Origin of the sequence: Aquibacillus albus (assembly GCF_016908325.1) — a bacterium.
Lineage (GTDB): Bacteria > Bacillota > Bacilli > Bacillales > Amphibacillaceae > Aquibacillus_A > Aquibacillus_A albus.
The window spans coordinates 1-56838 of the sequence record NZ_JAFBDR010000017.1; the positions used below are offsets into that span (position 1 = coordinate 1).

Annotated in this window: 56 protein-coding genes, 21 tRNA genes, 2 rRNA genes, 1 pseudogene and 1 riboswitch (1 of these 81 only partly in view); of the genes and pseudogenes, 60 read left to right on the forward strand and 20 right to left on the reverse strand. The window is 36.6% G+C overall.

Translation table 11 applies throughout. The features are described 5' to 3' along the window. From JOC48_RS14090 to JOC48_RS14205, 24 genes are all read left to right on the forward strand, one after another. Positions 1-94: ribosomal RNA gene (locus JOC48_RS14090) — 23S ribosomal RNA — on the forward strand; the annotation flags it as partial. Positions 95-295: 201 nt separating this feature from the next. Further along, a 5S ribosomal RNA gene (gene rrf / locus JOC48_RS14095) occupies positions 296-411 on the forward strand. Positions 412-420: 9 nt separating this feature from the next. After that, positions 421-496: transfer RNA gene (locus JOC48_RS14100), tRNA-Val, on the forward strand. Between the two features lie 181 nt (positions 497-677). Next, a tRNA-Met gene (locus JOC48_RS14105) sits at positions 678-754 on the forward strand. A gap of 150 nt (positions 755-904) precedes the next feature. Next, positions 905-981: transfer RNA gene (locus JOC48_RS14110), tRNA-Asp, on the forward strand. A 3-nt stretch (positions 982-984) separates the two neighbouring features. Beyond that, a tRNA-Thr gene (locus tag JOC48_RS14115) sits at positions 985-1060 on the forward strand. 211 nt (positions 1061-1271) lie between these two features. Next, positions 1272-1344: transfer RNA gene (locus tag JOC48_RS14120), tRNA-Lys, on the forward strand. A gap of 6 nt (positions 1345-1350) precedes the next feature. Then, a tRNA-Leu gene (locus JOC48_RS14125) sits at positions 1351-1435 on the forward strand. A 57-nt stretch (positions 1436-1492) separates the two neighbouring features. After that, positions 1493-1567 (forward strand) — tRNA-Gly (locus tag JOC48_RS14130). A gap of 15 nt (positions 1568-1582) precedes the next feature. Further along, positions 1583-1671 (forward strand) — tRNA-Leu (locus JOC48_RS14135). A gap of 57 nt (positions 1672-1728) precedes the next feature. Further along, positions 1729-1805: transfer RNA gene (locus tag JOC48_RS14140), tRNA-Arg, on the forward strand. 4 nt (positions 1806-1809) lie between these two features. After that, positions 1810-1886, forward strand: a tRNA-Pro gene (locus JOC48_RS14145). A gap of 17 nt (positions 1887-1903) precedes the next feature. Continuing rightward, positions 1904-1976 (forward strand) — tRNA-Ala (locus JOC48_RS14150). Between the two features lie 10 nt (positions 1977-1986). Continuing rightward, positions 1987-2060 (forward strand) — tRNA-Met (locus JOC48_RS14155). An 11-nt stretch (positions 2061-2071) separates the two neighbouring features. Further along, positions 2072-2148, forward strand: a tRNA-Ile gene (locus JOC48_RS14160). A 9-nt stretch (positions 2149-2157) separates the two neighbouring features. Then, positions 2158-2250: transfer RNA gene (locus JOC48_RS14165), tRNA-Ser, on the forward strand. Positions 2251-2256: 6 nt separating this feature from the next. After that, positions 2257-2332: transfer RNA gene (locus JOC48_RS14170), tRNA-Phe, on the forward strand. Positions 2333-2351: 19 nt separating this feature from the next. Next, positions 2352-2437: transfer RNA gene (locus JOC48_RS14175), tRNA-Tyr, on the forward strand. A 163-nt stretch (positions 2438-2600) separates the two neighbouring features. Beyond that, a tRNA-Gly gene (locus JOC48_RS14180) sits at positions 2601-2674 on the forward strand. 5 nt (positions 2675-2679) lie between these two features. Next, positions 2680-2753, forward strand: a tRNA-Ile gene (locus JOC48_RS14185). Between the two features lie 218 nt (positions 2754-2971). After that, positions 2972-3045 (forward strand) — tRNA-Arg (locus JOC48_RS14190). A gap of 26 nt (positions 3046-3071) precedes the next feature. Then, positions 3072-3143 (forward strand) — tRNA-Glu (locus JOC48_RS14195). Between the two features lie 139 nt (positions 3144-3282). Continuing rightward, entirely contained in the window at positions 3283-4074 is a 792-nt protein-coding gene (locus JOC48_RS14200; RefSeq protein WP_204500750.1) for a tyrosine-type recombinase/integrase, read from the forward strand. A 47-nt stretch (positions 4075-4121) separates the two neighbouring features. Continuing rightward, positions 4122-4223, forward strand: a riboswitch (purine riboswitch). 158 nt (positions 4224-4381) lie between these two features. Next, positions 4382-4954, forward strand: a complete 573-nt coding sequence (locus JOC48_RS14205; RefSeq protein ID WP_204500752.1) for a xanthine phosphoribosyltransferase — start codon at positions 4382-4384, stop codon at positions 4952-4954. A gap of 467 nt (positions 4955-5421) precedes the next feature. Here the strand turns inward: JOC48_RS14205 and JOC48_RS14210 are convergent, their stop codons facing one another. After that, positions 5422-5787, reverse strand: a complete 366-nt coding sequence (locus JOC48_RS14210; RefSeq protein WP_204500754.1) for a helix-turn-helix domain-containing protein — start codon at positions 5785-5787, stop codon at positions 5422-5424. 216 nt (positions 5788-6003) lie between these two features. Between JOC48_RS14210 and sda (JOC48_RS14215) the strand changes: the two genes are divergently transcribed. Continuing rightward, on the forward strand, positions 6004-6135 hold the full coding sequence (sda, locus tag JOC48_RS14215; protein ID WP_204500756.1) for a sporulation histidine kinase inhibitor Sda: 132 nt from the start codon (positions 6004-6006) through the stop codon (positions 6133-6135). A gap of 115 nt (positions 6136-6250) precedes the next feature. Here sda (JOC48_RS14215) and sda (JOC48_RS14220) read toward each other — a convergent pair whose 3' ends face one another. Beyond that, positions 6251-6394: a sporulation histidine kinase inhibitor Sda gene (gene sda, locus JOC48_RS14220; RefSeq protein WP_204500758.1), complete on the reverse strand. Its 144-nt coding sequence runs from the start codon at positions 6392-6394 to the stop codon at positions 6251-6253. Positions 6395-6549: 155 nt separating this feature from the next. Between sda (JOC48_RS14220) and JOC48_RS14225 the strand changes: the two genes are divergently transcribed. The 3 genes from JOC48_RS14225 to gndA all read left to right on the forward strand — a co-directional run bounded on the left by JOC48_RS14225 (position 6550) and on the right by gndA (position 10080). Next, on the forward strand, positions 6550-7266 hold the full coding sequence (locus tag JOC48_RS14225) for a Na-translocating system protein MpsC family protein (protein WP_239584382.1): 717 nt from the start codon (positions 6550-6552) through the stop codon (positions 7264-7266). 486 nt (positions 7267-7752) lie between these two features. Continuing rightward, positions 7753-8496, forward strand: a complete 744-nt coding sequence (locus tag JOC48_RS14230; protein WP_204500759.1) for a Cof-type HAD-IIB family hydrolase — start codon at positions 7753-7755, stop codon at positions 8494-8496. 165 nt (positions 8497-8661) lie between these two features. Continuing rightward, positions 8662-10080, forward strand: a complete 1419-nt coding sequence (gndA, locus tag JOC48_RS14235; RefSeq protein WP_204500760.1) for an NADP-dependent phosphogluconate dehydrogenase — start codon at positions 8662-8664, stop codon at positions 10078-10080. A gap of 301 nt (positions 10081-10381) precedes the next feature. Here the strand turns inward: gndA and JOC48_RS14240 are convergent, their stop codons facing one another. Both JOC48_RS14240 and zwf read right to left on the reverse strand, forming a co-directional pair. After that, on the reverse strand, positions 10382-11002 hold the full coding sequence (locus JOC48_RS14240) for a cyclase family protein (protein ID WP_204500761.1): 621 nt from the start codon (positions 11000-11002) through the stop codon (positions 10382-10384). A gap of 33 nt (positions 11003-11035) precedes the next feature. Further along, positions 11036-12535: a glucose-6-phosphate dehydrogenase gene (gene zwf / locus JOC48_RS14245; protein WP_204500762.1), complete on the reverse strand. Its 1500-nt coding sequence runs from the start codon at positions 12533-12535 to the stop codon at positions 11036-11038. 309 nt (positions 12536-12844) lie between these two features. Between zwf and JOC48_RS14250 the strand changes: the two genes are divergently transcribed. Then, positions 12845-13618, forward strand: coding sequence for a TIGR01457 family HAD-type hydrolase (locus tag JOC48_RS14250; protein WP_204500764.1), 774 nt, complete (start codon positions 12845-12847; stop codon positions 13616-13618). 75 nt (positions 13619-13693) lie between these two features. Then, positions 13694-13990, forward strand: coding sequence for a DUF5658 family protein (locus JOC48_RS14255; protein WP_204500767.1), 297 nt, complete (start codon positions 13694-13696; stop codon positions 13988-13990). Between the two features lie 5 nt (positions 13991-13995). On the opposite strand, the gene JOC48_RS14260 is transcribed toward JOC48_RS14255, so the two are convergent. Continuing rightward, entirely contained in the window at positions 13996-14907 is a 912-nt protein-coding gene (locus JOC48_RS14260) for a DMT family transporter (RefSeq protein WP_204500769.1), read from the reverse strand. Positions 14908-15029: 122 nt separating this feature from the next. Here JOC48_RS14260 and JOC48_RS14265 point away from each other — a divergent pair, with 122 nt between their 5' ends. Then, positions 15030-15527, forward strand: coding sequence for a GNAT family N-acetyltransferase (locus tag JOC48_RS14265; RefSeq protein WP_204500772.1), 498 nt, complete (start codon positions 15030-15032; stop codon positions 15525-15527). 74 nt (positions 15528-15601) lie between these two features. Here JOC48_RS14265 and JOC48_RS14270 read toward each other — a convergent pair whose 3' ends face one another. The 3 genes from JOC48_RS14270 to JOC48_RS14280 are packed head-to-tail and all read right to left on the reverse strand — an operon-like array spanning position 15602 to position 18743. After that, positions 15602-16600, reverse strand: a complete 999-nt coding sequence (locus tag JOC48_RS14270; protein WP_239584387.1) for an ABC transporter permease — start codon at positions 16598-16600, stop codon at positions 15602-15604. 38 nt (positions 16601-16638) lie between these two features. After that, positions 16639-17583, reverse strand: a complete 945-nt coding sequence (locus JOC48_RS14275; RefSeq protein WP_204500774.1) for an ATP-binding cassette domain-containing protein — start codon at positions 17581-17583, stop codon at positions 16639-16641. 2 nt (positions 17584-17585) lie between these two features. Next, complete coding sequence (locus JOC48_RS14280; RefSeq protein ID WP_204500776.1) at positions 17586-18743, reverse strand: COG1470 family protein; 1158 nt, start codon at positions 18741-18743, stop codon at positions 17586-17588. 135 nt (positions 18744-18878) lie between these two features. Here JOC48_RS14280 and JOC48_RS14285 point away from each other — a divergent pair, with 135 nt between their 5' ends. From JOC48_RS14285 to JOC48_RS14295, 3 genes are all read left to right on the forward strand, one after another. Continuing rightward, on the forward strand, positions 18879-19451 hold the full coding sequence (locus tag JOC48_RS14285; RefSeq protein ID WP_204500777.1) for an RNA polymerase sigma factor: 573 nt from the start codon (positions 18879-18881) through the stop codon (positions 19449-19451). Then, positions 19451-20167, forward strand: a complete 717-nt coding sequence (locus JOC48_RS14290) for an anti-sigma factor (protein WP_204500778.1) — start codon at positions 19451-19453, stop codon at positions 20165-20167. Before JOC48_RS14285 ends, JOC48_RS14290 begins: the two co-directional genes overlap by 1 nt. 62 nt (positions 20168-20229) lie before the next feature. Further along, a complete protein-coding gene (locus tag JOC48_RS14295; RefSeq protein ID WP_204500780.1) occupies positions 20230-20457 on the forward strand; it encodes a YdbC family protein in 228 nt (75 codons plus the stop codon). 189 nt (positions 20458-20646) lie between these two features. On the opposite strand, the gene JOC48_RS14300 is transcribed toward JOC48_RS14295, so the two are convergent. Further along, entirely contained in the window at positions 20647-20994 is a 348-nt protein-coding gene (locus JOC48_RS14300; protein WP_204500781.1) for a DUF1428 family protein, read from the reverse strand. Between the two features lie 269 nt (positions 20995-21263). Here JOC48_RS14300 and JOC48_RS14305 point away from each other — a divergent pair, with 269 nt between their 5' ends. Next, a complete protein-coding gene (locus JOC48_RS14305; RefSeq protein WP_204500782.1) occupies positions 21264-21746 on the forward strand; it encodes a glucose PTS transporter subunit IIA in 483 nt (160 codons plus the stop codon). Positions 21747-21782: 36 nt separating this feature from the next. On the opposite strand, the gene mreBH is transcribed toward JOC48_RS14305, so the two are convergent. Both mreBH and JOC48_RS14315 read right to left on the reverse strand, forming a co-directional pair. Next, complete coding sequence (gene mreBH, locus JOC48_RS14310) at positions 21783-22790, reverse strand: rod-share determining protein MreBH (protein ID WP_204500783.1); 1008 nt, start codon at positions 22788-22790, stop codon at positions 21783-21785. Positions 22791-23449: 659 nt separating this feature from the next. Then, on the reverse strand, positions 23450-23581 hold the full coding sequence (locus JOC48_RS14315; protein WP_204500784.1) for a DUF2639 domain-containing protein: 132 nt from the start codon (positions 23579-23581) through the stop codon (positions 23450-23452). A gap of 150 nt (positions 23582-23731) precedes the next feature. On the opposite strand from JOC48_RS14315, the gene JOC48_RS14320 reads away from it, so the two are divergent. The 8 genes from JOC48_RS14320 (at position 23732) to JOC48_RS14355 (ending at position 30482) form a co-directional block, all read left to right on the forward strand. Further along, positions 23732-24376 (forward strand): MOSC domain-containing protein, encoded by a 645-nt coding sequence (locus JOC48_RS14320; RefSeq protein WP_204500785.1) that lies wholly within the window; start codon positions 23732-23734, stop codon positions 24374-24376. A 126-nt stretch (positions 24377-24502) separates the two neighbouring features. Next, positions 24503-24901: a DnaJ family domain-containing protein gene (locus JOC48_RS14325; RefSeq protein ID WP_204500786.1), complete on the forward strand. Its 399-nt coding sequence runs from the start codon at positions 24503-24505 to the stop codon at positions 24899-24901. A 13-nt stretch (positions 24902-24914) separates the two neighbouring features. Next, complete coding sequence (locus JOC48_RS14330) at positions 24915-25586, forward strand: SOS response-associated peptidase (protein WP_204500787.1); 672 nt, start codon at positions 24915-24917, stop codon at positions 25584-25586. A gap of 335 nt (positions 25587-25921) precedes the next feature. Next, entirely contained in the window at positions 25922-26230 is a 309-nt protein-coding gene (locus JOC48_RS14335; RefSeq protein WP_204500789.1) for a hypothetical protein, read from the forward strand. Positions 26231-26438: 208 nt separating this feature from the next. Further along, positions 26439-28604: a sensor domain-containing protein gene (locus tag JOC48_RS14340; RefSeq protein ID WP_204500790.1), complete on the forward strand. Its 2166-nt coding sequence runs from the start codon at positions 26439-26441 to the stop codon at positions 28602-28604. A gap of 237 nt (positions 28605-28841) precedes the next feature. Then, positions 28842-29324, forward strand: a complete 483-nt coding sequence (locus tag JOC48_RS14345) for a low molecular weight protein-tyrosine-phosphatase (RefSeq protein ID WP_204500791.1) — start codon at positions 28842-28844, stop codon at positions 29322-29324. A 5-nt stretch (positions 29325-29329) separates the two neighbouring features. Continuing rightward, positions 29330-29614: a YtxH domain-containing protein gene (locus JOC48_RS14350; RefSeq protein ID WP_204500793.1), complete on the forward strand. Its 285-nt coding sequence runs from the start codon at positions 29330-29332 to the stop codon at positions 29612-29614. A 37-nt stretch (positions 29615-29651) separates the two neighbouring features. Beyond that, on the forward strand, positions 29652-30482 hold the full coding sequence (locus tag JOC48_RS14355; RefSeq protein ID WP_204500794.1) for a YhjD/YihY/BrkB family envelope integrity protein: 831 nt from the start codon (positions 29652-29654) through the stop codon (positions 30480-30482). A gap of 90 nt (positions 30483-30572) precedes the next feature. Here the strand turns inward: JOC48_RS14355 and JOC48_RS14360 are convergent, their stop codons facing one another. Beyond that, positions 30573-32486, reverse strand: a complete 1914-nt coding sequence (locus JOC48_RS14360; protein WP_239584389.1) for a heavy metal translocating P-type ATPase — start codon at positions 32484-32486, stop codon at positions 30573-30575. Positions 32487-32829: 343 nt separating this feature from the next. Here JOC48_RS14360 and JOC48_RS14365 point away from each other — a divergent pair, with 343 nt between their 5' ends. From JOC48_RS14365 to rbsK, 3 genes are read left to right on the forward strand one after another with little or no spacing between them, the layout of a single operon-like run. Continuing rightward, positions 32830-33702 (forward strand): transporter substrate-binding domain-containing protein, encoded by an 873-nt coding sequence (locus tag JOC48_RS14365; RefSeq protein WP_204500796.1) that lies wholly within the window; start codon positions 32830-32832, stop codon positions 33700-33702. 11 nt (positions 33703-33713) lie between these two features. Then, positions 33714-34406: an amino acid ABC transporter permease gene (locus tag JOC48_RS14370; RefSeq protein ID WP_204500798.1), complete on the forward strand. Its 693-nt coding sequence runs from the start codon at positions 33714-33716 to the stop codon at positions 34404-34406. Positions 34407-34412: 6 nt separating this feature from the next. Further along, positions 34413-35330: a ribokinase gene (gene rbsK / locus JOC48_RS14375; RefSeq protein WP_204500800.1), complete on the forward strand. Its 918-nt coding sequence runs from the start codon at positions 34413-34415 to the stop codon at positions 35328-35330. 128 nt (positions 35331-35458) lie between these two features. On the opposite strand, the gene JOC48_RS14380 is transcribed toward rbsK, so the two are convergent. Together JOC48_RS14380 and JOC48_RS14385 are read right to left on the reverse strand one after the other, a co-directional pair. After that, entirely contained in the window at positions 35459-36478 is a 1020-nt protein-coding gene (locus tag JOC48_RS14380; protein ID WP_239584383.1) for a DUF3231 family protein, read from the reverse strand. Between the two features lie 186 nt (positions 36479-36664). Continuing rightward, positions 36665-37825, reverse strand: a complete 1161-nt coding sequence (locus JOC48_RS14385; protein WP_204500804.1) for an MFS transporter — start codon at positions 37823-37825, stop codon at positions 36665-36667. 142 nt (positions 37826-37967) lie between these two features. Between JOC48_RS14385 and JOC48_RS14390 the strand changes: the two genes are divergently transcribed. The 4 genes from JOC48_RS14390 (at position 37968) to pdaA (ending at position 40622) form a co-directional block, all read left to right on the forward strand. Beyond that, positions 37968-38360, forward strand: a complete 393-nt coding sequence (locus JOC48_RS14390; RefSeq protein ID WP_204500806.1) for an OsmC family protein — start codon at positions 37968-37970, stop codon at positions 38358-38360. A 92-nt stretch (positions 38361-38452) separates the two neighbouring features. Beyond that, positions 38453-39256: a YfkD famly protein gene (locus JOC48_RS14395; RefSeq protein WP_204500809.1), complete on the forward strand. Its 804-nt coding sequence runs from the start codon at positions 38453-38455 to the stop codon at positions 39254-39256. Between the two features lie 76 nt (positions 39257-39332). Next, on the forward strand, positions 39333-39500 hold the full coding sequence (locus JOC48_RS14400) for an SE1561 family protein (RefSeq protein WP_204500811.1): 168 nt from the start codon (positions 39333-39335) through the stop codon (positions 39498-39500). Between the two features lie 336 nt (positions 39501-39836). Next, positions 39837-40622 (forward strand): delta-lactam-biosynthetic de-N-acetylase, encoded by a 786-nt coding sequence (gene pdaA, locus JOC48_RS14405; RefSeq protein ID WP_204500813.1) that lies wholly within the window; start codon positions 39837-39839, stop codon positions 40620-40622. Between the two features lie 39 nt (positions 40623-40661). Here the strand turns inward: pdaA and JOC48_RS14410 are convergent, their stop codons facing one another. Both JOC48_RS14410 and ppx read right to left on the reverse strand, forming a co-directional pair. Further along, the gene (locus JOC48_RS14410) at positions 40662-42749 is read right to left on the reverse strand and encodes an RNA degradosome polyphosphate kinase (RefSeq protein WP_204500814.1); all 2088 of its coding nucleotides are present in this window, start codon (positions 42747-42749) and stop codon (positions 40662-40664) included. Positions 42750-42911: 162 nt separating this feature from the next. After that, complete coding sequence (gene ppx / locus JOC48_RS14415) at positions 42912-44444, reverse strand: exopolyphosphatase (protein WP_204500815.1); 1533 nt, start codon at positions 44442-44444, stop codon at positions 42912-42914. A 102-nt stretch (positions 44445-44546) separates the two neighbouring features. Between ppx and JOC48_RS14420 the strand changes: the two genes are divergently transcribed. Next, the gene (locus JOC48_RS14420; protein WP_204500816.1) at positions 44547-45413 is read left to right on the forward strand and encodes a DNA-3-methyladenine glycosylase family protein; all 867 of its coding nucleotides are present in this window, start codon (positions 44547-44549) and stop codon (positions 45411-45413) included. Between the two features lie 136 nt (positions 45414-45549). Here the strand turns inward: JOC48_RS14420 and JOC48_RS14425 are convergent, their stop codons facing one another. Both JOC48_RS14425 and tnpA read right to left on the reverse strand, forming a co-directional pair. Continuing rightward, the gene (locus JOC48_RS14425; RefSeq protein WP_204500817.1) at positions 45550-46662 is read right to left on the reverse strand and encodes an RNA-guided endonuclease TnpB family protein; all 1113 of its coding nucleotides are present in this window, start codon (positions 46660-46662) and stop codon (positions 45550-45552) included. An 11-nt stretch (positions 46663-46673) separates the two neighbouring features. Then, positions 46674-47072 (reverse strand): IS200/IS605 family transposase, encoded by a 399-nt coding sequence (tnpA, locus tag JOC48_RS14430; RefSeq protein WP_204500818.1) that lies wholly within the window; start codon positions 47070-47072, stop codon positions 46674-46676. 657 nt (positions 47073-47729) lie between these two features. Between tnpA and JOC48_RS14435 the strand changes: the two genes are divergently transcribed. The 5 genes from JOC48_RS14435 (at position 47730) to JOC48_RS14455 (ending at position 52556) form a co-directional block, all read left to right on the forward strand. Further along, positions 47730-49856, forward strand: a complete 2127-nt coding sequence (locus JOC48_RS14435) for an ATP-dependent Clp protease ATP-binding subunit (RefSeq protein WP_204500819.1) — start codon at positions 47730-47732, stop codon at positions 49854-49856. A 342-nt stretch (positions 49857-50198) separates the two neighbouring features. Beyond that, positions 50199-51092: a ComEC/Rec2 family competence protein gene (locus tag JOC48_RS14440; protein ID WP_204500821.1), complete on the forward strand. Its 894-nt coding sequence runs from the start codon at positions 50199-50201 to the stop codon at positions 51090-51092. A gap of 75 nt (positions 51093-51167) precedes the next feature. Then, positions 51168-52007: a dimethylarginine dimethylaminohydrolase family protein gene (locus JOC48_RS14445; RefSeq protein ID WP_204500823.1), complete on the forward strand. Its 840-nt coding sequence runs from the start codon at positions 51168-51170 to the stop codon at positions 52005-52007. A gap of 111 nt (positions 52008-52118) precedes the next feature. Then, positions 52119-52191: transfer RNA gene (locus tag JOC48_RS14450), tRNA-Ala, on the forward strand. 176 nt (positions 52192-52367) lie between these two features. Next, positions 52368-52556 (forward strand): hypothetical protein, encoded by a 189-nt coding sequence (locus JOC48_RS14455; RefSeq protein WP_204500825.1) that lies wholly within the window; start codon positions 52368-52370, stop codon positions 52554-52556. Here JOC48_RS14455 and JOC48_RS14460 read toward each other — a convergent pair whose 3' ends face one another. Next, positions 52557-53204, reverse strand: coding sequence for a transcriptional regulator (locus tag JOC48_RS14460; protein WP_204500827.1), 648 nt, complete (start codon positions 53202-53204; stop codon positions 52557-52559). Between the two features lie 470 nt (positions 53205-53674). Between JOC48_RS14460 and JOC48_RS14465 the strand changes: the two genes are divergently transcribed. Both JOC48_RS14465 and fucI read left to right on the forward strand, forming a co-directional pair. Then, positions 53675-53971, forward strand: coding sequence for a recombinase family protein (locus tag JOC48_RS14465; protein ID WP_204500829.1), 297 nt, complete (start codon positions 53675-53677; stop codon positions 53969-53971). 134 nt (positions 53972-54105) lie between these two features. Further along, a pseudogene (gene fucI, locus JOC48_RS14470) lies at positions 54106-54282 on the forward strand (L-fucose isomerase); the annotation flags it as partial. Positions 54283-54515: 233 nt separating this feature from the next. On the opposite strand, the gene JOC48_RS14475 reads toward fucI, so the two are convergent. Beyond that, a complete protein-coding gene (locus JOC48_RS14475) occupies positions 54516-55373 on the reverse strand; it encodes an AraC family transcriptional regulator (RefSeq protein ID WP_204500831.1) in 858 nt (285 codons plus the stop codon). 129 nt (positions 55374-55502) lie between these two features. Here JOC48_RS14475 and JOC48_RS14480 point away from each other — a divergent pair, with 129 nt between their 5' ends. Then, on the forward strand, positions 55503-56516 hold the full coding sequence (locus JOC48_RS14480) for an alcohol dehydrogenase catalytic domain-containing protein (protein ID WP_204500833.1): 1014 nt from the start codon (positions 55503-55505) through the stop codon (positions 56514-56516). A gap of 29 nt (positions 56517-56545) precedes the next feature. After that, positions 56546-56838 carry the 5' portion of an L-fucose mutarotase gene (gene fucU / locus JOC48_RS14485; RefSeq protein WP_204500835.1) on the forward strand. 139 nt of this gene lie beyond the right edge of the window, so 293 of the gene's 432 nt are visible here — the first part of the coding sequence; its start codon is at positions 56546-56548; its stop codon lies off the right edge, out of view.

The following is a 56838-nucleotide window of genomic DNA, read 5'->3' on the forward strand; positions in this document are numbered from 1 at the left end:
AGATCCCTCAGAGACGATGAGGTTGATAGGTCCGAGGTGGAAGCGTGGTGACACGTGCAGCTGACGGATACTAATCGATCGAGGACTTAACTAAAATATAAAGTGAAGGCGACTGTTCAATAGCGTACGGATAGATAAGACAGCATGAAGTACTCCGAATTTTGAGTACGGAATGATGGATTAACTATACGCTAGCTATTAGGAGCCGTAACTGGATTGATGAAGTCGTGTATTCGATGATCTTGTAACCTTTCTTATCTAGTTTTCAGGGTACAAAAAACCTGAATATTTCATGTCTGGTGGCAATAGCGGAGAGGTCACACCTGTTCCCATGCCGAACACAGTAGTTAAGCTCTCCAGCGCCAATGGTAGTTGGGGCTTTGCCCCTGCGAGAGTAGGACGTCGCCAGGCATAACAAATGGAGGATTAGCTCAGCTGGGAGAGCACTTGCCTTACAAGCAAGGGGTCGCAGGTTCGAGCCCTGCATCCTCCACCATTATCTTTTTATATGTTTTTTATCATCGCGGGGTGGAGCAACGAGCAAAACATCCACCGAATTCACTTCGAGTAACTTCGACGCATTAACAACTACGAATAAGCTAGAAGAGGAAGAAGTCGAGTACTTAGGAATTTACACATCAAATACTCATGAACAATCTAATTTTAATTTTTATTATCGCGGGGTGGAGCAGTCTGGTAGCTCGTCGGGCTCATAACCCGAAGGTCGCAAGTTCAAATCTTGCCCCCGCAACCAAAAAAGTTTTCTAACTACGTCGAATTGGTTCATAGAAAGAAAACAACAGTAGTACTTGTAGAGTGCAACCAAATATTTTCACTTACTACTTTAGAAGAAATCGGTGTTAGTGAAATAAGAAAAGATATTTTCGCTATGCGAAAAATCAATGGTCCGGTAGTTCAGTTGGTTAGAATGCCTGCCTGTCACGCAGGAGGTCGCGGGTTCGAGTCCCGTCCGGACCGCCATTTGCCGGTCTAGCTCAATTGGTAGAGCAACTGACTTGTAATCAGTAGGTTGGGGGTTCAAGTCCTCTGGCCGGCACCACTTAACTTAAATATAGTAGATAATCTATTATATAGTGATATTCTATTTTAATCTAATTATGAGCCATTAGCTCAGTTGGTAGAGCAACGAGCAATGCTTCTGTGAATTTTCGACGAGTTACCTCGAAGCATCAATCATCATTGAATAAGCAAGTAGATGCAGAGGTCATTCCAATAAAAAAGCTGTAAAATAATAAGGATATAAATATTATGAGCCATTAGCTCAGTTGGTAGAGCATCTGACTTTTAATCAGAGGGTCGGAGGTTCGAATCCTCCATGGCTCACATTTAGCGGGTGTGGCGGAATTGGCAGACGCGCTAGACTTAGGATCTAGTGTCTTATGACGTGGGGGTTCAAGTCCCTCCACCCGCACCATAGTTTTTCAATGAGCGAAGTAAAATATCTTTCCGTTGTTATTCTAAAAACTAGAATGCGGAAGTAGTTCAGTGGTAGAACACCACCTTGCCAAGGTGGGGGTCGCGGGTTCGAATCCCGTCTTCCGCTCCAGATTTATTATGCCAAGCCGGGGTGGCGGAATTGGCAGACGCACAGGACTTAAAATCCTGCGGTAGGTAACTACCGTGCCGGTTCGAGTCCGGCCCTCGGCACCATAGTTTTTTGCGCAAGCAAAATAACTTTCCATTTTTTTAAAAATATAAATATTTAGTGCGCCCGTAGCTCAATTGGATAGAGCGTTTGACTACGGATCAAAAGGTTAGGGGTTCGACTCCTCTCGGGCGCGCCATTAACGGGAAGTAGCTCAGCTTGGTAGAGCACTTGGTTTGGGACCAAGGGGTCGCAGGTTCAAATCCTGTCTTCCCGACCATTGTAATGTTATATTATGGGGCCTTAGCTCAGCTGGGAGAGCGCCTGCTTTGCACGCAGGAGGTCAGCGGTTCGATCCCGCTAGGCTCCACTTTAATTTTGGCGGTGTAGCTCAGCTGGCGAGAGCGTACGGTTCATACCCGTAAGGTCGGGGGTTCGATCCCCTCCGCCGCTACTAGTATTAAAGGACCCTTAGCTCAGCTGGTTAGAGCTATCGGCTCATAACCGATCGGTCGCAGGTTCGAGTCCTGCAGGGTCCACCAGAAGAATACGGAGGAGTACCCAAGTCCGGCTGAAGGGATCGGTCTTGAAAACCGACAGGGGCTTCACGGCCCGCGGGGGTTCGAATCCCTCCTCCTCCGCCATCAATTGGCTCGGTAGCTCAGTCGGTAGAGCAACGGACTGAAAATCCGTGTGTCGGCGGTTCGATTCCGTCCCGAGCCACCACTTTTTATATAATTGAGTTGGAGGGATAGCGAAGTTGGCCAAACGCGGCGGACTGTAAATCCGCTCCCATCGGGTTCGTAGGTTCGAGTCCTACTCCCTCCACCATGTATCTAAGTATTGTTATGCGGGTGTAGTTTAGTGACGAGCAAAACATCCACCGAGTAAGCTACGAGTTGTCCCGAAGCATATAACACCTTTGAATAAGCTAGAAGATGCAGGGACATGAAAAGAGCGTAAGCCAAAATTTAAAAATAAGATAAATCTCCATGCGGGTGTAGTTTAGTGGTAAAACCTCAGCCTTCCAAGCTGATGTCGAGGGTTCGATTCCCTTCACCCGCTCCAATTGTGGGCCTGTAGCTCAGCTGGTTAGAGCGCACGCCTGATAAGCGTGAGGTCGGTGGTTCAAGTCCACTCAGGCCCATTTCACTTTTGGTTTTATTAAGTTTAGAAGTGATAAGTCTATTCTTTATAACATATATACACGTTGTGCGCCCTTAGCCCAGCAGGATAGAGCAACGAGCAACACTCCTTCCGAAGAATAGGCTACGAGTAACCTCGAAGCACACTGCTTCTTGAATAGGCTAGTAGATGCAGAGGTAGCTATGAAGTTATACAGAAATAACTTTATTCTAATTTCATGCGCCCTTAGCTCAGCAGGATAGAGCAACAGCCTTCTAAGCTGTGGGTCAGAGGTTCGAATCCTCTAGGGCGCGTAGCATTTTATTTTAAATTTTTTAATGGCCCGTTGGTCAAGTGGTTAAGACACCGCCCTTTCACGGCGGTAACACGGGTTCGAATCCCGTACGGGTCATCAATTAAAGACTACATATCTCTTGTAATAATATTATTACATGGATGTGTAGTCTTTTTTTATGTGTTGGAATGTTGACTTCCGCGAATTAAAATGTTATATTTTTGATAAATATTCTGAATAAAGGGGTGGCTGTTAAATGGGAATATTAAATCAATTTGAAGAGTGGGGCAGGGAAAATCAAAAGTCAGAAAATACAATAAAGACATATACGGGTTCATTAAAAATGTTTGATAGATGGTTACAAGAACAAGGTGCTTCTTTGTCTGAAGTGAAAAAATCGGATGTACAAGCATATATGAATTACCTTGATGCTGAAAAAAACCACAGTGCCTCCACGATTGACAAAGTATTTGCAGCCATCCGTGTATATGCTCAGTTTTTAAATAAATCCGAGATTACTCAGAATATTAATCGAAAAGAGAAGGAAAAAAATATTTATCAAACAGCACCAAAATCATTGAATGAAATAGAGAAGAAAAAATTAATCAGTCAAGTTAAAAAAGACGGAAATCTTAGGAATATAGCTATTATTCATATTTTATTATACACGGGTATTCGAATTTCTGAATTGTGCAGTTTAAAGCATTCAAATATTGAAATTAATGGACAAAAAGGTGTACTAACTGTACCAAATTCAGATAATGATGGTCGAGTGATTCCCCTTACTAAAGATACAGTATATCATTTAGAGAGATATATGGAAACATTAGAAACTAGCGAAGGATTACTGTTTCTTTCTAGAAATAATAAACCATTGACTCCAAGAGCAGTTCAATTAGTTCTGCAAGCGTACAATGTAAGTCCAAACTTATTACGACATACTTTTTGTCATGATTTAATTAACAATGGAATGGATCTATCTATTGTAGCACAACTAGCAGGGCATCAAGATATAAATATGACTAAGCGTTATATTAAAACTTCATGAGATTAAGTCCGGGTGGAAACACACCGTGGATTGGGTTAGAAGTAAGGTAACAAAATTAAATATTCACTCGTATATTAGCAGGAATATGGCCTGTGAGTTTCTACAGGATGACCGTAAATGATCCGACTACGAGTAAGCGGAGAAGAAAATATTATCGATTTTTATTGGTTGTCTATATAGTTGTTTTTTTCAAAAGGCTTACTCTTTAGAGTAAGTCTTTTTACACGATAAGAAAGCAATTTGACGTTGTAAGAGATACAAGGTATTGAAGGTAATTATCAGATATTGAGGGGGACTAACGTTTTTTATGGAATTATTGAAAGGAAAAATCAAAAAAGAAGGAATTGTTTTAAGTGAAAATGTTTTAAAAGTTGATTCATTTATTAATCACCAAATGGATCCAATATTAATGAAAGAAATTGGGAAGGAATTTGCAAATCGTTTTCGTAACGAGAATATAACTAAAGTGTTAACGATAGAGTCATCAGGAATTGCACCGGCAATTATGACAGGTCTTGAGTTAGAAGTACCCGTTATTTTTGCTAGAAAAAGAAAATCCTTAACATTAACAAGTGATTTATATACGTCAACTGTTTACTCTTATACAAAAAAGGAGACGAATGAAATTACTGTCTCACAAAAATATATACTGGAAGGAGATAATGTATTAATTATTGATGATTTTTTAGCTAACGGTCAAGCTGCTATAGGTTTAGCTGAAATAGTAGAAAAAGCAAAAGCCAAAGTTAGTGGTATTGGCATCCTTATTGAAAAATCATTTCAACCAGGTGCTGAGGATATCATATCAAAGGGATACCGATTAGAGTCTCTAGCGCGGATAAAATCTTTACATAATGAGGACGTACAGTTTGTTGATTAATCTAATAATCTATAGTAAAAAAATATCCCTGGATTGCTTATGAATCCAGGGATATTTTTATGAAAGGATGCCAAAATATTCTAAATATTAATACTGTCCTTTTTACAGTGACTTATCAAAAAAAGATTCCTCTTCATGGCATTTAACAAATTTGATAATAGAAAAGATAATTTCGATAAGTAATAGCCAAAATCTTCCTCAATATGATATAATCAAAACACACGTTCCCTTATCGAGGTGAAAATCATTTTAGTCTGTCTTGGTGTAATAACAGGGGGGAGCAAGGGGAGTGGATGTGGAAATTGTTATGATTGCCATTCCTCGTCAATGATAAAAGATGTGAATGGAGAGCAGGCCCGAACCTGCTCTTTGATGAATGAAATGAAGACATGTAAGAATTGCATGTTTGTCAAAATCTGAAAAGTGGAACCTTATCTCATAAGAAATGTATAGTAAAAAAGGATCTATTAGTTGATTTGTTCTTTATCTGTATTCTTTTTCCACTCTAGCATGACATTAATAATTTTAAGTAAAGTTTCTCTATCTTCATTGTCTATTTCAACTAAAAGATTGTTTAATTGAATGATTGTATCGTCCTGGGTCGGGGTCTGAAGTGTTGAAAATCGAAACAATTCTTCCAAGGAAACATTTAATGCTTTTGTAACTTTATCCAACGTATCTACAGTTACATTTTTTTCGCCACGTTCTAACTGGCCAATGTAAGTAGGATGTGTATTGGATAAATGGGCTAACTCTTCTTGGCTCAATCCTTGTTTCTTTCTCAACATCCTTATGCGTTCACCTATAATTTTTGCTAATGCTGTCCTGGGCATTCTGCTCACCTCTAGTAAAAATATACCCTCATTTTGCAAAGTTTCGAATATACTATTAATATTATTTTTAATTTATTGAAATACTATAGGTACTATTGTAGTATGAAAATATTGAATACATATCTGACAGGTAAAAAGGTCAATAGTTACTCCCATAGGTACTATTTATCGATGTGAATATATGTAATAAAACGATTAGGGGAGAGGTGATGTTTTATGTTTGAAAGTCTATCAAATCAAAAGCTTTTAGAAGCTTACAAAAAAGCTATGGAACTAAAATTAGAAAAAGACTTTATTGATTTGCTTATTACAGAGCTAACGAATCGTGGGCTGAAAATAACAAAATAGTATTGTATTTGTCCAATACTTAGATGAAGGGAGAAGCCATCGAGTCAGATTAGTTATGACTATATCCACAACATATTTAAAAATTAGAAGCATTTGTATTGTGTATATACCCAGTTTAACTACCTCTTAAAACCTCTTCTAGGCTAATTCCCCTACGTTTGATCTCGTTTTCCAATAAATGAATAAAGTCTTGATCGGTGTTTAATACTACTGCTTTCATAAAAGCTTCAACTAATAGTTCATCACTCAGATAATGCAATTAAATAAATCCCCTTTAAGCGAATGGCCTTCTATCCCTTCACCCAATCTATAGTATAAAATAGACCTTCTTCCAATTATAGTGAGAATTTTTACCAATATTTTTTATATTTTTTGTCTATACTTCTAGATAACTATTTTTTAGAGGGTGAAGCGATGAAGAATCATTCACAAAATGGGATGAATAATTCACAATCTGCAGAAATAAGCAACTATGTTGGAAAGCTTCTACGTGATAATTTTGGAAAAGGTCCTGAGGGTGTCTATGTTTCGATTGGTTTTACATTTATTACGATTTATATCCGAAATTTCATTACGCCGATTGAAAGGGTCTTGTTAGAACAAAAAAATCTCGCCTATGTGGAGGAAACGAGAGATTTGGTGATGACAACCATTATACCAGAAATTAAGGCGAATATTTATCGGATTACTGGCATGGAAGTGATGGAGTTTTACTACGATTGGGCGATGCATAACAAGTCAGCTACGTTTGTTTGTATTTGTTCTGATCAAACCCAAAGTAATCAAGCGTTGCAGTCAACATTCCATGGTAAGGAAAAAATGGTTGATGAAATTATCCATATAAGCTCAATGGCTCAGAAGGCACCTGAGGAAATCAGTGCATACATGCTAAATAATCGGACATACGTGTTTATTCGCAACGGGATATTAGTCAACATTGAAAAGGAATTGATACGAGATGGATTTAAAGAAAATTTGAAGCTGGCTAAAAGAAGGTTAGAGAAGCGATACCTACATAACAATGGTCATTGGGAAGAATACCTAAATTCAAAGATCATCGATATATTTGTTGATTGGGATTTTGAAATAGACAAAAGTATCATGTTGTTTATTACGAATCCAACAAAATAGGCTTCTGTGAAATGGAAAAAGGGCAGCCATCTTTGGCTGCCCTTTTGTCGTAACTTGTCACGTAACAAGTGTAAAAATTTATTTATTTCACGATATATTATTTATCTTAAATGATTGAAATTGCCGCGGTGCTATTTCCACCTGATCGTTTTAACCTAAACGACGAAAGCCCTACCTCTCTTTCGTCCTTACGGCTCCGAAGCCGATCCAGTGTGAATAAGTCATTCTATAAACAATGGCAGAACGCCAGAATCTTTACCTTGTTAACTCATTAAGTTACATTGCCTACAACCGAAGTTAAGGTTTGTAGGAACTATTATTCATAGTGAATCTTAATTATACCATAAACAAAAAGAAAATCAATAGAAGTAGAAATTAATTCATGGCTTGAGGAAATGATTATTTGTATATGAGTTGATTCACTAAGGGAAAAGATAAATAATAGATATAGTTGTAATCATTATTTTTACATAGAGGAGTCTGATTATGGTGAAGCAGAAAAAAGACATTCGGCTAATTGCATTAGATATGGATGGTACTTTATTAAATTCAAACGATAAGATTCCAAAAGAGAATCGAGAGGCAATACATTGTGCCCATGAAAAAGGAGTTAAGGTTATACTATCAACAGGTAGGCACTATCATACAAGTCATAAATTTGCTGATGAATTGGGGTTATCCTCGTATTTAATAACTGGAAACGGAAGTGAGATATGGACAACGTCCGGTGAATTAATCGATCGGCAATTACTCGATGTTGCTTTAGTCGAGCAGCTCGTGGGATTACATAAAAAACACCAAACATGGGCTTGGATGGCTTCTACTGATAAAATATGGAGAGGAGAAATTCCTGATAATCTGGAGGATTATGAATGGTTGAAATTTGGCTTTGATACGAATGACGAGGAGACAAAGCAGTTATTAATGGACGAGCTTTCGCGTAATGAACAGTTTGAGTTGAGTAATTCTAGTACAACCAATATTGAAGTGAATGCGTTAGGCATAAATAAAGCGGTAGCGATTAAAAAAGTATGTGAGCGAATGGATATCAGGATGGACCAAGTGATGGCTGTTGGTGATAGTCTGAACGACATTAAGATGATAAAAGAAGCAGGCCTTGGAATAGCCATGGGAAATGCGCAGGAAGAGGTAAAAAAATCCGCCGATTGGGTAACATCTAGTAACGATGATTGCGGTGTGGCATATGCAATTAATCATTGGGTAAAATAATACGAATGAGAAGTGCTTTTACTTGCAGGTAAGTTTCTCATGTAATAAGTTAATATAGGAGACAAAAAATCGTTTAATTCGATAGCAATTTTAAATAGTGATTTGCGATACTTTTCAGAAAACTGTATCATAAAATAGAAAAGGAAACGAGAAGGAGCGAATAAGATGGCAAAACAAGAAATAGGTGTGGTAGGTTTAGCAGTAATGGGAAAAAATCTTGCCTTGAACATTGAAAGTAGAGGGAATTCCGTTTCTGTATTTAACCGGTCATACGAAAAGACAGAGGATTTTTTAAAGAATGAAGCAGAAGGAAAAAATTTTTTTGGAGCATCAACGATTGAAGAATTTGTTAATTCGTTAGAAAAACCAAGAAAAATTTTATTGATGGTAAAAGCGGGTGCTGCAACGGATGCAACAATTGACTCGTTAATGCCTTATCTTGATAAGGGCGATATTTTAATTGATGGTGGTAATACATTCTATCAAGATACGATTCGCCGGAATAAGGATTTAGAAAAGTCAGGCATTCACTTTATTGGAACAGGTGTATCTGGTGGGGAAGAAGGCGCGCTAAAAGGTCCTTCTATCATGCCAGGTGGTCAAAAAGAAGCATTTGATTTGGTTCAGCCAATTTTTGAAGCAATTGCTGCAAAGGTTGATGGAGAGCCATGTACTACATACATTGGTCCGGATGGAGCAGGTCACTATGTTAAGATGGTCCATAATGGAATTGAGTATGGAGATATGCAATTAATTTGTGAAGCATATTTTATTTTGAAGCATGTTTTAGGTTTAAGTGCGGAAGAGCTTCATGAAGTATTTGCAGAGTGGAATAAAGGAGAGCTGGATAGCTATCTAATTGAAATTACTGCAGATATCTTTACGAAAAAAGACGACGAAACTGGCAAGCCAATGGTTGATGTTATCTTAGATACTGCTGGTCAAAAAGGTACAGGAAAATGGACGAGCCAAAGCTCCCTTGATTTAGGTGTACCACTACCAATTATTACAGAATCTGTGTTTGCTCGATTTATTTCTGCAATGAAGGACGAGCGTGTGAAAGCAAGTAAAATATTGAATGGTCCTACTGCAGAAAGTGCACCATTTGATGGGGATAAAGCGGAATTAATTGAAGCGATTAGAAAAGCATTATACATGAGCAAAATCGTTTCTTATGCCCAAGGGTTTGCTCAAATGCGTGCAGCATCTGAAGAATATGACTGGAACCTTCGCTATGGAGATATTGCAATGATCTTCCGTGGTGGATGTATTATTCGTGCGCAGTTCCTACAAAAAATTAAGGAAGCGTATGATCGTGATCCTGCACTTGCAAACTTATTATTGGATCCATACTTCCAAGAAATCGTTGAAAGCTATCAAACATCACTAAGGAAGGTACTTGCAATAGCAATGGAACGCGGTATTCCAGTTCCAGCCTTCTCTAGTGCATTAGCTTACTATGATAGCTATCGTACAGAAACATTACCTGCTAATTTACTGCAAGCACAGCGTGACTATTTTGGTGCACATACGTATCAGCGTGTAGATAAAGAAGGTACCTTCCATACTGAGTGGATGAAGTAATAGAAAGAAAAGGAGTACCCTAGGGTGGGTGCTCCTTTTCTTTCTCATGGTTTGATTCCAGTTTATATATAAAAATCTATAAACTTTTCGTTTAGTTCAAACCAGTATTGGAATAAAGTACACGAAAGTCCCAGATTCGTTTAATTCAAAAGTAAAATCCGGAATAAATTAAACGAAAGCCTATGATTCGTTTAATTCATAAGCCAACCATAGAATAAACTGCATGAAAGCTGAACTTCCGCAGCACTTTCATGTATCTTTCCAATAAAAAAGCTTTTGCCCTATTAGGGCAAAAGCTTTTTTATTCTGGCCAATCTTCAAACAGTAGTACTCTTGCAAGAGATGCTTCTGTTTCAACTAATTTAATGGGCGCTGCTACCATGTGATACGATTTTTCTTCTATTTCCTTCAGACGAAGACCTTCGACAATAATAATATCATTAAAGAATAATTTCCGGTGTGTAGGGTTTCCGGGCTGGCTGCGTTCAATTCCTAATGTATCAATACCGACACCTGTTATATCACGTTCAACTAAGTAGTCGGCCCCATCTTCTTTTAAATAAATAAATTCAAAATCAAATGTATCTACAAATGAATTCTTCGTTTTAAACAGGATAAAGTCATCTTTTTCTATGTCTAAACTTTCAAGGTCTTTTTTCGTAATCCCATCTTCAACGGACGTAAGATCAAATACTTTGACTGGACCGACCAGCTTTTCTAGAGGGATGGTTTCGAATGTCTTTCCGTCATTGACCATGTGTAAAGGAGCATCAATATGCGTACCAGAATGGAGGTTGATATCCATACGGGTAACTGTAATATGTTCATGTGTACTTCGAGTAAATGTCGGTTGTGCCCCTTCATTGTTTTCCCAAACAGGCATACCTGTGTGGACAGGCATTGAAATGTCATACATCTTCATATTGATCCTCCTCGTATTAAATGTGACTATTATTTATTCATTATTGTCCGGTAACACAGACCACCATTGATAACCGTCTTTCTCTAGAAGAGCGTCGGAGTCTTTTGGACCATTAGAACCAGACTCATAGTTAGGAAATTGTTTTGCAGCTTTGCTTTCCCAATGATTTGAAATGATATCAACAAATTTCCAGGATAACGCAACCTCATCCCAATGCGTAAAGTTCGTTGAATCTCCTCGCATACAATCATGTAATAAGACTTCATATGCTTCTGGTGTATTCATTTTATCCTTTTGCGTATTGTCATAATTAAGCATTATTGGAGTAGAGGTTGTACCATAGTCACCTTTTTTGGCATTTAAGTGCAACGTAATACCCTCATAAGGCTGAATATGAATTACTAATAAATTAGGGTAGATGTTTTCCCCTTGATCGTAATAGAGATTCATCGGTAGGTCTTTAAATTGAATAACGATTTCTGTTGATTTCTTTTCCATCCGTTTACCTGTTCGAATGTAGAAGGGAACGCCCGCCCATCTGAAGTTATCGATGAGTAATTTACCAGCAACAAACGTTTCTGTATTTGAGTTTTCATCAACTGCATTACTTTCTCGGTAAGCAATTTGCTCTTCGTCGTTAATAATACCGCGATCGTATTGGCCGCGTACAAAGTAATCGTCAACTTCATCTTCATTTACAGGTCTTAATGCACGGAGAGCCTTAACCTTTTCACTACGTATTTCATCTGGTGTTAATTTTATCGGTGGTTCCATTGCTAAAAGAGCTAACATTTGCAGCATGTGGTTTTGGAACATGTCACGCAATGCACCGGAGGATTCATAATATCTTCCTCTATCTTCTACACCCAATACTTCACTTGAAGTTATTTGAATGTTAGAGATATACTGGTTATTCCATAATGGCTCAAACAAAGCATTGGCAAAGCGAATCACCTCAATATTTTGAACCATTTCTTTACCGAGGTAATGATCAATTCGGTAAATTTGATCTTCATCAAAGGCTTCCCGAATCTGATCATTCAACGCTTTAGCAGTCTCAAAATTATTTCCGAATGGCTTTTCAATCACTAACCTAGTCCAGCCGTTAGTAGATGTTAGTCCTTCAGATTTTAAGTTGGATGCGATCGTTCCAAAGAAGTTAGGTGCCATCGCTAAATAGAAAATTCGATTTCCCTCTGTTTGATATTGATCGTCTAATTCTAATAAGAAGCTGTTTAATTTTTGATAATGCTCTAAGTCTGTTGCATCAAACGGGTTGTAATAAAAATGGGAAGCAAACGACTCATGATCTATGTCGTCTTCCTGAAATTGTTCTACAGATTTCATTACGTTGTTACGAAATTCTTCATTGGTTAGTGGTCTTCTTGCAACCCCTACAACTGCGAAGTTTTCCGATAATTTCCCATTTCGGTATAAACGATATATGGATGGGAATAATTTACGATTAGCTAAATCACCTGTTGCACCAAAAATAACAATAATAGACTTTGGATTATTTGTTGTTGTTGTCATTGCTCTTAACTACCTTCCTTTGGTTTCTTATTGTTTCCTATATAATATGTAACTATGTTCATACTATTAATCGAAATAACAAAAGCTTCGAATGAAATAGTCTTCTTTCATTTAATCTACTTAATACAATACCATGTGAACAGCTATTGTTAAAATGTTTTACATTGCTTCCCTAAAAAGTTTATACTTTTCAATAGTTTATTCTATCGTATTCGTTAAGCTCAAAAAATGTTTGTTTGCATAGCACAATTTACTTTATATTTTATACTAACATGTGTAGAAAAAATAACAAGAAATTAGGTGAATATTTTGAAAACTTATCGAGGTTTTTTTATTGATTTGGACGGGACGGTATATCGAGGTACAGAAAAAATTGATGAGGCAATAACATTTGTTAAGGAATTAGAAAAACGAGATATACCTTATTTATTTTTAACGAACAATTCCACGAAGCACCCAAGTAAGGTTGCTGAAAAATTAGTTAGTATGGGTGTCCCTGCTACTACAGAACACGTTTTTACGACGAGTATGGCTACTGCTAAATATATTGCTGATCAGAAACCGGGTGCGAGGGTATATCCAATTGGGGAGGAAGGTCTCACTACTGCCTTGGAAGAAGCGGGTTTAGAGGTGGTTGAGGAAGAAGCGGATTTCGTGGTGATGGGACTTGATCGGACGATTAATTATGAGAAATTGGCGGGAGGTGCCTTGGAAATTAGAAAAGGTGCTGCTTTTATTGCGACAAACGGGGATATTGCTTTGCCGACAGAAAGAGGGTTCCTACCTGGTGCGGGATCGTTAATTTCTGTTTTGACGGTAACAACTGGTGTAAAACCAACATTTATTGGAAAACCAGAACCAATCATTGTGGAACAAGCACTTGAAGTTTTAGGTACAACGAAGGAAGAAACATTGATGGTTGGCGACAATTATGACACCGATATTTTGGCTGGAATCAATGCAGGTATCGATTCACTGCTCGTTCATACAGGAGTTACGACAAAAGAGCATTTAATACAGATTTCTGAACAGCCTACATATTCCATCTCCTCACTTGCGGAATGGACATTTGAGAATGAATGAAGCTGCCTCATAGGTTTAAAAAGACTTTGATTTACCTAAACTGGATAAAATCAAAGTCTTTTTTGAGGTGGTTCTATGTTCAAAACGATTATCTTTTATCTGGCCATATTAAACATGCTAGATGGTTTTATTACGTACTATGGATTGGAAAATGCGTATATATCAGAAGCGAATCCGTTAATGGAAAGCTTGTATAGTTATAGTCCTGTTCTGTTCATTGTTTTAAAAATCATGCTATCGATCTTTTTATTGGCCTTAGTTATTGTTTTTCGTGTACCAGCAACGAGCTTAATCAAAGGATTAGCATTATCCGCCTCTTTTTTATATACGTTTACGTTCTTTATCCATAGCATTTGGTTGTTTCAGCTCTAACTAACCTACGCGCTTTTGAGCTTTTTTAAACGAGTAGCTACCCTTTGCTTTCTATTCGTAATCATTACCCCTGTGATAACAAGTATAGATCCACCTGCTTGTAACCAAGTAAGCTTTTCCCCTAAAAACAACATGGCACCAATCATCGTGAAAATTGGAATTAAATTAAGGAAAATCGATGCTTTTGCAGGGCCAATCGCGTTTATTCCTTTATTGTAGGCGACAAGAGCAACCAAAGATGGGAAAATACCTAGATATAATAACCCGGCACCCACGGAAGGTGACCACTCAATCGATGACAGCTGGTTTACTTCTATTGCAGCAAAAGGAGCTAAAATGACTACGGCAATTACAGACATAACGAGTAATCCACCATAGGTTGGGAATTTCCACGCATGCTTTTTAATTAGGATCGAATAAATCGACCATGTAAGCATAGCTACAAGCATAGTTAAATCACCAGGATTAAACGATAAAGATAAAATCATATCGATCGAGCCTCTTGTTATGACGATAATCACCCCGATGAATGAAAAAACGACTCCAAAGAGCTGCAATTTAGTAAAGGTTTCTTTTAACAAAATAAAACCAAGTACTAATGCAAAAACAGGTGTTGATGATTCTACAATTGCTGCGTTAATTGAGGTTGTGTAATTTAATGACAAATAGACAAGAACATTAAAAAGGATAAGTCCTGAAATGGATAAGGATACAATTGCTTTCCATTCTTTTTTCCAAAGCGATTTATTTTCCTTCCATTCTTTATAGCCAAACGGTAATACTACCAATAATGCAATGATATAACGGAATAAGGTTAAAGTAATTGGTGGGATTTGTGCTGAAACTGGTTTGCCGACGATCAAGTTTCCAGCAAACAGCATCATTGCAAATACAAGAAATAGATAAGGACGGTACATGAAAAGACCTCCAATTAGTAATAGGGTAAAAATGCAGACCAATTAACATGCTAACATGTGGAGCTGCATTTGATAAGTCCTCGAATTCAGTTATCCTTAAGTACAAGGGGTGTGGTAGGTACATGGGAATAGAGACGGAAAGATTGAGACTTAGAGATATGAAGGAAAATGACAAAGACAACTTATTAGAAATTTTTAGTGATCCAATCGCGATGAAATACTATCCCTCTACAAAAAATGAAGAGGAAACGGTTCGATGGATTACTTGGACAAGGAATAACTACAGAAAGTTTGGTGTTGGCTTATGGGTGGTTGAGGATAAAGATACGGGGAAATTTCTGGGGCAATGTGGCATTGTACCGCAAAAGATAGATGGAGAAGTTCAGATGGAGATTGGTTATTCCTTTTTAAGAGAAGTGTGGGGAAGGGGCTTCGCTACCGAGGCTGCCAGAGCATGTAAAGAATATGGAATAGGGACATTAGAATTAACCAGAATTATTTCGTTGATTGACCCAGAAAATACAGCATCGATTAAGGTTGCTAATCGGATTGGCATGGTTTTTGAAAAAAATATCATGAAGTGGGGAAAAACATTAGCCCTCTATGCTGTTGAAAAATAAAAGGAGGCTGCCCCCAAAAGCAAAGGGGTCAAAGCAAAGGGGTCAGACCCCTATGAGACAGCCTCCATTTCCTTTTAATTGGATCGAATTTCTTGGCGCATGAACAGTACGTAGGAAATAGCAAAACAAATCAATGTTGCTGCAACTAATCCTGTAAGCTGAGGCCAAATTAGTAGTAAGCTTTGGTTTAATGGTAACGGACCAGCAATTTGACCAACTCTTTGCTCCATTGTTAATGGGCCTAAGCTCCGTACAGATGGAGACAGCAAGGTATTTGTTAATTCACTAAATAAATAGTTTGGTGAAAGTCGCATTAAGTTTAACACAAGCTCTTGTCTACCTAGTGCTTGGGCTGTACTCGTTATCGTTTCAGGATTCATCAAAACTTTTGATAGCATTTGAACGATCATGGAATAAAACACACTAAAGAATATCCATATAGCAATTCCAGATAATGCAGAAGTTGCCGCCTGTTTAAATCTTACGGAGAATAGAATACCTAAATTTAACCAAAAAGCAATATAACAAATACATAATAGTAGAAAGTACATCATACGAGCAAACTCTTCGTAGGTTGGAGGAATACCAATGATCAATATTCCTAGAGCAGTTATAAGTAATCCTAGAGAGATGAACAACACAATATTTACCAATAGTGCTGCTATGAATTTAGCATTTAACACGTAGTCTCTAGGAATTGGCTGAGCCATTAACCTGCTTAGCGTTCCTTTATTTCTCTCTGAATTAATCGCATCAAACCCCAAAGCAATTCCAAGTAATGGACCTAAAAAACTAACAAATGTAGTAAAGGGCGGTAAGGTACCATCTGATATTGTAAATAATTTTAGAAAAAGAAAAGAGTCTTTTGCGATTTGCTTAGCTTCTTCCGATTGATTAACAGCATTTTTAATACTTTCCATAGCGGTATATAGTGATCCAATACAAGTTAAACAAATAATGAGAAGAAGAATGATAATTCTCCAGCTTGTTAAATAATCCGTAAATTCCTTTCGAACGATAGCTCTAAATACAGATGATCGATTTGGACGTATGAAGTGATCTTCACTTTTCATAGTGAAGTTTCTGAATAGCTGTTTTATGTTAGGCATTTTCATGTAGCCTCACTTCCTTCAAAATAACGGTGATAGATTTCATCCAATCCATAATCCTTTTTGGTTATGTGGTATAGCTTTGCTCCTTCCTGAATAATGGTGTTAGCAATTGTAGGGGTTACATCAAAATCGCAATATATTTCAATGGAATCTCCAAGATTTTCGAAGCGATTAACACCATTAATTTGGTTTATTTTTTCTATTAAAGCTTGAGAAACAGGCTCTGCTGTCACGTTAATAACTAAGGTGTCCTCAAAAAATAACTGTTTTGCTAAACTTTCTATATTTCCTTCCGCCAATAATTTTCCTTTAACAAAGATACCAACGCGATCGCATATTTGCTGAACCTGATGCAGCTGATGGGACGAAAGTAAAACAGTAATATTTTCTTGCTCATTAAGCTCCTTGATGAGTTTTAATAATTCTCGAACACCTTCTGGATCAATTCCTAACGTCGGTTCATCAAGGATAATAACCTCAGGGTCTTTCATCAAAACATCAGCAAGCCCAAGACGTTGTTTCATCCCGCGTGAATATTTACCAGCTTTTTTATTGGCAGCATCAAGTAATCCTACTCTGTATAGAAGGTCCATAGCTCTTTTTTCTGCAACTTGCTTATTCAATCCATTTAAATAGGCAGTGTACACCAAATTTTCAAACCCAGTCATTTGTTCATAAAATCCTAGATCGTCAGGTAAGTACCCTACCCTTCCTTTTACTTCTAATGGATAGCGGGTAGAATTCATGCCACAAACTTTAACTCCTCCGGATGTAGGTTCACTTAATCCTAGCATCATCAATATCGTGGTTGATTTACCTGCACCATTTGGCCCCAATAAACCGAATATTTCTCCTTTTTGAATGGTAAGGGATAAGTGGTCGACAGCAAATTGATTATCGTATTTTTTTGTAATCTCATTTAATTCGATAATTGGTTCTCCCACGCTTATCTCCTCCCATATTTACGAATTAAGTAATACAATCCACCAACAACAGCCAAAATAATGAAAACCCCTATGAATCCCCAGAAGGTTGATGTTTCAACAGATACCCGAAACGCAGCGTCAGAAGAAGCCTCTGCAGTTTCAGCTGTAAATGTCGTTACATAATCACCAGCAATGGCATCATCAGGTGCTGTTAAGGTAGCTTTAATGGTTTTACTTGCACCTGCTTCAAGCTCCGGAATCGTACTCATATCAAATTCTGATTCCCAGTTCGGTGGAGTAGAAGCGGTTATATCAATACTTGATAATTTTGCTGTTCCGGTATTTTCGACTACTAGATCAATTGTTTTATCATTTCCTGCTGTAATATCTGTACTTAGTCTTCCAGAAGGAGTACTTATTTTAATTTCATAAGATCCTGTAATAACGGCTTCTAGTGTAGTGTCAGCTGATGTACTGCCTGTTGCAGCCTGTATAGGTATTTCGTATGTTCCTGCCTTTATATTTTGTGGAGGTGTTACATCAACAGTTATACTTTTTGATTCATTAGGCTCTAAAGAAACAGATGTCACATTTTTACTACCCGCCTGAAATTGAACACCCCATCCATCAGGTGCACCAGAGTTAAGAGCATAGTTTTGTGTATCTGCTGTTCTATTTTTTAAATCTAGACTGTATGAGAATGTCGAGTCAGCGTGTCCCTCTAAGTTTGGCTGTTCAGATGATAGCTCCGTTTCAAATGTTCCTTGTTCAGATACTGTCGTAAGAAAAGGAAGTGTTGTCAGTGTAGTTCCATTACTTCTGGCAACTAGTACAAAATGATAGTCAGCTTTTTCAACTTCTAAAGGTACAGATATTTCTAAGTCAATATCTTCTTCGCTATTTGGTTTTATGGATAATTGCCGTATGTCTCGACCACTCGCGGTAATTGTATGTTCCCAGCCTTCAGGTAAATTGTTGATTTCAAAGGCGACGTTTTCAATCTGAGAGCTATCATTCATGACAGTAACGGAATAGTCGATCGTTTCTCCGGGTGTTACAGATAAACCTGTAAATGGTGTAAATAACGTGATGTGTTCTGACGCCATTGTTTTTGTAGGTACAACCGATGTACCCAGCATGAATAACACGATAAGGACTGTTACGATTCTTTTTAACATGATAAAAACCCCCTATTGTTTTTTCATAAATGATACGGAGCACCCTTCAAAATGGATTTGCTTTTTTAAAAAAAATTTGTAAAAATTTTATTAAAGCGCGTGTTCAAAAATTGCTCATAGGGAGTGTGAGTGATCATGGATGACAAGCAGGAAAGTGTCCGTTTGATAGAAGAAATAGGATATGGTTCCCGGGAAGCATTCGATCGTTTTTATGAGATGTTTATTCCTTTTGTTTTTCAAATTGCTTACCAAATTACCGGGGATCGTTTAGAAGCGGAAGATGTTTGCCATGATGTTTTTTTAGAAGTCTATCAAAAGAGTGAACAATACAATGCTTCTAAAGGTAGTGTCAAAGCGTGGCTTGCGGTTAAGACACGAAGCCGTTCTTTAGATCGCTTGCGAAAGAAAAAGGGATTACTTGTTGATCGATTAGAGTTATTCCTAACGAGAGAAGCAAGTGATGCAGAATTACACGTTCTTTCTCATATTGAAAAGGAAATTGTTTCGGAGGCACTAAAGCATCTACCACAGGATCAACAGAAAGTTATTTATGGCTGTTATTTTGAAGGCATGACACAACGTGAAATGGCAAGCGAAATGAACCGGCCATTAGGGTCTATTAAGTCTATGATAAGGTATGGGCTTAATAATTTACGTAAACAAAAGGGGTTGCTTCATTGGACGGGATCAAGTGGAGGTGAAAAGTGATGAGTCTGAAACCGAATAATCACTGTACAGATGAACAAATTATTGATTATGTTCTTGGTCACTTGGAACAGGAAAGTAAATTAGAAGTTCAAGGTCACCTTCGTGTTTGTAACGAATGCCAAAAAAAGTTAGATGAGTGGGACTATCTAATGAATGACTCCGAAAAGGTTCAGCCGTCTTCCTTTGTGAAGCAGCGTCTTGATAAAGAGATTACAATGTTTCCAAAGCCAAGTAAGTCCCCGAATACAAAAAAGGTATTTGCATTGATTAGTAATATTGCAGTTTTATTTTTATGTATGAGCTTATATTGGAATATGAGAACCCAAGATTTGACGTATGAAGTTGCCCAAAATGATGATGTTAAACCCGATATAGTAGTGAGACAGCCAGAAACAAGTAGACTGGACATTGTACCACTGACAAACTTCAATGATATGGAAGGCAATGTATGGATTAATGATGCTACAAACGAAGTATTAGTTGAAGTCAATGGATTAACCCAACTAAGTGCCAATGACTATCAGTTGTGGGTGATCCATTCTAATAATCAGTTTAACACCGAAGTATTAGAGCTACAGGATGGTTCAGTTAGAGTTTATTATAAAAGTCCAAATGTGGCACAATTAAAAGTAATTAAGGCGAGTATTGAACCAGTAGGTGGCAGCAGAGTTCCAATCGGACCAGAAACGTTTTATGTAAATGTGAACCAAGATTAAATGTGTTATCTTTTAAGTGAACATCCCTTTAAGGGGGTGGACAATAAGTTGGAGGTGTATGCATGGCTGATATAAAATTTGAAATTGTGAAATCATTTGGAGCTATTTCTGAGTCACCAAAAGGGTGGCACAAGGAGTTAAATTTAATAAGCTGGAATAATCGAGAGCCCAAATATGATTTGCGAGATTGGTCACCAGATCATGAAAAAATGGGAAAGGGAATCACCTTATCAAAAGAAGAAGTACAGAACTTAAAGCAATTACTTAAAAATGCAGTAGATGAATCTTGAACAAACGTTTGAACAAATGCTTACGATTGCCAGCGGGTAAAGTAAAAAATAGGATAATAAACGAATGATGAAAAACCGGGCGGGTCTTGCCCGGTTTTTCTAATATATGATATTGGTCCATCCGAACCATTATGGGTATTCGTACATTAGAGGGATTTTTAACATGTGTTTTTCTTGACAGCAGTAATATTAATCATCACAGGTGAACGATGCTGAAATAACTTTTCTGTCATTTATTAAAGGATGAATGGTTTTGGTCAGAAGGATAAGTTCGTTATCATCTTTCACTTTGCTTTGAATTTCTTGATAATGTGATTCATTACGAAAAACAGTTTGTCGTAATAGAACACTTTCTTCGATTTCTGCATTTAGCATCGTGAATAATTGATGATCATTCTTATATTCTGTTACAGCGGTATACGTTTTATCTTCCAATGTACCATAACCCATCATGATTTCGGCAACCTGTTGTCTTAACTCTAGAAATGCAGGTATGTTTTCTTTTTGGATAAGGTAAAAATAAATGTTGGTGTACATAATTTCACCCTTTCTGAGGAGTAATAAGAGAAAGTCCTAAAAAGAACGCATGTATCAATCGCATGAATGACGGACTTTTTACTCCTGGTTGAGCTCACCTTAACATCCACTATATGCATTTTGTCATCTGATGTGAGTGTCCACTCAAAAGTAGCGACTTTTGGCATATGTCTAGGTGTTAGCTTGCATTTTAAATGATTGACAAACTTGTATATACAAGGTTAGTATTTAATAAGTCAATGGAGGATTACTAAAAGGGAGGAAACCTTGTGTTTAAAAAATTATTTGGAAAACGCCCGACAGAAGATACGGTATTAGCACCTGTAACGGGCGATTTAGTTGAGATAACAGAAGTACCGGACCCAACTTTTTCTCAAAAAATGATGGGTGATGGCGTTGCGATTAAGCCAACAAAAGGTGAGGTTGTTTCGCCGGTTAAGGGGAAAATTGTTCAATTGTTCCCAACGAAGCATGCAGTTGGGATTGAGTCTGAATCTGGTGTAGAGTATTTAATTCATATTGGATTAGAAACAGTTAGTTTAAATGGTGAAGGCTTTGAAGCACATGTGAACCAAGGAGATAAGGTTTCAGCAGGCGACTTGTTGATTTCATTTGACCTTGATGTGATAGCAGAAAAAGCAGAATCCACAATCACACCAGTTGTAATCACGAATGATGTAACGTCAATAGACAGTGTTGCTCCTCAGAGTGTTGATGCTGGAAACACCCAAATTATGACAGTTGTTAAATAAAAAATGAAGGGACACGTGGTGTGCTCCCTTCATTTTTTATTTTACTGCTTTTTGTAGTTTATGAATCATTTTCAGCGATCTTCCTGTTCCAATTGCCACTGATTCAAGGGGATTCGGTGCTAACTGGACAGGAACATAAATCTCATTAGCAAGCCATTCTTGCATCCCTTTTATTAAGGCACCGCCTCCGGTTAATGTTACACCTTGATCAACGATATCCCCACTTAGTTCGGGTGGGCAATTTTCTAATGTGTTATGAACGGTATCTAATATAGATTCAAGCGATTCACGAATAGCCTGTTGAACTTGAGTAGACGTCACCGTTATCGTTTTCGGAAGTCCTGTCACGAGGTCTCTGCCTCGTACTTCCATTGACTCTTCCTCGTGCTCAATTAAGGCATGCCCGATTTCCATTTTGATATTCTCCGCAGTTCTTTCCCCGATTAGAACATTAAATTCTTTCCTAACAAATTGGGTAATATCTTCGTCCATTTTGTCGCCGCCCACTCTAACTGACTCGCTGGACACAACACCACCGAAAGAAATAATTGCGACCTCACTTGTTCCGCCACCAATATCGACAATCACACTAGCAATTGGTTCGTCTACAGGAAGATCAGCACCGATTGCAGCCGCAATTGGTTCTTCAATCAGGTGTACTTGCTTTGCACCAAAGCTCTTGACGGCGTTATGAATAGCTCTTCTTTCAACCGTTGTACTTCCTGATGGTGTACAAACCACTACCGTTGGCTTACGCATCGATACACCTATTTTTTTACTTACCTTTTTTAAGATTTCCTTGAGCATTTGAGCGGTTATATCATAGTCTGCGATTACGCCATCTTTTAAAGGGCGGATTGGTATGATGTTTCGTGGGGTTTTACCAACCATTTCTTTTGCTTCAGAACCAACTGCCACCACTTGATTGGTGTTTGTATCTATTGCAACTACAGACGGCTCATTTAAAACAATTCCTTTTGTTTTTGTATAGACGAGTGTATTGGCCGTTCCTAAATCTATTCCAATTTCTGCATTTCCAAACATGTTTGTTCCTCCATCGATGTAGATTTCCTATCTATAGCATTTCTCCATTTTACTAATATTTATGGGGGTAGCGCTAATAGTAAAAAATGGAATAGGCTGTTTTCTGAAAAATTGTTCCTTTTGAATACGACTAAACTTTAAAAAGCTATAATGCGTAACAAACGATAAATGCGACATACAGTGAAATTAAAATGAGTGCTAGGATATCGCTTCGGCAGAATACTTCGCTTTCCGCGGGCACGGCCTCAGCCTCCTCAGAAGCAAAGAACGCTTCTTGCGGGGTCTTCGGACACGTGCTGTTCCCGCAGGAGTCTGCGTATTCTGCCTACGCTAAAAGCGATTCTTCGATTAACGCTAAATTTACGTACGTAGAATGGTTTTTAGCTTTTCACAAAGGACAAGGAAAGCACAGACACTATTATATCGCACATAAGAAATTGGTTATATTTTCGAGGACTCTACGTGTTTTTCCGCAGCTTAGATTAGCACTCATCTTATATAGGATGGAAGTTGTCACGATAATGTTATGTCGCATTATGTGTCAACTGTGTCATAAAAACAACAAAGAATACGAAATGATTCAAAACTTATAAGTCAGAGTTAAGAGTATTAAAAAAAGCAGGAATAGAGTCCTGCTTTTACATTTATAAAGGAAGGTTTTATTCTTCTTTTTCTTCTAATAGGTTTGCAAGCACATATTTTTTGTAGCGTTCAATCTTACGTCCTTCGAGGCGGCGAATCCCTTTACTTTTTAGTTGCTCTACATACCATCCTTTGCTTCCTACATGCATTCCTATCATCCTCTCCCTATAGTTATAAAAATTTCACAATCGGTATTGTAACATCTGTATTTCTTGATTTAAACCGTGAAGCATACAGAAGTATTTGATATTATATAAGTATTCAAGGAGAAGTGTGACGATGCGGAGGGGCAGATTATTATGAAATATCAAATTTTATCTCTAAATATTGGTGAACCAACAAAGCACATAATTAATGGGAAAGAGCTACATACTGGTTTTATAAAAACTTCGGTTAATCACCCCATTTGGCTAAGTAAAACAGGATTTGAGGGTGATGGTCAAGCAGACATGAAAAATCACGGTGGGGAGGATAAGGCGCTATTAATGTATCCTTATCAGCACTATAACTATTGGCAAGAACGTTATAATCGAAAATTCCAGCAACCTTCCTTTGGTGAAAACATTACAGTAGAAGATTTAACCGAGGAAAATGTCCATCTAGGTGACATATATACTATTGGTGAAGCGGTTGTACAGGTTTCTCAGCCGAGACAGCCTTGCTATAAAATTGCAGAAGTTCACCAAATAAAGGATATTCCAGCTGTTGTTACAGAGACAGGATTTAGTGGATATTATTTTCGAGTCTTACAGGAAGGCTACGTTTCTCCAGATGATCAAGTTGAATTAATAGAAGAAGACACATCTAAAATTAGTATTTCTTTTGTACAAGAAACCCTATTTCATCAACGTGAGAATACAGAAAGAATAAAACAAATTTTAAGCAATGAAGCGATTGCTCCCTCCTTACGAAAAACGTTTGAAAAGCGCTTAAAGGCTATTTAATTGATGATGTTTAAATGAATGATACCTGAGTCAATTTCATCATTACAATATCAAGCCATATGTCAACCTAATGGCGGTAAATAAGTATTGTGAAATTGATTAACCTAAAAAGTTAGGGTGTGAATAATGGATTTTGTCAGTTTAATGGCAGAAGAGAAAATTAAAAAAGCGATCGAAGAAGGAGATCTTGACAACTTACCTGGAAAGGGAAAACCTCTAAAGCTGGAGGACATTTCAGCTATTCCAGAGGATTTACGAACAAGCTACCATATGATGAAAAATTCTGGTTATTTACCAGAAGAAGTAAAAGTAAACAAGGAGCTAGTGTCATTAAGGGAGCTTATAAATGCTTGTAAGGACGACACAGAAAAGGCAGAGCTTGAAAAAAAATTAACGGAAAAAGAACTGCAGTTTAAACTTTTAATGGAAAAAACGAAACGTAATCAGACTAGTGCTTATCGAAAGTATAGTGGGAAAATAAATAAACTGTTTGGAGAAAACTACGGTGCTTCGTTCCATAAGTAAGAGGTGATTCGTAATGTGTGGACGGTTTACAATGAATGCAAGTGAATTAGAAATATTACAGTCATTTGATCTAGAAGGAGAGTTAATATCCTTTGAACCAAGGTATAACATCGCCCCTGGTCAAAAGGTACTTGCAATCATCCATGATGGGGAGAAAAAAAGAGCGGGTTTTCTACGATGGGGTCTTGTTCCTTTTTGGGCAAAAGACCCTAAAATTGGCTATAAGATGATCAATGCAAGAAGTGAATCAGCACATGAGAAGCCAAGTTTTAAGGGGTTGATGGCTTCGAAACGTTGTTTAATCGTTGCAGATAGCTTTTATGAATGGCAAAAAAATGAACAGGGGAAGCAGCCAAAGCGAATAGCACTTACTGATCGAAAGCTATTTGCGTTTGCTGGCCTGTGGGACAAATGGGATAATGAAGGAGAGCGGTTATTTACCTGTACCATTTTGACGAAACAGGCCAATGACTTTATGCGGCCAATTCATGACCGGATGCCTGTCATCCTACCTAAGGAAAAAGAAGATCAATGGATTGAACCAATGAAACGGAAGCCAACTGAAGTTCATGAATTCCTAACCAATCTATCAATAGAGAATTTAGAAGCCTACAATGTGAGTAACTATGTTAATTCAGCTAAAAATGAAGGGGTCCAATGTATTGAACCCTTGATTGACGAATAGTAATTAGATATTGTTAATAAATCAGGGATTAGATTAAATCTAGTCCCTTTGTTTATATAACATCATTTTCCTGATTACATATAATTTCCTTGACCATTAACGAATGCAGACAAATTTCCAAAAATATGAAGACATACATGGTATACTAAAAACATATTCTAAATTACCTTCCGATCAAAATCTTGAATTGGAAGGTTTTGTTATAATAGTTTGATAAATTTACGTTGCCTTCATATTGTGATGGTATACTAAGGATTTATAATGAGTATTATTTGTAAAGTTGGCTCGTATTTAAAATGGACGAAGGAAAATAGCGCAAAAAGGAGTGAAAACCATTGTATCTACGTGAAGTGAAAAATCTTCAGTTTTTTAGTTTGCTGACCTTAAAACATGTAGAAGATCGTCTTATCATTACCGCAGACTTTCCTAAAGACTTCCTAGTTGAAAATAAGTTAGATAAACCTTTTTTGTACGTCACTTTGTATGTTCGCGGTGGTGCTATAATTAAAATCATCGATGAAGGGACAGCAAAGCTGTACACTCCGTCTAAAAGAGAAATTGCACCTGAAACTTATAATCAAATCATACAATTTGCAGCGAAACATGCTCCGCAATTCAAAAATCTATATAACTTCAATAATTAAAAAGCTGTTTTCATGATGGGGAGTTCTTTGTAAATTCAAATCAAAATCGATGATTAAACGTGGTTTTCACTTCTCCCCTCCACTTTTTTCAACAAATTTCACCCAAATAAACTATTTTTCTAGCATTTTTGCTTGTATTCGCACACACTTTGTTGTTTTTTGGTATACTAGGATAAAAGTTCCATAATATAATAAAAGGTGAATTCACATGACCCTATTAAATTTAGATGACATTTTCGATCGTCAAAAATTAAATCAGTTATTTGGTCTGCTTAGTGATAGTAATAGATGTGGCGACAAATTGGATAGCCGCGTTAACGAACTTATCGAGTACATAAAAGAACAGTTTAACGTCTACCAAGATTTGAAGTATGCGATTGATCATTCTGCTACAGTTACGATAACAGATCAGAGTGGTAGGATTACCTATGTAGATAATAATTTCTGTAAACAATCGGGTTATTCAAAGGATGAATTATTGAATCGGAATCATCGAATTTTAAATGCTGGTCATCACTCTTCTTCTTTTTTTTCAGACATGTGGAAGACAATCCTTAATGGTGATGTGTGGAAGGGCGAAGTGAAAAACAGGCGAAAAGATGGAACTTTTTTTTGGGTCAGAACCACGATCGTACCTTTATTAAATGAAGACAACGTTCCAGAATCGTTTATTGCGTTTCAAATTGATATAACAGAAAAAATAAAATTGCAATACCAACTAATTGAAGCACTGAATCATGATTACCGGCGGATATTTCGAAAATTAATGAATTTGGTGTTTCGTGTAGTTCAACAAAACGGTGAATTCCACTTCACGATGGTGGAGGGGAAGTTATCTAAGAAAATTGGAATCTCTACTGATTATTCAGGATTGAAACCAATTGACTTTATTTTTGGCAAAGAGAACATTATTGATATAAAAGAGAAATTTGAGCAAGTGTTTAGTGGGGAAGAAGTCACGTTTAAGCATCAGCTCGGAAATCTCTATCTTTATTCCATGCTTTCACCCGTCATGGAAGGCGGCAATGTTATTGAAGTAATTGGATCATCGGTAGACATCACTTCTTTGGAAGAAGCTGAACAGAAAATTCGGCATTTGGCTTATCATGATCAGTTAACAGATCTTCCAAATCGCAGCAAATTGCGCGAAGATGTCGATTCTTTTATTCGAAAAGAAAGAAAAGGTGACCTATTCGGGGTACTTCATTTTGGTCTGGATCGGCTTAAATACGTAAATGATGCGCTCGGGCAATTTGCCGGAGATCAAGTATTAATTACGATCGCTAAAAGAATACGAGAAGTAATCGGAGAAGAAGGTAAGATTTATCGAATTGGAGGCGATGAATTTATTGCCATTGTTAAAGGTGATGAGAAGCAAGTAGATGAGATAAGTGACGATGTCGTAAAGCAAATTAAAAAACCTATCTCAGTTGTTGGGAAAGAGTTTTTTGTTACTTCATCCATTGGGATTAGCCTGTTTGAAAAGGATGGTACATCGACAGAAGAATTAATCAGCTACGCAGGAATAGCGATGCATTTTTGTAAAGTTAGTGGAAGAAATAGCAAATTATTCTACTCACCAAAAATGAATAGCATGTATAATGAATTACTGTTACTAGAAGGAGAAATACGAAAAGCCCTAAGCAACGAGGATTTCAAATTATACTACCAGCCGAAAGTTAGTGTGGAAACGGGAGAAATAATAGGTGTTGAAGCATTAATTCGTTGGTTTCATAAAGAAAAGGGTTTTATTTCTCCCAGTAAATTTATCCCCTTGGCAGAAGAAGCAGGTCTAATCACCCAATTAGGGGAGTGGGTTGTCCGACAAGCTTGTATGCAACATAAAAAATGGGTAGATACAGGCTATCCTCCTGTATCCATTGCAGTTAACGTTTCTGCCATTGAATTACAACGGAATGACTTTTCGGAAAAAGTAAAAGCGATTATTGATGAGGTTGAGATAGACCCTAGTTTCTTAGAATTAGAAATTACCGAAAACAGTGTGATGCAAAATACAGAAGATTGCATTAAAACGATGAATGAATTGCGCAGTATAGGAATATCTTTATCCATTGATGATTTTGGGACTGGATATTCATCGTTTGGGTATCTAAGAAAATTTCCAATTAATAATTTAAAAATTGATCAATCCTTTGTCAAGAATTCACTAATTGAATCGAATAGTGCGGAAATTATTAAAGCGATGATTCAATTAGCTCACACATTTGGGTTAAAGGTTATTGCTGAAGGTGTGGAAAATGAATTTGTATTGAATTTTTTAAAGTCACAACAGTGTGATTATTACCAAGGCTATTACCACAGTAAGCCGATACCTCCTGAGGACATGGAACAAATGATGGTATTAAAGGTTTAAATGGAAAGGTATTAACAGAAACTAGAGACTTCGATGTCTCTTTTTTTATTTAGTCTGGGGTCATATAGTAAATCATAATAAAAAATCAAATAGTAATGGGTAATTTAAAATTTCTTACAAAAACTAAATGCATTGTTTGGTTAGTTAAATGTTGATGGATAAGAATGGTTATGAATTGTTAACTTTCTAAACAAGCACTATAATGATGATAGAAAATAATGGCAGGTGGTTTAGCTCATGATAAAAGTACTATTCGTTTGTCTAGGTAATATATGTAGGTCGCCAATGGCTGAGGCTGTGTTTAGAAATATGGTTCGCGAAGAGGGATTAGAAGATCATTTTGAAATCGATTCCGCGGGAGTAGGACATTGGCATATTGGAAAAGCCCCTCATCATGGGACAAGATCTATACTGGATAAACTTTCTATTTCCTATGAAGGAATGAAAGCTCGTCAGGTAGAGAAAAAAGATTGGGATTATTTTGATTATATTATTGGAATGGATGAGAAAAATATCAATGATTTAAAAGAAATTCAAAATGATCACGAAAATGTGAAAGTAGCTCGACTAATGGACTTCGTTCCAGATGCTGTTGAACAAAATGTACCTGATCCGTATTTTACCAATAATTTTGACTATACGTATGAGTTGGTTTATCAAGGATGTAAGCAGTTGTTAAAAACGATAAAATCAAGTGATCATTTGAACATTAAGGAGTGAAGGAAATGAGTAACCGAAAGCTTTTAAAGGGAGTTGTTCTGGGGGCAATTGCAGGTGGAGCATTAGCAATGCTGGATCAGTCAACTAGAAATGAAGTTATGGGAAAAGTAAAAGAAACATGCACAAATACAAAGTACATTGTGAAGCACCCATCTGAAGCTATTCATAAACTTCGGACAAGCTATGATACATTTGCTAATGAGTTATCAGGTGGAGTAAATACAACCTTAAATGTATTGGAGAAAATACAAGAATTCCTTGATTCCTTAGAAGTAGACGAAAAAAAATAATGGAGTAGTAGGTAAAATTAAGCATGGAGGAGATTTCGTGATTAAAGCTTTCCGTATTAGTAAACGATTAATCAAGCGATTGTTCGATCACGATGTGTTTGGACTTGCAGCACAATTGGCTTACTTTTTTCTCCTTTCACTATTTCCATTTATGTTGTTCTTAGTTACTTTAATTGGTTTTTTACCTTTTCCTGAAATTAATGTAGTAGATTTTTTGGCTGATTATGCCCCTGAGCAAACGATTCGTTTAATAAATGAAAACATACACCAAATCTCTCATGATAGGAACGGTGGTCTCTTATCCATCGGTATTATCGGTACATTATGGTCAGCATCCAACGGAATCAGTGCAATAATGAGAGCTTTTAATGCGGCTTATCACGTAGAGGAAAATCGGCCGTTTTTTGTATCGAGGTTTATTGCGATTATCCTTACTATTGCCATGCTCTTTGTTATTATCATCGCCTTTCTTTTACCGATTTTCGGAAAGGAAATCGGTATTTTTCTTTTTTCTTTTGTTGGTTTATCGGAGGACTTTTTACGTATATGGAATACATTAAGGTGGGTTATTTCTTCCATCGTCTTTTTTATTGTTTTATTGGCTTTATACAAATTGGCACCAAATAAAAAGGTTCATTTAAAAAATGTGACGATTGGAGCATTATTTGCAACTGTCGGGTGGCAAGCTGTATCATTAGCCTTTTCTTACTATGTAAGTGCACTAGGGAATTTTTCAGCGACATATGGTAGCCTTGGCGGGGTAATAATTTTGATGATTTGGTTTTATTTGTCGGGCATCATTATTATTACAGGAGGAGAAATTAACGCATTTTTAAATGAAAAAAGATTAAAAAAAGCTGACTTATAGAGTGGCTAGTGATTTTTAATATAGTTTTGAGTCATCGTGTGAAAGCGTGTTGTCACACAATGACTCAAAAATCACATCCCTCTCTGTAGGTCAGCTTTTTAGTAACCGAAGACCATTTAAAATGACTAAAATCGTGCTTCCTTCATGTCCAATAACTCCTAATGGTAAATCGAGTGCTTGTGAGAAGTTTGTTGCGATTAAAGCCAATATAACTATAATCGAAAAAATGATATTTTGTTTGATTATTTTGTTCATTCGATTGGATAGTGCAATCGCTTTGGCGACCTTTAACAAATCATTTTTCATGAGCACAATATCTGCTGTTTCAAGCGCGACATCTGTACCACCACCCATAGCGATTCCTACGTTGGCAGTAGCGAGGGCTGGTGCGTCATTTATTCCGTCGCCAATCATTGCAACATTTTTATACTTTTCTCGTAAATGTTTGATTTGGTTTACCTTATCTTCTGGCATACAGTTCGCGATTACTTCATCAATATGCGCTTCTTCTGAAATGGTATTTGCCGTTGTTTTATTGTCGCCTGTCAACATGATGGTATAGATTCCTGCTTGCTGAATCGTTTTAATTGCCTCTATTGTATCCTTTCTTAATGAATCTTTTAACGCGATTAAGCCGACAATTTCAGTTTCTTTTGCAATAAATACGAGTGTTTTGGCCTGTTTGCTTAATTGATTCGCAATGCCGTTATGAAAAGATCTCGCCTCTTTTTCTCCGACGAAGGCATCCTTGCCAATTTTCCAATTCGTACCGTCGACTGTGGCAGAAATACCTTGACCGCTTGTGTCTTCCATTTTTGCTACTTCTCGATTACACGGAATACCTTTTGATGTACAATAATCAACGATTGCTTGGGCTAGCGGATGATTTGATTGTTTTTCCATCGATCCTATTATGGACAACAGCTCATTTTCTGAGGAAGTTGGATTCAAGTAAACATCTGTCACTTCTGGTTCTCCGTTTGTGAGTGTCCCTGTTTTATCAAAGGCAATGGCTTTTACCTGTGATAAATTCTCGAGATGTACACCGCCTTTAAAAAGAACACCATTCTTTGCTCCGGTTGATATGGCTGATAAGGTCGCGGGCATAATCGAAGCTACTAAAGCGCATGGGGAAGCAACAACGAGTAGGATCATAGCCCGGTAAATCGTTTCTGTCCAGCTCCATCCCAATAAATAATGCGGCAGAAACATCATGAGTAAAACTACAGCTAAGACAATTTTTACATAATTATTTTCAAACTTATCGATAAAAAGCTGGGATGGCGATTTTTCTGAATGGGCAGATTGAACCAGTTGGATGATTTTTTGAAATAGGGAATCTTCGTTTGCTTTTGTAATTTCTACAATAATACTCCCGTTTAAATTAACAGTACCTGCAAAAACATGATTGGAGTTTTGCTTTGAAATAGGGAATGGTTCCCCTGTTAATGTACTTTCATCAATCGATGTATTCCCTTCATAGATCATACCGTCTGCAGGGATGCGTTCACCAGGTTTAACAAGGATATGATCTCCGACGTTTAATTCCGCAACTTCAATATATTCTTCTGTTCCATTTGAAATTCTTAATGCAGTATCTGGCTGTAATTTCATTAAAGATGTGATTTCACGTTCACTTTTGTTTATTGTGTATGTTTCCAATGCACCAGAAATTGCAAAAATGAAGATTAAGATAGCGCCCTCTGTCCAATACCCAATCGAAGCAGCTCCAATAGCGGCAAATATCATTAGCATTTCTACATTCAGCTCTTTATTTTCAATTGTTTCCTCCATACCTTCCTTTGCTTTTGCGAATCCGCCAATAATAAATGCGATTATGTTTAGAGTGATCCAAGTCACTTCGTTCATATGTCCATCGAAAACCCATGTGATTAAAATAAGTATCCCACTAAAAAGGGCCGCGATTAATTCCATATGATTTTTGATCTGTGTAAACGGGTGATTCACTTCAAAGTATTTATCAACTTCATTATTTGTAATCATTTTAATCAAAGTAGACATGTAATCTCCTCCATTAAGGATTAATTGATAATAATAATCACTGTTAAATGGTCAGTTTTTACTTGTTTATTTTATGTTTAAAAGGATATTGTTGTTATGTTTTATTTATAATTATTATAATTTAATATTTATTATGATATTATTATAATTTTTTCATTAGTCAATAGTTATTCATAAGGAGGGGCTGGAAAATTAATGAAGAATTTATATAACAGATTAATATTTAAAGAGATACAGGATTTAAGAATATTGAAATATGAACGATGAACTGTTATGTTAGATTGTGATCATAAATATATAACAGCAAGGAAAAGGTGATGAAATGATGAAACATAAAGGGCTATTTTTGATAATTTTTAGCATGGCAATACTGGTACTTAGTGCTTGTGGCAGCTCCAACTCGGCACAAGGTGCATCTGATACGGACACATCCTCTGAAAAGTGGGAGGAAATTCAGGAAGCAGGTGAAATCGTAGTAGGGACTTCTGGTACGTTGATCGCTGCTTCTTACTATCCAGATGAATCCGAAAATGAATTAACCGGGTATGATGTTGAGGTAATAAAAGAGGTAGCGAATCGCTTAGACTTAGAAGTATCTTTTGAAATTATGGGCATTGATAGTATGTTACCAGCTGTAAATAGTGGTAGAATTGATGTTGCAGTTAATGATATTGAAGTGACGGATAAAAGAAAAGAAAAATTTTCTTTTTCTGATTCGTACAAGTATTCTTATACGACCATGGTCGTACGAAAAGATGATTATTCTGGAATCAATTCTTTAGAAGACTTAGATGGAAAAATGCATGGTGGTGGAGCAACAACGATTTTTAGTCAAATCGCAGAACATTATGGTGCTGAAACAAAAACATATGGAAATGCACCAAATGAAGCGTATTTAAGAGATGTTCATACTGGTAGAACAGATGTGATTGTTAACGACTATTATTTATCTAAATTCGGTGTAGCTGCGTTTCCTGATTTTGATATTATGCTCCATCCAGAGCTTAAGCTTCACCCGACAGAACAAGCAGTTGTTATGCCGAAGGAAGCAGATACATTACAAATGAAAATGAATGAAGTATTAGCAGAAATGAGAGAAGATGGGACTTTGACAGAACTGGCAACAGATTTCTATGGAGAAGATGCATCGAAGCGACCTGAGGGTGATTTCATAGAAATAGAAGGACTTGATCTATAAGGTGAAGAAGTATGTTTAATATAGAAGATGTCGATGTGAGTGACTTTTTTGATGTACAGTTAGCAATAGATAATTTGCCGTTTATTGTTGGTGGTCTTCCAATGACGATTGCCGTTTCCTTTTTAGGAATGGCAATCGGGCTTATTATCGGTTTATTTTTGGCATTGGGGAGGAACTCAAATAGTCGGTTGTTGAGATGGCCTGCTCGTCTGTACATATCGTTTATGAGAGGAACACCTATCCTGGTATTTCTATTTATTTTATACTTTGGCCTCCCTGTTGTTGGAATTGAATTCACAGCATTTCAAGCAGCAGTAATCGGATTTGGATTAAATAGTGCTGCCTATATTGCAGAAATAAATCGGGCGGCTTTAAATAGTGTTCCATCCGTTCAATGGGAATCTGCAAAAGCATTGGGATTATCTTACTGGAAAACATTGCAGCATGTTATTTTACCTCAAGCAACGCGTATTTCGATTCCTCCATTAACGAACGTGTTTTTAGATTTGGTAAAGGCTACGTCGTTAGCAGCAGTAATTACAGTTCCGGAATTGTTCCAAAAAGCTCAAATCGCTGGTGGCAGGAGCTTTGATACACTAACAATGTATTTGCTAGTGGCAATGATTTATTGGCCTTTATGTATCTTCATTTCTATTTTTCAAGAAAGACTTGAAAAAAGGTTTAGTCGATATATAAAGGGGTAGAAAAAGATGCGGGGCGATAACATGGGAAGTAGTATTGTAGTTGTAGGTAGTTTAAATATGGATATTATTGTTTCTGCAGACCGTTACCCAAAACCTGGTGAGACGATTCATGGTGATCGTGTTACATATTTACCGGGCGGGAAAGGCGCCAACCAAGCCGTAGGGATAAAAAAGCTTGGTGGTGATGTTCAAATGGTTGGAGTAGTCGGGGATGATGTGTTTGGCAAACAAATTGTTCAGGGGCTATCCGACTATGATCTAGATACTAGTCAGGTTCGTTTTGAAAAAAATGTTGCAACTGGTATTGCAAACATCGTTCACTATCCTAATAATAACAGTATTATTGTTATACCTGGAGCAAATGCGTATTGTACTCCACAATATTTAAGCGAAATAGAGTCTGTTATTGCAAACACAGAGGTGCTCTTGTTGCAGTTAGAAATACCATTAGAAACAGTCAAATTTGCACTTGAATTGGCAAAAAAACATGAGGTTAAAACCATTTTAAATCCAGCACCGGCTTCTAATTTATCGAATGAGCTATTAGATCTTGTTGACGTAATTACCCCGAATGAAACCGAATTAGGTATTATATTAGACCAAGAGGTACAGGATATAGAGGCTGCGTTTGAGTCTTGGTATTCCATGCATACGACTGATTTAATTGTTACGTTAGGGGAAAAAGGCTGTGCTTATTGGGAGAAGGATCAAGTGAAGTATATTCCAGCAGAATCTTTCGGCGAGGTAAAGGATACGACAGGAGCAGGTGATGCGTTCAATGCTGCTGTGGCATATGGATTGGCACAACATTGGTCAAAAGATAGGGCGATTGCTTTTGCAGTGAAGGCTGCTAGTTTATCTGTGACAAAGTTTGGTGCACAACCTGGAATGCCTTACTGGGATGAAATCGAGCCGAAGCTTTAACTGCATCATTTTTCAAAGACCAAATTTTTGATTTTGGTCTTTTCTTTTTAGTGAATTAAACGAAAGCATCGGATTTGTTCAGTAGAAAAAGGGTTTGAACCGTAAAAGTAAAAAACTTGCTCAGTTTTTTACTTTTCTTGAGCAAGTTTTTTACGGTCAGCTGACTGAGGAGGTTCCTCCAGCCATCCGTTTTTAATCATAATATCTGCACCGCTCTTTCCTAGTTTCCCTACTTCTAATGCTAATCTAAAATAATCACTCCCTAAGTCCATCCGCATACTCGCTGCCGCCGCCAAACCATAGTTCCCCATTCCAGCATTTCCGATTAAAGTTGTTAAAAACATCATTAGTTTGTCGGAAAATGCGGGTGTTGTTGAATTCTTTATATTTGTATTCCATGACATAGGTGCTTGCATATTGTTATCCACTAATGTTTTACTAAAGATATTAATATGTTTTTGGGCAATTTCTTGTGCTTTTATCATAAATTCTCTAACCTCTTTTGAATGAGCCATTTGTGCAAAGCTTGTCGTTAGCATACTACCGAGTAAATTGGTTTCCATATTCATAAACAAGTGAGAAATTTCAATCGCATTCAATGGTCTTTTACTTGTAAAAGGGTTTAAACTTGCACTAAAGTAACTCTTATCTTCAATGAATTCTACTTTTTCAGGATAAGACATATATGGAGGTCTTATCATTATACCTTTTTGTACCGAAAGCTCTGTTGCTTTTTGATATAACTCACTAGTAAACATTAAGCAGTCATTCAGGAATTTAACGATGTCTTCTCGAACTGCTAAGGACAATGCAGCACTATATGTTGCCATTCCAACCTTGGCCATCTGTCTTAAAAACATTAGATAAAATGTATCATCATATATACGTGGAGCAGTAGGATATACGTCTTCTTCTTTGGAAAATCCAACAGGTATTGGAAAACTTTCCTGCTTAAAAACTTCAGTGATGAATGCTAATTGTTCTTCAGATGTCGATTGTGCAATTTTTAATATGGTTTCCATATCAACATCCTCGTTCTTAGCTGAAAAATATTCAAATATACAGGTTGCTAACGTATTATTTTGATAAGCAGTCCATAATGATCCAATCTCAGCTGAAGTTAAATTTATATTAGAATGCGTAACCATTTCAATTTCCTCCTGACTAAATATTTTCTCATGTATTTTTCCTATAAAAATTAATTTAATGTGTAATAGTTTGAGATTAATCATTCACAATATTGACAGTTCTACACGATCAATCGTGTGCTACAATTTAATTAGAAAAAATGGAGGTAATTAAGAAAAGCATCGACAACGTCGATGCTTTTAAAATTACCTTGAAGGTGATACCGAATTTGATTTTCCGAATTTTAAGATCAGTAAAAATAAACATAATAGCAAGGTGCTAATGATGTGGAAGAAACTGACCCCTTGAAAATGTTCAATGAATAATCCTCCAATAAAAGGGCCTGCTAAGCTGCCGAGTGAGAAGAAAATGCCGCACATAATATTTCCTGTTGGTAGCAAATCCTTAGGCATTAAATCCGTCATATATGAAATTCCAAGCGAAAAAGAAGAGCCTACGAGCATTCCTGCAACAAATATACTGATAAGTAGAGCGACAAATATTTGCTCAAATAAACTTGATACAGAAAAGCTTAAAAATCCAAAGAAAAAGATAAAGATTAGTATCTTTCTACGTCCGAATTTATCACTGAGTACGCCTAATGGTAATTGAAATACGATTCCTCCAAGTGCAAAAGTTGTTAACAAAATGGAAACATTGGATACTTCCAGCCCAATTCGCAAACCATAAATAGGGAAGCTGCCATTTAGTGAGGATTCTAAAAAACCGTAGCATAATGGAGCTAAGAATGCGATCCAACCATATTTCCATGCAGCCCAAAAGCGTTTTAACGTTGCTTTTAATGAATGGACGTGAATAGACTGTTCAGGAAAATCATTTTTAACAAAAAATATAAGTGTCCATACAACAAAACATAAGAGGGAGGAAATAATAAATGGTAGTGATTCGCTAACATGTACGAATGGAACCATCAATGGTCCTACTGCGAAACCAGCACCAAATGATAAACCATAGATCGATATATTTCTACCTCTTTTTTTATCTGGGGAAGTCGCAGTGATCCAAGTCTGGGTGGCAAAGTGCAACGCGTTATCGCCAATCCCGATAAATAATCTTAAACAAAACCAGAACCAAAAAGATTTCCATAGCGGAAAAAAAGCGAGAGACAGGATAACAATCAACCCGCCAATTAATATAATTGGTTTGTAACCATATTTTCTTAGAGGTTGTTCCATAAAAGGGGAGATAATAAGAATACCTAAGTATAAAGCTGTGGCATTTAGCCCGTTTAAGGAAGAAGGAATATGATCATTTTCAAAAATAATTGCGATAAGTGGCAATAGCATCCCTTGAGAGAAACCGGAAATTGCCACAATACTAATAAGAATCCAAAATCGATAATTCATTGCAACTGCTCCAATTCAAGTACTAGGTAACAACTCAAATGTAATATGTTCCATGAAAAAGGTCAATGATTTAAATGTATTGGCAAGATATGATTAAATGAGGATAACATAATAGAAATACAATAAAAAGGAGCGACTTAACATGAGATTTTATTTGAAGGAATCAGGCATTAGAACTTCTTTTCCTTTTGGAGAGCTTGATATTTCAGGAGATGAGGCGCTTGGGTTTCGACCATTTCAGTTAATGGTGGCATCGATTGCAGGGTGCAGTGCGAATGTTTTTCGTAAAATTTTAGAAAAGCAGAGAATAGAAGTGGAAGACATAACCGTCGAGGCTGAAATTGACAGGAACGTAGATGAAGCAAACAAAATTGAAAAGATACATCTACATTTTATCATTAAAGGAAAACGCTTAGATGACGATAAACTATATAAAAATTTGGAGGTATCACGGAAAAACTGTTCCATGATTCGCTCGGTGGAAAATAGCATAGAAATTACAGAAACCTTGGAAACGATTGAGATTTCAGCTTAGCGTTCTGATTACCCACTAGAAGTTGGCTAGTTATTGCATAACTTTTTATCGTCCCGAAAATACTAAGAAAAAATAAAGAAAGGATTGGGACGATGAAAAAAATCATATCGATTATGATTATCGCTATATTAACTGTCATTGTACCTTTATCAGCATACGCTAAAGATGAAAAACCTAAAGAGGCTGAGGATAAAGGGAAAATTCCTAGTCATGTTTTAAATATCTCAAAAGAGAATACGTATCCAAACTCAACAAAAGATGAAGTTGTACTGGAACCAAGTGAGCTTGTAGAAGAGTTAATGGAAGAATCCGATGTTCGGATTGAAAACCCTGAATTAATTAAAATGCTAAATGAAACTTCCTTGCGACCATCTCCAATCGCGATAGGGTATCGAGGCATGGTTTATATGGGGCATTGGCCTTTGAATTATGATTCCAGTGAAACAAATGTAAATTGGGAATACCAAAAAATAAATTCAAACCAACTAAACAATATTGGTGGAGATACTCAGAAAACAATGAGTTACAATCAAGCGGAAGAAAAACATATTAAGGGTGGACTAACAGCAAAGATTGATAATCCAGATCAAGTGAAAAAAATGATGATATTAGAAGCGAAAAAAGATATGGATTTACCACTTTCATTTCACACAGTAGTAGGGAAGGGCACGAAGAAAAATAATTCTTATGGAATCCCTCCTAAAAAAATGGGATATTTAGATGCCTATGCCCCAGCAGTGAGTGAAAAGGGTAAAGTAACATTCGGTGAAGTATATCTAGAATTAAAAGGTTCAAATAAGAAAATCGTTGTAAAAAATGTAACAAGACAAGGAATAGGGGCATGGATTCCTATCCAAGATCATGTCTCATTCACCTTTAACTTAAAAAGTAATTAAAAAAAAGGGTCTGTCCTCGCCCTGTGGACAAATGTCCACAGGCGGGGTCAGACCCCTCTTAGTAAGGAGTTGGATTATGGAAACACAAGAAAGGGTTCAACAATTAAAAAGTCAGTTAATCGGGTTTTTATCACGATTAGAAAATCTTGATCCGAATGACACATCATTAGATGATATTGACCAATTAATTAAAATGGTTGAAAAAATGGAAGATGATCTTTCTTTCCACGTTAATAAAGAATAAAATGGTTAGGAAGTTTGGTACAGAAGGTTAGGAGCTAAGTATAAGCAAAGGCTAGGCAATCGCCTGTTCCTAAAGGCTTGTCACTTTCTTAAAAACCGTAAAAACCGTGAGATATCAATGCATCATTGTGATTTATCCACATAAAATATAAAGAAGACAAATCCCCACGTTTGTTGTCTCTCGGTCACTTTTATATAGAAAGGGCTTTAACCGGTAACTACTATATACCGGTTGTTTTTTTTACACTAAAAAAAGATAAAGCCTGTAAATAAAGGAAGCATCGTCTTTGTATAAATACACCTCATTTAAATAAAAATAAGCAAAAAAGGTGATAAAATGAGGAAACTATCTATACTAATCATTACAACATTGACCTTGATGTTGACTTCGTTTGCAACCAATGTAGATGCTTATGGTTGGGGATTCAATAAAAATAAAAATCATCAGCAGCCAGATGTAGGGAAATATGATCAGATGCTTGAGGATTATGGTGGATATTACGTTGATAAATCAGGTGATAAAGTTGTCTATTTAACCTTTGATAATGGCTATGAAAAGGGCTATACGAATCAAGTGCTCGATGTTTTAAAGGATAAAAATGTACCGGCTACATTTTTTGTTACTGGACATTATGTAGAAAGTCAACCTGAATTAGTAAAGCGAATGGTAAAAGAAGGTCATATTATTGGTAACCACTCTTATTACCATCCAGACTTCACAACACTATCCAAAGAGAAAATAAAGAAAGAATTAGACTCCTTAGAAGAAGCTGTGGCTAAAATCACGCCACAAAAAGAAATGTTGTATTTGCGACCACCTAGAGGTACATTTAACGAACAAACACTCAAATGGACACAAGAGTTAGGGTATATTCATATGTTTTGGTCGTTGGCTTTTGTAGATTGGCATACGGATAAACAGAAGGGCTGGCAGTCAGCTTATCAGCAGGTAATGGATCATATACATCCAGGGGCAATTATGCTATTACACACTGTTTCTCAGGATAACGCAGAAGCATTAGAACATATGATTGATGACCTCCGCAAGCAAGGATATACGTTTAAAAGCTTAAATCACTTAATTATGAAGGATATGATTCCAAAGCCAATATACGTATTTTAAATAAAATGGAGGTTGACCATGATTCGGTCACCCTCCATTTTATTCTTCATCTTCGAGTACCTGATATGCCATATTATATAAACGTAATTGGCTATTGATAATTTCATCTCCGGGATTTGGAAAAATGTAGTGGTATATTCCTTCGCGGTTTTGCTCTCTAGCCTTAACGTTATCCTCTAACATAACGGACAAAATCTTCTTTATTCTTACTTTAATATCTCCTTCATAAATTGGGAAAAGTAGCTCCACCCGTTTCCCCATGTTTCTCGTCATTAAGTCGGCAGAGGACAATAAAATTCTTTCTTCTCCATTATGATGGAAATAATAGACACGACTATGCTCCAGTAACCTTCCGACAATACTGATGACGCGTATGTTTTCACTAATTTTTGAAATACCTGGTCGCAGGCAACAAATTCCTCTAACAATTAAATCAATTTGAACTCCCGCCTTAGATGCTTCGTAAAACTTCTTAATAATATCCTTATCAGTTAAGGAATTCATTTTTGCTATAATCCGTCCATTTTGATACAGTTTCTGAAAGTGTATTTCTTTATCTATTAACTGGATAAAATCCCTTTTTATATCAAATGGAGCCATAGAAATATGGTGAAAGGATGGTTTTTCTGTATAACCGCTCAAGAAGTTAAAGAAATTAGTTGCGTCAATACCAAATTTTCTTTTCGTCGTAATAAGTCCCATATCTGTATAAAAGGCAGCTGTTTGATCGTTGTAATTTCCTGTTCCCAAATGGACGATCCGCTCAATTTTTCCATGCTTTTTCCGGACTACTAAAGTAATTTTGCTATGTGTTTTTAAGTAGTTCATTCCATAAATAACATGGCAGCCGGATTTTTCTAATTCCTTTGCCCATTGGACGTTATTCTCCTCATCAAATCTAGCCTTTAATTCCAATAATACCGTTACTTGCTTTCCCAGTTCTGCTGCCGTTTTTAATCCTTCAATAATAGGCGAGTCCCCACTTACACGGTATAATGTCTGTTTAATTGCAAGTACATTTGGATCTCTTGCTGCATCTGTAACAAGGTCAACGACCGGCTCAAAGGATTCATAAGGATGATGTAAAAATATATCTCGTTTTTTTGCAGCATCAAATACGGTTTCGTCACTTCCGATATCTTGAGGAGGTTGCGGTAGTAATGTTTCGAATGCCAAGTGCTCTTTATCAAACAATAACTCGTCATAAAAACTAAAGAGGAACGTTAAATCGAGTGGGCCGTTTACGATGTATAAATCTTTTTCGTGAATTTCTAACACATCTAATAAAAATTGAACAATCGAATCACTGTACTTTCGGTTGCGGATTTCTAATCGAACAGCAGCTCCCCATTTTCTCTTTTTTAATTCTTTTTCAATTTCTTTTAAAAGATCTCGAGCACCTTCTTCATGAATCGTCATATCTGCATTTCTCGTAATGCGAAATTCGGTAACTGAACAAACACTATATCCCTCAAAAAGCTTATAGATGAAGTGGCTTATAATGTCTTCTAGTAATACATATTGGTATGGGCTTATTTTAATATACCGTTCAATCAATGCTGGTACTTGTACAATCGCTGTTTTTGTTGCTTTTTCTTCAAGAAAGACCTTATCTTCTAGTACAATTGCGAGGTTGATTGACTTATTTAGCAACATTGGAAATGGGCGATAAGCGTCTATCGCCATTGGTGTGAGAATAGGGAATATATGTTCATCAAAATAATTTTCAAGCTTAATGACTTGCTCTTCTGACAAATCCTCCATGGATCGTATCGATATCCCCTCTTGATTCAACGTCTGTTGTAGGTCACAGTATATTTTGTATTGCCTATCAACTAACTGATGGTTTCGATCAGAAATTTGCTTTAGCTGTTGTTTCGGTGTAAGGCCTGACTTGTTATCTGTTTTGTTGAAGCCAGCTTTTACTTGATCTTTCAACCCAGCTACACGTACCATGAAAAATTCATCTAAGTTTGAACTGAAGATGCCAAGGAACTTTAGCCGTTCTAACAATGGATTTCGCTCATCAAATGCTTCATCCAAAACCCTTTCATTAAATGCGAGCCAGCTTAATTCCCGATTATTATAATAAAGAGGATTATCTAAACTGCCCTCTTTTAATTTCATTAACGTCATCCTTTTTCACCCTTATTTGCTAAAATATCTTTTCTTTATTATTCCCAATTATTATTTATGTTGTATAAAGTTAATGTAAAAAAGAAGTTAACATAATCTGTATAGATTCATTAAATGATTTGCTCATATACCATTCTTTTTGAACATCCTCTTCTAGGAATGAATGGTTAAAAAGTGGACATTTATTTTAGTATGCATTGCTTTTTCTAAATGTTTTTTTTGCTTCTCTACTTGGTAAGCTTCTGGAGTCCAATCTTGATCACAATACATAGTTAGTTCAATGGAAGTATCTTTAATTTCCAAATCGAAGTCTTTCACAACTTGTCTTTTCGTAGCATCCATGCAGTAAACAAATTTAAGTAATGCACCAAGTAGTCGCAATTTTTTCCTTTCTAGTTTAGTAAACCAGCTCTTATAGGGCTTTACATATTGTTTGAAAATCGCTTTGTTTTTAAACGATGCAATTAATGCTAACATGAGTCGGTCTCGATGAAGTAACCCATCGATGGTTCGATTGGCAAGAAGGTAAAAGGTATGCTGTGAACTTGATTCTGAATCAATATAATTTCCTAAATTGAATACATAACTAGCCCGTTTAAGATAAACCCAATCCTCTTGGTCTATTGCTCCTATTCCCTTTTCTTTAAACTCATAAAATAATTTTCGAGTAAGAAATTGAACGTGAAGTATTTGTTTTGGGTCTAAATCATAATCATTGATCAGTTCCTGGATACTATCTTCAAGAACATTCGGGAATAAAATAGATCCAAAATCATTAGAAAGCTGTTCATAAAAAACCCCTTCACGCAGGCCTTTTCTGCTAAGAATAAAGCTATCAGCCGTCATCGTTTGAAATAAACAATGAAAGACAGTAATAGCAGGGATAATAATATCTGCTCGATCGGAAGATAATCCTTCCACTTTCTTTAACTCGGTCACTGTTAATCGAGATAAGTATTTAAGCGTTTGGTGAATATCACTCGAACTCATTTTGTACTGATGAAGACCTGCAAGGGGGTAGTTTTTTAAGCTTTGATCAACCTGTACAAGGTTACGAGCACTTCCACCAATGCCAATGAGCGGGATGGTTTTGTTTTTTAACCAAGGTAATAAGTTAAACTGTTCCTGGAGATAGTTCACTAATTTTCGACTTTCACTTTCTGTCGGCACCTCTTTTTGAAAAAACTGCCGCAGAGTCAAAGCACCAAACGGAAAACTATGGGATTCAATCAGTTTGCGGTTGCGGAAATACGTAATTTCAGTACTTCCACCACCTATATCGACCGTAATTCCTTCTTTGATTGAAGTAGAATTTACCACAGCTAAGTAACCATAAAAAGCTTCCTCTTTTTCAGATAAGATACGGATATGTAAGCCTAATTTATCTTCAACAATTTGCTGGATGGAGTCTTGGTTTTTGGCTTGCCGTATAGTGGCTGTAGCTACACAAATTAAATCAGTTAGTTCATATGTATTAGCTACTTCCTTAAAGCTTTTCAATGTATTTATAAGTATCGTTAGTCCGTCATCCGTTAACATGCTATTGTCATTTAAATGGTTTCGTAAGCGAGCAACAGCTTTTACATTCTCCACTTCTCGAAGCCGGCCAGCTTTTTCTTGAAGATAAATGACCAAGCGCATTGTATTTGAACCTATATCAATAATGGCGTAGTGCTTCTTTTCCATTTGTATCACCTGTCCAAAAAACTTTATTGAGTAACATTATACCATAGTGCTATGATGTATCTAAATTTGAAAATGATACGAAATGACGATAGGAGTGTTTCTATGTGGAAGGAAACATATCGTTTAGAAACGATGTATGATTACAATTACGTGCTGCAACGACTAGCAATGGACCCATTGGTAAAACTCGATGTCGAAAGTAATGAAATTTATGTTCCTGTTGAGTTAGAAAATGATAAACATGTGGTGAAGGTTAAATTTTTCGGATCAATAAAAAAGCCTACCGTTGAAATCTCAAGCAATAGTCTAGAAGTAAAAGACAAACTCCTTTTTATAATAACCGATATCTTTCAATGGGATGTAGGATTGGATCAGGTAAATAACCACTTTTCTACTACGAACCTAGCTCAGCTTTTTAAAAACTATCCTGGTACACCAATCGTTAAAGATTTTCACTTATATGGATCGTTAATGAAGACAATTATCCATCAGCAGTTAAATATGCGTTTTGCTTACAGATTAAGTACTCGTTTTGTAGAAAAATATGGAACACGGGAGCAAGGTGTTTGGTTTTATCCCAATCCATCGGTTGTCGCAGATGTATCTTACGATGAATTAAGACAATTACAATTTAGTCAGAGAAAAGCAGAATACGTTATTGATACATCAAGGAAAATCGTCAATAATGAGTTAGATTTAAAGGATTTATCAAAGGCAGTTGATCAAACGATTGTTCAAACGTTAACCAGCATACGAGGGATAGGTAATTGGACGGCGCAAAGCTGGCTATTATTCGGTTTAGGAAGACAGGATCTCTTTCCACTCACAGATATAGGTGTGCAAAATGCCTTGAAAAAATTATTTCAATTAGAGAGAAAACCATCGATTCAAGAAATGATTGAATGGAGTGGAGAGTGGTCCCCTTTTCGGAGTTACGCAACGATGACTTTATGGCGTAGTATCGAATAACGTTAGTGAACTACTCCCACCACTTACCACCCTTGCGGGTTGCTTGAAGTGGGGGCTTCTTGGGTAATCGCCACTTTTGGTAGCTGACGAAATTTACCAAGCTAACCCTCTTGTTCCAAGAGTTTATATTCGCTTTTTATGCAGTTGCTAATAAGCGAATGCCTTCTCTTTTTATATTGAGTGCTGAATTGTAGTCTCTATCGAGTGTTAGTCCACAAGTACATTGGTATGTACGGTCAGATAATGCTACTTCTTGTACTGAACCGCAACTTGAACAAGTTTTAGTAGATGGAAACCATTTATCTATTTTGGCAAGTTGTTTCCCTTGTTCTTTAAGTTTGTACTGTAAGAAAGAAGTGAACATTCCCCAACCATTATCGGAGACACTTTTGCCAAACTTTAGAGCTTGTGACAGACCTTTCATATCTAAATCTTCAATCACAACAGCGTCAAAGGTAGATACTAACTCCTTTGATTTATGGTGAAGAAAATTCTTGCGTTGATTGGCAACTTTCTCTTGAATTTTAGCTACTCGAATACGTTGTTTATTCCAATTTGAAGAGCCTTTCTTTTTACGGGAAAGTTTACGGTGTTCTTCTGCTAATTTCTCAAGCATTTGTCGATAAAACTTAGGATAATTGGCTTTCTCACCCTCGCTGTCGACAAACAACCCATCCATCGCAAAATCTAATCCAACTACTTTTTCAATTTCTTTGTTTTCAATCACCTTCTCGTACTCTGTAAGAATAGAAATATAGTATTTTCCTGATGCAGTCATAGACAGGGTACAAGATTTGATTTTGTACGCTGAAGGAATTGCTCGATGTTGCTTTATTTTGACCACTTTTAATTTAGGTAATTTGATATGACTATCCAACAACTGAATATTTCCATTGACGACATTTGTTGTGTAGCTTTGCTTGTGTCGTTTGCTTTTGAATTTCGGAAACTTAGCATCACCTCTGAAAAAGGCTTTATATGCCTTATCTAAATTTAATTGTGCATTTGCCAACGCTAAAGAGTCCACTTCTTTTAGCCATTCCCATTCTTTCTTATATTTGGCAGGAGTAGGGTGTTTGACCTTTTTTAATGCATCTTTATCATCTTTTAGGCTTTCATACGTTTCTTTTCGTTCTGATAACATTTTGTTATAGACAAAGCGAACACAGCCAAAGGTTTTACGTATCACTAATGCCTGGTCTTCCGTTGGATATAATCGAAACTTATGTGCCTTATTTTGTTTAGTCATATCAAATCACCTCACTTTATCCCTTGATTTTCAATATACTTTTTCACCACTTCAATAGGTGAACCGCCAGTCGTCAACAAACAAAAGCTTCTTGACCAAAACATTTCTTTCCATAATTTTTTACGAACATGAGGAAAATCCTTCTTGATAAGTCTTGAACTGGAACTTTTATAGGCATTGATGAATTTCGATAATTCACTGTTGGGTTGTGCTTTGAACAAAATATGAACATGGTCAATGTCGTGGTTCCATTCGACCAATGTAATATTGTATTTTTCACTCAAAGATATAAATTTATTTTTGGCATAGTCTGAAATGGTATCATCTATCACTTTCTTTCGATACTTCACGACTAACACAAGATGGTAATACATCAAGAACACTGAATGGTTATTACTGTCCAATTTCATTGTTATATCAGTCCTTATACTTTATAATACTGATTATACCGTATTTAGAAGAAAGACAAAAGAAAAATCCTTTGGGCTATCGCCCAACTGAAATTCATCTCCCCCTTACCGTTGGGATACGCCCTTCACACGCTTGAAGAGGGAGACTTCTTTCGGAAGAACGTTAAATTTTATGGTTTTACCCTTTATTTATTCCTATTTTACAACGTTTAGGATGACCTATCTAAAGGGAAGAAAACAGGTAATATTTCTTATTTACGAAAAAAATCCATTATTCTGTCCGATTTATGTTAAAATGAATATAAAAAATAGAGAGAACAAGGGCATAGGGGGAGAATCGTTCGTGTTACGTGAACTTGCCTGGATTATTCTGATTTTTTTAGGCTTAATCTTTATACCTTTTGAAACTGTCAGCACAGAGTTAAACAAAGAAAACCTGCCAATTCATGATCACTAATCATGGTTGGTAGGTTTTCTTTTTGTATGAGCGGAATCCCTGTATTAGTTGAGCAAAAAGACAACAATCATTTTCTTTCTAGAATGATTTTAAATAAAATACTTGAAAGTCAAAGAAAGTCAAATTATAATGGGAATTGAAAGGTCAAAGTAAGTCAAAGTCAAAGCTGACCTAAAACATAATTGGAGGAGGATGCGAATATGCAATGTCAACATTGTGGAGTTCGTAAAGCGAATATTAATGTAACCCTTCGATTTAATGATCAAACACAACAATTACAGGTATGTGAAACATGTTTTCATGAAATAAAAAATAGCGCCAAAAATCCAAGTGGGTTCTTTTCTAATCAAGGACCAATGGATTTCGAAAAAATGTTTGAGGGAATGGGGTCTCAATCAGGATTCCACGCAAACGGTCAAAAGGATACGACTGGAAAAGGCGGAGGACTGCTGGACGAGTTAGGAAGAAACATAACGCATGCTGCAAAGGCAGGATTAATCGATCCAGTAATCGGTCGTGAAAAAGAAGTAAAACGTGTAATTGAGACATTAAACAGAAGGAATAAAAACAACCCAGTCTTGATTGGTGAGCCTGGAGTTGGTAAAACAGCGATAGCGGAAGGATTAGCTTTGAAAATTGCAGAAGGAAACGTACCATCAAAGCTATTAAATAAAGAAATTTATCTTTTAGATGTTGCATCATTAGTTGCTAACACTGGAGTTAGAGGACAATTTGAAGAGCGAATGAAGCGGCTAGTTTCAGAATTACAACAGAGAAAAAATGTCATCTTATTTGTTGATGAAATTCACTTATTAGTTGGTGCAGGCACTGCGGAAGGTTCACAAATGGATGCAGGAAATATCTTGAAACCTGCACTTGCAAGGGGAGAACTACAATTAGTCGGTGCAACAACACTGAAGGAATATCGTCAAATTGAAAAGGATGCTGCCCTTGAGCGTCGTTTCCAACCAATTATGGTAAAGGAACCTTCAACAGAAGATGCTATATCGATTTTAAAAGGGATCCAGGATAGGTACGAAGCATATCACAATGTTACGTATTCGGAAGAAGCAATCCAGGGAGCAGTTACTCTGTCCCATCGTTATTTAAATGATCGTTTCTTACCCGATAAAGCAATTGATTTAATCGATGAAGCAGGATCTAAGTTGAATTTACAAAATTCAGAGACGGATGAGGAATCCATTCAGAAACGTTTAGATGAAATTAGTCAAGAAAAACTAGAAGCAGCTGAAAAAGAAGATTATGAACGTGCAGCCAATTTAAGACATCAAGAACTAAAGTTAGAAAAAAAGCTAAAGGAATCCAAAGAAGAACCAAAAGCAAGTGTAACACTGGAAGATATCCAGCTTATTATTGAAGAAAAAACGGGTATTCCAGTTCGTAAAATTCAGGCAGATGAACAGGCGAAAATGAAAAACCTAGCACAGCACTTATCAGAAAAAGTAATTGGTCAAGATAATGCTGTACAAAAGGTAGCGAAAGCGATTCGTCGTAGTCGAGCTGGTCTTAAATCAAAATACAGACCAATTGGATCCTTCTTATTTGTTGGTCCAACCGGTGTTGGAAAAACAGAATTAACGAAGGCGCTAGCAGAAGAATTATTTGGTACAAAAGAATCCTTAATTAGGCTAGATATGAGTGAATATATGGAGAAACACTCCGTTTCAAAGATTATTGGTTCACCACCAGGATACGTGGGTCATGAGGAAGCTGGACAATTAACAGAACGTGTGCGTCATAACCCTTACAGCCTTATCCTGTTGGATGAGATTGAAAAGGCACATCCAGATGTTCAAAATATGTTCTTGCAAATTATGGAGGATGGACATTTAACAGATAGTCATGGAAGAAGGGTAAGCTTTAAGGAAACCGTCATTATTATGACAAGTAATGCTGGAACAGGAGATAAGCATGTCACTGTAGGGTTTAACAATGATAATAACGAAGCTGTATCTACATTGGAAACTCTCAGCAATTACTTTAAACCAGAATTTTTAAACCGATTTGACGGAATCATATCGTTCAACGAACTGAATCAAGAAGATCTTATTGCTATCGTTGACATTATGATTGGAGAATTGGAAGAAAATCTTGTCGAAGAAGGATACAGCCTTACTATTACAGATGAAGCGAAAAAATATCTCGCAAATAAAGGTTACGATCCACGATTTGGTGCACGTCCATTACGTCGTGTTATCCAAGATAAAGTGGAGGATGGCATTACTGACTTAATTTTAGAAGAAGATGAAATAGATACAATTAAAGTTGAGTTAGAAGAAGATGACATTCGTGTAACGAAAGCTTAAGGAAGGGGTCACAACTTGTGGCCTCTTTTTGTTTGTACGTTAAGAAAGCATAAAATTTTAGCGGAGAAGTAATTCGGCGTAGTAAAAATTTTTAGGAATGAAGTATAAGAAAAACTTCGACACTCGTTATAGGACGTGACGAATGTCGAGTTTTTCTAAACATCACTTAATTTGAATAGAAGAAAAAAAGCTCCGGGCGGGAAGTGCCCTATTTTTCTTAGGCGCGTAACCTGTAAATTATTACTAAGATAAAATTGTTTTACATGTATCATAAGCAAATACTCAATAGGGAAAGTTAATCAAAAGAGTAGCAAAAATAGCTGGGAATTAGGAGCGTATCAAATGGCGAGGAAGCATTTAGTTTGTCACTGTTTGTTTCTTTTATTATTTTTCTTCTATCCGCTTCATCAATGTTATAGTACCAATGCCTTGAATAATGAAAACAAAATGGACGTGCATTTTATTGATGTAGGACAAGGTGACAGTATTTTTGTAGAACTCCCTAATGGCAAAAGATTACTTATTGATGGTGGACCGCCAAGTTCTGGTCGGAAATTAGTAAATTACCTCAAAAATGAGGGAGTAGAATCCATTGACATATTGATTTCTACCCATCCAGATATAGATCACTTAGGAGGACTAATTCCTGTTATTGAACAATTTCACGTTAAGAAAATAATAGATAGTGGTAAACTATACTATACACCCACATACTTCCATTATATAGAGGAGGTATATAAAAGGGATATCCCTGTCACGATTGCAAAGACAGGTCACTCGAGTCAGTTGGCTGAAGGTATATCCGTGAAAATTTTAAACAGCCATCGCCCATTAAAAACCAATAATCAATCATCAATTGCTCTGTTATTAAGTTTTAAGGAAATAGACTTCTTGCTGATGGGAGATGTTGAGTCCGATCAAGAATTAAGAATGATTCAGCAACATAATCTCAAATCAGAAATACTTAAGGTAGCCCATCACGGTTCTGCGACATCTAGTTCTTATGAATTTTTGCAAGAAGTAAAACCTGAAATGGCTGTTTTATCATATAGTAAGGATAATCATTATGGTCATCCGGTTCGCACGATTGTTGATAACCTGTTAAGGGTAGGAGCAACCATTTATTCTACAGCAAAAGCTGGTGATATCGTTGTTACAACCGATGGTACAGATTATTCGATTGATGTGTCTGGAAAGGATCGACTTATTTATATGAGGAATAATAACACTCAATAAAACCGGAATGGAGTTTAAGATCGCTGTCTAAGGAAAAATGGTTGTCATAGAATGGGAACTTTAGGAGGAAAATGTATGCCAACAAATAGAGTTCATTGTAAAACCGAATATGATACATTAAAAAAAGTGATCGTTTGTTCACCAAAGTATATGACAATAAAAAATGCTATTAACGAAACACAGAAACTTTTTAAAGACGAAAACATTGATGTAGATATAGCAAAAGAACAGCACGAGAGGTTTGTTCAAGTATTAAAAGAAAATGAAATAGACGTTATTGAATTACCACCTGAAGAGAAATTTCATGAACAGGTTTTTACAAGAGATATTGGCTATTGTATTGGTGAACAACTTTTTGCTACTACGATGGGACAAAGAGTTCGCGCTGGTGAAGTGGAAGTATTAATGAAGGAGCTTAATAAACGGGATCTTCCATATACACTTTTTGATGAATTGTCTCTGGAGGGCGGAGATGTCATTATTGATGGGGAAAAGATTTGGGTTGGAATTAGTGATCGAACAACGATTGAAGCAATACGTGCTTTGCAAGACCAATTACCAACCTATAAAATTACTCCAATCCCAATAGCGGAGAGAATATTACATCTCGATTGTGCCTTTAATATTATTGGACCTGAAACTGCTATTATTTTTCCAGAAGCATTTGGAAATACAGAATACTCTTTACTAAGCCAAAACTATCATTTAATAGAAATTACGAAGAACGAAGAGTTAACGTTAGGGACAAATGTATTATCCATTGGGCAGAAAAAAGTGATTAGCATGCCGCAAAACAAGCAAGTAAACCAAGCAATGTCAAAAATGGGCTATCAAATTATTGAAGTGGACTTTTCTGAAATCATTAAATCGGGTGGGTCATTTCGTTGTTGTTCCCTGCCGCTATTGAGAGGATAATCTAAGCGGGAAGCAGTTCAAGGTTGGACTGCTTCTGTACGTTTTCGCGGGAAAATTTCTATTGTTGTCATGGTAAATATCCTTTATAATAACAATTGTTAATAATATTTAGGGGCATTAGCTCAGCTGGGAGAGCGCTTGTCTGGCAGACAAGAGGTCAGCGGTTCGAGTCCGCTATGCTCCATCCTTAAAATAATCCATCTCTGGCAAGCCAGAGACGGATTATTTTTTATAGATACAACCAGAGTAAATTGCACTTAATTTTTAGCAAATAACGGAACGAGAATCCACCAAGTCATTGTAAAGTGAGTGTAGCGGATTCTGGTTCCGTTAAAAACGATAAAAGCTGCCTAAATAGGAATGAAGTGGTTCCTGATTCCGTTATTAGCCCAAAATGAAGGGAAAACGAAGGTGAAAAGGGAAAATAACGGAACGAGAATCCGGAACAGAGTTCAAAAAGCGCTATTTGAAGTAAATAACGGAACGAGAATCCACCAAGATAGCACGGACTCAGGGCCAAGTAACTGCAACGCCTTCTATTTGCAATAATTACCTAAGCTTATAGGTTCGGGCACGTTCTTTGCCACTTGCAACAATTAGTATTTGTTGCTCTACTAGTCTATGTAAGATTTTCCGAGCATGGCGATCGCTAATGCGGAGATGGTGGGCAAGTTCAAGTGGAGTAATTGGCCGTAGCATCCGACGTGAATAGCGAATAACTTCTGCCTCGAGCCAAGATAGTTCAGTGGATACTTCAATTGAGGTGAATTTACCGATAAATGCAAGTACAAGTTGTTGACAGCGTTGAGGTTCTTCTATAATAGATAGATAAGCAATTGGTAATAGTGTCCATCCATCGAGGGCTAATAATGAGTGTCGCCAGCATAAGTCCTTAAATCGCCTAACATCAAGGTCTCTCGCATGAGGGCCGAACCCTTGAATTTCAATACACCCTTTCGTATTATGTCCAGGTCTGTAAGCTAGGTCAAGGTAACGGTAACCATTGTTGAAATCCCGCACCTCCCATTCAGGATATAAATGATTAAAGTTTCCTACAGTAGGAAACCAAATAGAACGAAGAAAATGAACCGTACCATGTCCTAGCCCCTTTTCTAGAAGTTCCCGCCTCCTATTATTTTTCTCTTCGGTGATATTTTCTTGGATCCATTCTTCATACTTTTGTTCGAAATCTAGCATTATTCACTTTCCTTTCCAATTAAAATTTTTACGTCAGTAGATAAAAACTGCTATGAATTTAATGGGTTTGGTAGGATTTTTTGTGAACAAATATTCCATTATTTATTCCAAAAAATCAAAATGACAGGGTGAAAAATATTCTCTGCTTTTCGAGGCTGCTAACAACACTAAAATGGGGTTTACTTGGAAGAAACATATGTTCATTTGCAAGTGGAGAAACAATACTTCTTGAAATTAATTATACTGTATTTATATAGTATAGGAAACTATTCTTTTAGTAGGATAGTGGGCGGGAGAGCGCTTGCGTGGCACGCAAGATGTCAGCGGTTCGAGCCCGCTAACCTTCATTCATGTGAAAAACGTAACCAGAAGTGGCTTCTGAACTATACTTGGACTTGCACTGCTCTGAATCAGTATGTGAGCGTGTGAGTATCTCAAGCAATGTATATGTATAGGTGGAGGGTTTATAAATGAAGAAAAATAAAGCGGTTGTTTACACTCGTGGTACATCATGGAATCCAGGAGCAATTTCCGGTCAAGTAGATAACGTAGATGATCTCCTAGTTGAAATGGGAGTTAATGTTGGGGACATAATATTTTTCCATGATGAAGAAGTAGAAAATCGAATTGGAAGGCCTGGTTTAGATAGGTTATTAAACTTATTAGAATACGAAGGAGTTAAATATCTAGTTGTGTATTCCAGAGATCGTCTATCCAGGGATTTTAATGAGTATGCTCAGATTGTAAAAGAGTATAGTAAGGAATAATGTTGAAGTAGTTCTTATTTCGGATCACGAACTACCATTTGGTACTTTTGAGAAGATAGTGTTTGCAAGTTACTATAAAAGATAGTTACTACATACAATATACGAAATTATAACATTTATAAATTAGTGTGACTGTAAAAGGGAAATTATTGAAATTCTCTAAAGCAGGATTAGCCTTGGCTATGATGAAAGGTAAGTCTTATGTGTCCATGGGTTCTGTTTCAATGGGTATTGCTGGCAGTATGATTCAAGAGGATTTCTTCCAGGATTACTTAGGGATGAGAAATGAATATGTAGATATGAGTGAATTTTAAGAAGAATGAATGAAGTCATGAAACCGCATCGGGAGATAACGGAAGAAGAAGTTCAGAAGTGTCTTGATGCTACACAATGGCGACCTGCTTCAACAGAATACTTCCGAGGTGGGGGTTTCTCCAGTGATTTCTTAACAAAAGGGGAAAGGGCTTTTCTGGCTGAATTTAATAACATATTGAAACAGCCATGGAAAGCCCAAACTTATAGAATTATTCATAAAATAGCTTTATCATTTTTTACTTTTTCGATACCCTGCAGGAGTAGTTCCTATATATTTTTTAAAGATCCTATAAAAATGTGGGGTGCTTTCAAAACCACTTAATTCTGCAATATAAGAAACTGGATAGTCAGTACTCCATAATAACTCTTTAGCTTTATAAGTCTTTCTTTTGTTTAAGTACACAGTAAGCCCCATTCCGGTTATTTGCTTAAAGACTCTACTAAAATGTGCAGGACTAACATGAGCTCTCTCAGCTAACAGGCTTAAGGATATATTGCCTTGAAGATTATGATCAATATAGGTGAAAATCTCATTCATCCAGTAACGATTAAAATCTCCTTCCCTAAATTTATTCTCTGTTTGTTTCATACTAAAGCGAGATAAAAAGAGTAATATTTGATGAGTAATCAAAATGGCAGCATGGATTGAACCCAGTTGTTTTGCGCTTAACTCTTGTTGAATATTGTTCAAATGTTCTTCAAAAGTTTGTTGCTCCACATCAGAAAGTGAAAGTTTATAGTGTTTATTTTTCTTAATCTTCTCAACGATAGATAAATAGGAGAAGTTCTCTTCCACAGAGATGGATTGAATGAGAGCAGGACTAAAAAAGATAACAGATGACGTAATTAAATCATTTTTATCAGGAACTGCATGATGAATGGTATCGTTTGGGATTATGAATACGTCCCCTTTGCCCATATCGTAAAGAGTATTATTAATGAAAAATGTCCCTTTTCCTTTGTGGACATAAATAATTTCATGAAAGTCATGGATATGAGTAGGTAACTCATTTTGGGGATCCTTACTCCCTTTATAAACAAACGAAAAAGGAAATGGAGAATTAGAAGTTTTTTTAATCGCTTTCATTATTATCACCTAACTACACTATATATCAAAAAAAAGTATAAAAAAAGCAAAAAATGTAATTTTTATTTCACTTTATTGCTGATAATCTATAATTACAGAATGATTTGTATTTTAAAAAGGAGTGTTTAAGTGAAATCTATCATTTGTGAAGAACCTAAGATGTTTAAAGCGACAAATACTGAAAAGCCTGAATACCAAAAGGGTAATGCCATTGTAAATATAAAACGAATTGGCATCTGTGGTACCGATCTACATGCGTTTATGGGCAACCAACCATTTTTTAAGTATCCAAGAGTACTCGGTCATGAGCTTGCAGGGGTTATAGATTCTATAGAAGATAATTCAAAGGGGTTACAGAAAGGTGATCAAGTATCGATTATTCCTTATATGGAGTGTGGCCAATGTATTGCCTGTAGAAACGGACTGACAAACTGTTGTACAGATATGAAAGTGATGGGCGTTCATTTTGATGGCGGTATGTGTGAACAAATTTCCGTTCCTTTTGACCATCTCATTCAAACGAATGGATTAACTTTAGATCAATCAGCCATACTCGAGCCTTTAAGTATTGGAGCACATGCTGTAAGGCGTTCCAATGTGAAAGATGGTGAATTTGTCCTCGTCATTGGTGCTGGACCAATTGGGTTAGGAGTGATCACTGCTGCTAAGCAAACAGGTGCTAGAGTAATAGCCATGGATATTAATGAAGAACGTTTAAATTTCTCTCGTGAGTGGGCAAACGTAGATTACACTATAAATGCCCTGAAGACACCAGTTGACCAGTTAATGGACATAACAGACGGTGACATGCCTACCGTTGTCTTTGATGCAACCGGAAATAGTAAATCGATGATGGATGCTTTCCAATATCCAGCAAACGGAGGAAAGTTAATATTTGTTGGATTAGTTAAATCCGACATAACTTTTGATGATCCTTTATTCCACTCAAAGGAACTTACCTTATTAGCAAGTAGAAATGCAACGAAAGAAGATTTTGATTTTGTCATCCAATCGATTGAAAATGGGTACATTGATGCAAATCGTTTTATCACACATCGATCTAATTTTGATAACTTAATCAATGAATTTGATAACTGGTTGAAACCAGAGACTGGCGTAGTGAAAGCAATGGTTGAATTATAGTCATCCGAAAATAGAAAGTGAGGAATAATATGTTAAAAGGTATTCCAAAAATCATATCCCCTGAGTTGATGAAAATATTGATGGAGATGGGTCACGGAGATGAAATTGTACTTGCTGATGGTAATTTTCCTGCTGCGAGTCATGGTGCAAAAGTTGTTCGTTGTGATGGGCATGGAACAATTGCCCTTTTAGAGGCCTTATTACTATTGTTTCCGTTAGACACTTATACAAAACACCCTATTGCCTTAATGGATGTTGTTAAAGGGGACACTGTGGAAACACCAATTTGGAAAGAATATGATTCTATAGTAGCAAATAATAC

Coding starts and splice junctions, on each gene's coding strand:
- JOC48_RS14265 (WP_204500772.1), top strand. CDS start 15,030: ATGGGAATAGAGACGGAAAGATTGAGACTTAGAGATATGAAGGAAAAT.
- JOC48_RS14260 (WP_204500769.1), bottom strand. CDS start 14,907: ATGTACCGTCCTTATCTATTTCTTGTATTTGCAATGATGCTGTTTGCT.
- JOC48_RS14400 (WP_204500811.1), top strand. CDS start 39,333: ATGGAAACACAAGAAAGGGTTCAACAATTAAAAAGTCAGTTAATCGGG.
- JOC48_RS14280 (WP_204500776.1), bottom strand. CDS start 18,743: ATGTTAAAAAGAATCGTAACAGTCCTTATCGTGTTATTCATGCTGGGT.
- JOC48_RS14385 (WP_204500804.1), bottom strand. CDS start 37,825: ATGAATTATCGATTTTGGATTCTTATTAGTATTGTGGCAATTTCCGGT.
- JOC48_RS14330 (WP_204500787.1), top strand. CDS start 24,915: ATGTGTGGACGGTTTACAATGAATGCAAGTGAATTAGAAATATTACAG.
- tnpA (WP_204500818.1), bottom strand. CDS start 47,072: ATGAAATTGGACAGTAATAACCATTCAGTGTTCTTGATGTATTACCAT.
- mreBH (WP_204500783.1), bottom strand. CDS start 22,790: ATGTTTGGAAATGCAGAAATTGGAATAGATTTAGGAACGGCCAATACA.
- JOC48_RS14425 (WP_204500817.1), bottom strand. CDS start 46,662: ATGACTAAACAAAATAAGGCACATAAGTTTCGATTATATCCAACGGAA.
- JOC48_RS14205 (WP_204500752.1), top strand. CDS start 4,382: ATGGAATTATTGAAAGGAAAAATCAAAAAAGAAGGAATTGTTTTAAGT.
- JOC48_RS14440 (WP_204500821.1), top strand. CDS start 50,199: ATGGCGAGGAAGCATTTAGTTTGTCACTGTTTGTTTCTTTTATTATTT.
- JOC48_RS14345 (WP_204500791.1), top strand. CDS start 28,842: ATGATAAAAGTACTATTCGTTTGTCTAGGTAATATATGTAGGTCGCCA.
- JOC48_RS14315 (WP_204500784.1), bottom strand. CDS start 23,581: ATGCATGTAGGAAGCAAAGGATGGTATGTAGAGCAACTAAAAAGTAAA.
- gndA (WP_204500760.1), top strand. CDS start 8,662: ATGGCAAAACAAGAAATAGGTGTGGTAGGTTTAGCAGTAATGGGAAAA.
- JOC48_RS14445 (WP_204500823.1), top strand. CDS start 51,168: ATGCCAACAAATAGAGTTCATTGTAAAACCGAATATGATACATTAAAA.
- pdaA (WP_204500813.1), top strand. CDS start 39,837: ATGAGGAAACTATCTATACTAATCATTACAACATTGACCTTGATGTTG.
- JOC48_RS14340 (WP_204500790.1), top strand. CDS start 26,439: ATGACCCTATTAAATTTAGATGACATTTTCGATCGTCAAAAATTAAAT.
- JOC48_RS14210 (WP_204500754.1), bottom strand. CDS start 5,787: ATGCCCAGGACAGCATTAGCAAAAATTATAGGTGAACGCATAAGGATG.
- JOC48_RS14295 (WP_204500780.1), top strand. CDS start 20,230: ATGGCTGATATAAAATTTGAAATTGTGAAATCATTTGGAGCTATTTCT.
- JOC48_RS14395 (WP_204500809.1), top strand. CDS start 38,453: ATGAAAAAAATCATATCGATTATGATTATCGCTATATTAACTGTCATT.
- JOC48_RS14255 (WP_204500767.1), top strand. CDS start 13,694: ATGTTCAAAACGATTATCTTTTATCTGGCCATATTAAACATGCTAGAT.
- JOC48_RS14465 (WP_204500829.1), top strand. CDS start 53,675: ATGAAGAAAAATAAAGCGGTTGTTTACACTCGTGGTACATCATGGAAT.
- JOC48_RS14475 (WP_204500831.1), bottom strand. CDS start 55,373: ATGAAAGCGATTAAAAAAACTTCTAATTCTCCATTTCCTTTTTCGTTT.
- JOC48_RS14460 (WP_204500827.1), bottom strand. CDS start 53,204: ATGCTAGATTTCGAACAAAAGTATGAAGAATGGATCCAAGAAAATATC.
- JOC48_RS14230 (WP_204500759.1), top strand. CDS start 7,753: ATGGTGAAGCAGAAAAAAGACATTCGGCTAATTGCATTAGATATGGAT.
- JOC48_RS14420 (WP_204500816.1), top strand. CDS start 44,547: ATGTGGAAGGAAACATATCGTTTAGAAACGATGTATGATTACAATTAC.
- JOC48_RS14370 (WP_204500798.1), top strand. CDS start 33,714: ATGTTTAATATAGAAGATGTCGATGTGAGTGACTTTTTTGATGTACAG.
- JOC48_RS14435 (WP_204500819.1), top strand. CDS start 47,730: ATGCAATGTCAACATTGTGGAGTTCGTAAAGCGAATATTAATGTAACC.
- zwf (WP_204500762.1), bottom strand. CDS start 12,535: ATGACAACAACAACAAATAATCCAAAGTCTATTATTGTTATTTTTGGT.
- JOC48_RS14365 (WP_204500796.1), top strand. CDS start 32,830: ATGAAACATAAAGGGCTATTTTTGATAATTTTTAGCATGGCAATACTG.
- JOC48_RS14360 (WP_239584389.1), bottom strand. CDS start 32,486: ATGATTACAAATAATGAAGTTGATAAATACTTTGAAGTGAATCACCCG.
- JOC48_RS14240 (WP_204500761.1), bottom strand. CDS start 11,002: ATGAAGATGTATGACATTTCAATGCCTGTCCACACAGGTATGCCTGTT.
- JOC48_RS14455 (WP_204500825.1), top strand. CDS start 52,368: ATGAAGTGGTTCCTGATTCCGTTATTAGCCCAAAATGAAGGGAAAACG.
- JOC48_RS14200 (WP_204500750.1), top strand. CDS start 3,283: ATGGGAATATTAAATCAATTTGAAGAGTGGGGCAGGGAAAATCAAAAG.
- JOC48_RS14290 (WP_204500778.1), top strand. CDS start 19,451: ATGAGTCTGAAACCGAATAATCACTGTACAGATGAACAAATTATTGAT.
- rbsK (WP_204500800.1), top strand. CDS start 34,413: ATGCGGGGCGATAACATGGGAAGTAGTATTGTAGTTGTAGGTAGTTTA.
- sda (WP_204500756.1), top strand. CDS start 6,004: ATGTTTGAAAGTCTATCAAATCAAAAGCTTTTAGAAGCTTACAAAAAA.
- JOC48_RS14300 (WP_204500781.1), bottom strand. CDS start 20,994: ATGTACACCAACATTTATTTTTACCTTATCCAAAAAGAAAACATACCT.
- JOC48_RS14410 (WP_204500814.1), bottom strand. CDS start 42,749: ATGAAATTAAAAGAGGGCAGTTTAGATAATCCTCTTTATTATAATAAT.
- JOC48_RS14380 (WP_239584383.1), bottom strand. CDS start 36,478: ATGGTTACGCATTCTAATATAAATTTAACTTCAGCTGAGATTGGATCA.
- JOC48_RS14350 (WP_204500793.1), top strand. CDS start 29,330: ATGAGTAACCGAAAGCTTTTAAAGGGAGTTGTTCTGGGGGCAATTGCA.
- JOC48_RS14325 (WP_204500786.1), top strand. CDS start 24,503: ATGGATTTTGTCAGTTTAATGGCAGAAGAGAAAATTAAAAAAGCGATC.
- ppx (WP_204500815.1), bottom strand. CDS start 44,444: ATGGAAAAGAAGCACTACGCCATTATTGATATAGGTTCAAATACAATG.
- JOC48_RS14225 (WP_239584382.1), top strand. CDS start 6,550: ATGAAGAATCATTCACAAAATGGGATGAATAATTCACAATCTGCAGAA.
- JOC48_RS14285 (WP_204500777.1), top strand. CDS start 18,879: ATGGATGACAAGCAGGAAAGTGTCCGTTTGATAGAAGAAATAGGATAT.
- JOC48_RS14320 (WP_204500785.1), top strand. CDS start 23,732: ATGAAATATCAAATTTTATCTCTAAATATTGGTGAACCAACAAAGCAC.
- JOC48_RS14270 (WP_239584387.1), bottom strand. CDS start 16,600: ATGAAAAGTGAAGATCACTTCATACGTCCAAATCGATCATCTGTATTT.
- JOC48_RS14390 (WP_204500806.1), top strand. CDS start 37,968: ATGAGATTTTATTTGAAGGAATCAGGCATTAGAACTTCTTTTCCTTTT.